Below are 41,508 nucleotides of genomic sequence, written 5' to 3' on the forward strand. Positions count from 1 at the left end.
CCCCCCCCCCCCCCCCCCCCCCCCCCGCCCCCCCCCCCCCCCCCCCCCCCCCCCCCCCCCCGCCCCCCCCCCCCCCCCCCCCCCCCCCCCCCCCCCCCTCACCCCCCCCCCCGCCCTCGACCCGCCAGTCGGCCCCGGCCCGTACCAGCTCGATCCGGCGCGGGTACACCACCGGGTACTCGTCGTACCCGGCGATCCGCACCGCCAGGTCGGCGGCGGCGGTGAGCCGCTCCGGACCGCCGGCCCCGGCGAGCACCAGGTTGCGGTACTCCGCCCCGGCCACCGGCAGCCCGGACCAGGGGGGCGCCGAGCGCACCCGCTCCGCGAGCACGGCGGCCACCTGCCCGCGGCGGTCCGCCGTCCGCGCCGCGGGCACCGCGGGGGCGGCCGGCGGCAGCGACAGCTGGGTCAGCCCGCCGGCCGCGAGCAGCAGCGCGCCGCGCCTGGACAGCGTGCGGCGGGGGCCGGCGCCGGGTATGTCGGTGGGGTCGGTCTCCGGGGTGCTCAGAGCCGGACCACCCCGGAGACCGGCATGGCGCCGACGCTCTCGTAGCGGACCCTGGCGCCCGGGCGGGGGGCGTGCACGATCACACCGCCGCCGGCGTACATGCCGACGTGGTGCATGTCCCGGTAAAAGATCACCAGGTCTCCCGGTCGCGCTTCGGACAGGCTGATCCGCTGCCCGGCGTACGCCTGGGCCTGCGAGGTGCGCGGCAGGGTCACTCCGGCCTGCCGCCAGCTGTAGTACATCAGACCCGAGCAGTCGAACGCGTGCGGGCCGGCGGCCCCGTAGACGTACGGGGAGCCGATCATCCGCACCGCGGCGGCCAGCGCGGCCGCACCGCGCTCGGAGGCGGGCGGGGCGGTGCCGAGGTCCAGCCGGTCGGTGCCCCGGGTGGCGCGCCGCTCGGCGTCCCTGGCGTCCTGGGCGGCCAGCCGGGCCCGCTCGGCGCCGCCCAGGCCGTTCAGCAGCTTCTGCGCCTTGGCCAGCCGCTGCTGGATCTGCTGCTTGCCGTCGGCGAGCGACCGGCGGGCCTGGTCCAGCTCGGCGAGCTTGTCGGCCGCCTCGGTGCGGCGCTGGTCGAGCCGGCGCTGCCGGGTGATCAGCTCGTGCAGGCTCTCCTGCTGGCGCGCGGCGGCCTGGCCCATGGCGCGGGCGCGGGCCAGGTAGCCCTCCGGGTCGGTCGAGAGGATCAGCTGGGCCGTCTGGGTCATGCCGCCGCCGCGGTACTCCGCCCCGGCCACCGTCGCCAGGTCGCCGCGCAGCTGGTTGAGCTGGTCCTGGGCGCCGGCGATCTCGCCCTGGAGGATGGTGGTCTCGCCCTGGAGGCGCCGTTGGGCCTCCTGCGCCGCGTTGAACTTCTCGGACGCCTGCTCGGCCTCGTCGTACAGCTGCTCCACCTGCGCCTTGACGTCCTGTCGGTCGGCCGGGTCCGGGCTGCCGGGGGCGGCCTGGGCGCTTCCTCCGGCGGCCACGCCCAGCGCGGTGGCGGCGGCCGCGGTCAGCACCAGCGCCCGGGCGAGCAGTTGGGAACGACGGTGCACGGGCATGGCGGCAGCGGCTCCAATCCTGCGGCGCGGCTCCCGCCGCCGCGCCATGGTGGGCGGCCGTCGAGCGGGAGTCCGGTGGCAGACGTTAGCGAGTCCGGGCAACCGAGTCCAAACCCCTCCCAACCCGAATATTCGCCCACTAATCGGACACCAGCTCGACCGCCCGGAAAAGCCGCAGGCCCGGCCTTCCCTGGGGAAGGCCGGGCCCGGAAGCGTCCGAGCGGGGATCAGACCCGCACGATGCCCGTCAGCGGCATGTTGGTGACCGCCTCGTAGCGCACGTTCGTGCCCGTCCTGGGCGCGTGCAGCACCTGGCCGTTGCCGGCGTAGATGCCGACGTGGTGGGCGTCGGTGTAGAAGATCAGCAGGTCGCCGGGCTGGGCCTGGGAGATGTCCGTGCCGATCCGGGTGCCGGCCGAGGCCTGCGCCTGCGAGGTGCGCGGCAGCGACACGCCGGCCTGGTTGTACGCCCAGACCATCAGACCGGAGCAGTCGAAGGAGCCCGGGCCGGTGGCGCCCCAGACGTACGGGCTGCCGATCTTGGAGGCGGCGTACGAGAGGGCGGCGGCACCGCGCGAGCTGCCGGCCGCGGCCTTCACCGGCGCGGCGGCGGCCGAACCGGTCGAGATGTCGCTGCGGCTGTTGTCGCGCGAGGCGCGGTCGGCCTGCTGCTGCTGTTGCGCCTTGGCCGCTTCGGCCTTGGCGGCGTCGGCCTTGACCTTGGCCTCGGCCGCGGCCTTCTCCTCGGCCTGGCGAAGCGCCTGGCGCTCCTGCTCGGTCAGGGTGTTCAGCAGGTCCTGGGCGGCCTTCAGCTTGCCCTGGACGTCCTGCTTGGCGGTCTTCAGCTGCTGGGTGGTGGACTCCAGCTCGGCGAGCTTGCCCTGGGCCTCGTTGCGGTCCTGGTCGAGCTTGCGCTGCTGCTCCTGGAGCTCCTTCAGCTGACCCTTCTGGGTCGCACCGGCCTGGTTCAGCGCACCGGCCTGGGTGAGGAAGCCCTCCGGGCTGGAGGAGAACATCAGCTGGACGGTCGGCGAGATGCCGCCGTTGCGGTACTGCTCGCCGGCGATCTCGGCCAGGCCGCCCTGGAGCTCGGTCACCTGGGACTGCTGACGGGCCACCTGGTCCTGGAGGCCGGAGACCTGCTTCTCCAGCTCCTGCTGCTTGGCCTGGGCGGCGTTGTAGTTCTCGGTCGCGACCTCGGCCTGCTCGTTGAGCTGGTCGACCTGCTCCTTGACCTGTTCCTTGGTCGGCTGCGGGTCGGCGTGGGCGCCGGACTGCGCGGAGAGGGCGACGGCTGCGGCGGCGACTCCGGTCAGGATCGAGACGCGGGTGCGGCCGGCGGGCTTGGGACGACGATGGGACGCCACGAAGGCGGACTCCTTCTTCCTACGGCCGCCTACCGGGTGAGCTGACGGGTTCGGGCCGGAAGCATGCCCTACGACGCCTCACAGCCGTTCCACCGGCCGACCTGGCGCCGATTCACCCCGGAGGAACGTGGTTCCCCGGCTCCGCTCCGCAGCGCCCCCAGGAACTGGGCTCCCCTGTCGGGCAGTCGCTTCGACCTGCCCCGCTGCCTTGCGAACTCGACGGAAACCACCGCCGCCACCCTGGCTGGGCGATCGAGAGTGCGGTGGTTCGGGGCACGACCCTAGTAACTGAACCGTGATCGGTTCAAATCCTTGTCAGAAAAAAGACAGAAGATTGCCAAAGTTCTTTTGTGAAAATGACCGATGGTGACCACTGGCACACGTAAGGCTGATCACTTCTCACCATGCGGTCACGAAACGCCGAAAACCCGAACGCCACCCCCACACGGGGGTGGCGCTGATCACAGGTCCGGAAAAGGGGCCCCTCCGGCGTGTCGGGCCGTCAGACCCGGCGGATGGTGTTGATCGACATCGCGTCGGCCTTCATCACCTTCACCACGTCGCCGGTGTGCGGCGCGTGGACCACCATGCCGTTGCCGATGTACATCCCGACGTGGTGCATGTCGTTGCCGTAGACCACCAGGTCGCCCGGCTGGGCCTGGTCCAACGAGGGCACCTTGGTCCCGTAGTGGCCCTGCTCCTGCGAGGTGCGCGGCAGCGAGACGCCGGCCTGGCCGTACGCCCAGACCATCAGGCCCGAGCAGTCGAAGGTGGTCGATCCGGTGGCGCCCCACACGTACGGCGAGCCCTGCTTGCCCATCGCCTTGGACACCGCCACCGCCGCGAGGCCGCTGGCCGGCGGCAGGCTGCCGAGGTCGACCCGGTCGCTGCCGCGCGAGGCGCGGTCGTCCTGCGTCTGCTGGGCCCGCAGCGCGGCGCGGTCGGCGGCGCTGAGCGAGTTCAGCAGGTCCTGGGCGGCCTTCAGCTTGGTGTTGACGTCCGTCTTGGCCTGGTTCAGGTCCTTGGTGGTGCTCTCCAGGGAGGCGAGCACGGTGGCCGCCTCGGTCTTCTGCTGGTCCAGCCGGCGCTGCTGGTCCAGCAGCCCCTTGAGCGCCTCGGCCTGGCTGGTGCCGGCCTGCTGGATGGTGGAGGCCTTGTCCAGGTAGCCGGACGGGTCGGAGGAGAGCATCAGCTGGACGGACGGGTCGATGCCGCCGGTGCGGTACTGCTCGCCCGCCACCTCGGCGAGGCCGCCCTGCAGCTGCGTCATCTGCTCCTGGCCGCGGGCCACCTGGTCCTGGAGCTGGCCGGACTGCTTGCGCAGCTGGTCGGCCCGCTCCTTGGCACCGTTGTACTTCTCCGCCGCCTGCTCCTGCTCCTCCTGGAGCTGGTCGATCTGCGCCTTGACGTCCGACTTGTTCGGCTGCGGCGCGGCGTGCGCGGCCACCTGGGCGGAGAGGGCGACCGCGGTCGCAGCGGCGGCGGTGAGCACGGAGATCCGTACGCGGCTCTGCTGCTTGGGACGGCGGTGGGATGCCAAGGGTCCGGCTCCTTCTTCCATCGGACTCACCTGATGGGATGAGATTCCGGAAAATAGGTTTGACGCCAGACCCTAGTGAACATCTACCTGTTCTGCCACTCCCCCGAAGGCGTGAACTCCGGTTCCCACACTGACGTCACAAGACCCGCACACCCGCTCGGAACCACCCCTGACCAGGCATCATCCCATCCGGTCCGGGCTCAGGGCCGGGCCAGCCTGTTCAGCAGCAACACCGAGGCCACGGGGCGCGCGCCGGCCTTCCGCACGCCCTCCGCGACCTCCCGGTCGGTGGAGACCACCACCACCGGACGGCCCTGCGGCTCGGCCCGTACCAGACGGCGGATCAGCTCGTCCGCGGTCTCCCCGGTCCGGCTGAACCGCACCCGGACCCCGCGCGGTGGCGCCATGATCACCGGGACGTCCAGGTCCTGCCCGTCGAACACACAGGTGACCTCCGCCTGCGTGCGCTGGGCCAGCATCGCCAGCCCGCCCAGCAGCCGGATCCGCTGCTGCTCCAGCGGCAGCGCCGGATAGCCGGTCTTGGTCACGTTGTAACCGTCCACCAGCAGGTGCACCTGGGGGATCGCCAGCAGCTGGTCCAGCAGCGCCGGATCGTCCTCGGCGAGGCCGCGCCGCGCCACGTCGTGCGGCGAGGCCGCCCCCGGCACCACCGCCTCCACCAGGTCCGCCGGACGGATCTGGGAGACCGGCAGCGCCAGCTCCCGCTGGAGCCCCTGGGCCGACTGCAGCACGGTGTCCAGCAGCAGCCGCAGCCGCATGTCCTCGACGCTGCGCCCCTCACGGGCCGACCGGCGGCCCTGCTCGGCCGCGTTCTCCAGCTCGGAGACCCGGTGCCTGAGCCGGCGCGCCTCGGTCTCCACCGCGCCGCGCTCGGTCGCGGCCTGCGCCTTCGCGGCCTCCAGCTCGCCGGCCAGCCTGCGGGTCTCGGCCTGCGCCCTGCGGGTGTCGCTCTCCAGCGACCGCACCTTCTTGCGCAGCGACTCGGCCTCCTTGCGGACGCCCTCCGACTCGGTCCGCTGCCGGTCCAGGTCCGCCCGCGCGGAGGCCCGCACCTCGGCCAGCTCCGCCTGCAGCTTCTCCACCAGCCGGGTCGCCTCCGCGGCCGCGTCCTCGGCGCCGGCCCGCTCGACCTCCTCGCCGGCCTCGGCCACCAGCCGGCTCCAGCCGGCCGACCGCACCAGGTAGGCGGCGGCCGCGACGTCCATCGGGTCGGCGGCGCTCGGAACGGTGCCCGACTCCAGCGCCTTCACCAGGTCCGGCTGCCCCAGTCTCAGCCGCTCCGCTATCCGCACCCGGAAGGCCGGCTCCGACTCCAGCGCCGCCGCCAGCGCGGTGGCCGCGTACTTGGCCCGCCGCGCCGGGGTGAACTTGACGTACTGGCGCAGGCTCTGCGGCAGCTCGGCCGGCGGCAGCCCGCCGAGCGCGTCCGAGGCCAGCCCGACCACGCGCCGGCGCACGCCCTCCGGCAGCGGCCGGTCGAGCTTCTCGGCCGCGCGCTCCGCCACGGGCTCGGAGGGACCGTCCTCCACCCGGGCCGGCTCGGCCGGGGCCTCGGCCGCAGCGGGCTGAAGCCCCCGCTCTTCGCCGGGCTCCTTCGCTGCGTCCACCACGTCCTCGGCTCCGATCCTGGTCCAGCGGGGTACGGCCGCGGCCGCCCCTGTCGTCACGCTCCGTGCGTCTTGTTCTGTATTGTCCCGTGCGGCGGACGGGCATGCCGCGCACCCGCCCGCCGCACCGACGGGGTCAGCCCTGCTCGGCGGCGGCCTCCGTGCCCTCGGCGCCGGGCCTGGCCACCAGCTCGACCTGGTCGACCGCGTTGCACCAGCGGCAGCGCACCGACTCGATGGTCTCGCTCAGTACCTCGGTCTCCTCGACCTTGGACTCGCCGGCCAGGTCGAAGTGCAGGAACTCGGTCACCCGGGCGGTGCGGGTGACGTCGAAGCGGGTGAGGTTGCCGCACAGGGTGCAGCGCCAGCGCGTCTCGGCGGTCAGAGCGGGGACGGTCATCGGGGGTCCTCTCGGGTGATCCCTGCGTGGGCCAGGCGCTCCCCCCGGAGCCCCGGCATCGGCGGCGGGAGGCGGGAATGCCCGCCCCAAGCCTATTGCCTGGGGCTGCCGTCGCGACCACCGGTTGCCTGAACACCCGGGCTAGTCCACCTGCCGTAAACCACGGTGTCACCTGCGGCGCCCGGAGGGATGCTTGGCCGCATGGCGCTCGCGGCCCCCGACCACACCGCTGCCTGGGGCGACCGCCCGGCGGTGCCCGTCCCCGTGGTCAGCTACGCCCTGATCGCGCTCAACACCCTGGTCTTCCTGTTCGCCCCGGCGGCCGGCCTCAACCCGCTGTACGGCACTGGCCAGGCCAGGGTCTGCGCGGAGCAGCGGTACGAGCAGCGCTGGGGCGCCGTCCCCGCCGAGCTGCTGGCCGGACGGCCGCTGACCGCCGAGCAGCTGGCCGAGGCCCCCGACCCGGTCCCCGGCTGCCCGGCCGCCCCGACCCCGGGCAAGCACCCGTCCCTGTCCGTCCTCACCGGGCTCTTCCTCCACGCGGGCTGGCTGCACCTGCTGGGCAACCTGCTCTTCCTCCACGTCTTCGGCCCCACCGTCGAACGGCGGCTGGGCCGGGTCAGGTACGCCCTCTTCTACCTCGCCGCCGGCAGCGTGAGCACGTACGGCTTCGCGCTCGCCGAGGCGCACTCGCCGGGTTCCACCCGGGTGCTCATCGGGGCGTCCGGGGCGATCTCCGCCGTCCTCGGGGCCTATCTGCGCTTCCACCCGCGGGCCCGGGTCACCACCCTCGTCCCGCTGCTGTTCTTCCTGCCGCTGCGCTTCCCCGCCTGGCTGGTGCTCGGCCTCTGGTTCACCCTGCAGTGGTGGTCGGCGCACTCGGCCGGCCCCGGGGTCGCGTACCTGGTGCACGTGATCGGCTTCTCGGCGGGGTTCCTCTACGCCTGCACCGCGGTCCGCCACCCCCCGCGACGGCCCGGCTGACGCCCGATACGCTGGCGGCACCTCACAAAGGAGCCCGAACCGTGATCACCGCCATCGTCCTGATCAAGACCAGTGTCGACCGCATCCCGGAGATCGCCGAGTCCATCGCCGCCATCGAGGGCGTCAGCGAGGTCTACTCGGTGACCGGTGGCTACAACCTGGTGGCGATGGTGCGGGTCCGCCACCACGACGACCTGGCCGAGGTCATCCCCGGCCGGCTGAACAAGGTCCCGGGCGTGGCCGACACCGAGACCCAGATCGCCTTCCGCACCTACTCCCAGCACGACCTGGAAGCCGCCTTCGCCCTCGGCCTGGACGAGTAACGGGGCTCAGGGTCCCTCCTTCGGGGCTCAGCCCTCCCGGCGCCCCCTGTCGATCTGCACGGTCGCGACGCAACGCCCGCCCTCGTTGCGGTAGTTCCAGCTCGCGCCGTCCGTGACCAGCTCCCGGACGGCCGTCAGGAAGCGGTCGACGTGCTCGTCCGGCGTCCCGGCGCCGAAGCTCACCCGGATCGCGTTCAGGCTGCGCTCGCCCGGCAGCGAGGGCTCCGGCGCACCGCACTCGGACGGGGCCACGTCCTCGTCCCCGAGCAGGGTGCGCACCAGCGGGTGGGCGCAGAACAGGCCGTCGCGCACCCCGATGCCGTACTCGGCGGACAGCGCGGCCGAGAAGTGCGAGCTGTTCCAGCCCTGGACGACGAAGGACAGCACGCCCACCCGGGCCGAGCCCTCGCCGAACAGGTTGAGCACCTTGACCTGCGGGATCTCCGCCAGCCCCGCCGTGAGCCGGGCGACCAGCTGCTCCTCGCGGGCCTCCAGCGCGTCGAAACCGGCCTCGGTCAGCGCCCGGCAGGCCGAGGCGATCGCGTAGGCGCCGATGACGTTCGGCGAGCCGGCCTCGTGCCGGGCCGGGCCGGTGTGCCACTGCACGGCCACCGAGCCGTCGGTCTCCCTGGCCACCGTCCTGGTCGCCCCGCCGCCGGCCAGGTACGGCTCGGCCGCGTCCAGCCAGTCCGCCCGGCCGGCCAGCACGCCGGCGCCGAACGGCGCGTAGATCTTGTGGCCGGAGAAGGCGATCCAGTCGACGTCCAGCTCGCGCACCGAGACCCGGTGGTGCGGCGCCAGCTGGGCGGCGTCCAGCACCACCCGGGCGCCGTGCCGGTGGGCGGTCGCGGTCAGCTCGGCGACCGGCCACAGCTCGCCGGTCACGTTGGAGGCGCCGGTGACGCAGAGCAGCTTGGGGCCCTCGGGCGCCTCGGCGAGCGCGGCGTCCAGCGCGGCCACCGCCTCGGCCCGCGAACGCGGCGCGCGCAGGTAGGTGACGCCCAGTCCGGCGTGCGCCCAGGGCAGCAGCGAGGCGTGGTGCTCGGTCTCGAAGGCGAACACCCGGGTGCCGGCCGGAACGGCGGCGGCCAGCAGGTTGAGCGAGTCGGTGGTGGCCCGGGTGAAGACCACCTGGTCGCCCTCGCGCAGGTCGAGGAACTCGCCGACGGTGCGCCGGCTCTGCTCGAACAGGTCGGTGGACAGCTGCGAGAGGTACCCGGCCCCGCGGTGCACGCTGCCGTAGTACGGCGCGTAGGCGGCGACGTCGTCCCACACCCGCTGGAGGGCCGGCGAGCTGGCCGCGTAGTCGAGTGCCGCGTAGCCGACCTTCTCACCACTGGCGAGCGGGACCTGGACGTCGGAGCCGAGGACGGCGAGCGGGGCGCAGATTTCGGTGGCCAGGGACATGAGGACGCACTCCTTGGGGGGTATGGGACCCCGGGAGTGCTAGTCGTCGGGTGTCCGCGCTTGCCGCACGGACGGTTTGCCGTGACGACCCGGTCCTCACCCAGGGCACCCCGCCACGGACGGAGGGTTGCCGGACAGCAAGCTGGGGCTTCGCGCTGTCACTCATGACCTGGCGAAGACTCTAGGCCGCGTCCAGCGGTCGGTCAAACGGACATCCAGCATCCGGACAGCACCGGAGCCCGGGCCGGCGCACCGGCACGGGCTCCCCAACTGCCGTCTCAGATCCGGCTGGTGGCCTCCGACCAACGCCGCAGCAGGTCCTGCGCGGCACCGGAGTCGATCGCCTTCGCCGCCCGCGCCATGCCCGCCGCCAGCTGCTCGGGGAGCGGCGCGTCGCCCAGGTCGATCGCGACCAGCGCCGCCGCCGTGTTCAGCAGGACGGCGTCCCGCACCGGCCCGTGCTCCCCCGCCAGCACCCGCCGCGCGACCTCGGCGTTGTACGAGGCGTCCGCCCCGCGCAGCGCCTCGATGCCGACCAGCTCGATGCCGACGTCCCGCGGGTCGAAGGAGGTCTCGGTGACCACCCCGTCGCGCACCACCCACACCTGCGAGGTGGTGGTGATGGTCAGCTCGTCCAGCCCGTCGTCGCCGCGGAAGACCAGTGCCGTCGCGCCCCGCCCGGCCAGCACCCCGGCGATCAGCCCGGCCAGCCGGGTGTCGAAGCAGCCGATGGCGTGGGCCTTGACCTTGGCCGGATTGGTCAGCGGACCGAGGATGTTGAAGGCGGTCGGCACCCCGAGGTCGCGCCGGGCGGTGGCGGCGTGCCGCATCGAGGGGTGGAACTTCGCCGCGAAGCAGAAGGTGAGCCCGACCTCCTCGGCCACCTCGGCCACCCGCCGGGCGGACAGGTCCAGCGCCACCCCGAGCTTCTCCAGCACGTCCGAAGAGCCACTGGTGGACGAGGCCGACCGGTTGCCGTGCTTGACCACCTTGGCGCCGGCGGCCGCCGCGACGATCGCCGACATGGTGGAGATGTTGACGGTCTTCGCCCGGTCGCCACCGGTGCCGACGATGTCCACCGCGGGACCGGGGATCTCCAGCGGCTCGGCGTGCTCGTACATCGCGTCGACCAGGCCGGCGATCTCGTCGACCGACTCGCCCTTGGCCCGCAGCGCGATCATGAACCCGGCCACCTGGACGGGGGACGCCTCGCCGCTCATGATCCGGTCCATCGCCCACGCGGTGGACGAACGGTCGAGGTCCTCCCCCTGCAACAGCACCGCCAGGAGGTCCGGCCAGGTGCGGACCACCTGCACGGGGTCGCTACCGCCGTTCGCAGGGTTCACGTTCACCATGGCTGACTCCACTGTTGTCGGTTCCCCGCGCAGGGGGACGTCCGTACGGATGGAGCCAGCCTATCGAGCGGAGCCGCCGCGACGGCCGCTCTTCTCGCCTACCGGACGCCGGTCAACGGACGGCCGGAGTCCGCTTCGCCAGCCGGGCCCGCAGCAGGGTGGCGGCCGCCCCGGCCAGCGCCACCGGGTCCACCGGGTGGGAGATGGCGGCGTCGGCCCGGCTCCAGGCGGCGAGCCAGGAGTCCTGCGGCCGGCCGATCAGCACCAGCACCGGCGGGCAGCCGTAGATCTCGTCCTTCAGCTGCCGCCCGAGGCCCAGCCCGCCGGCCGGCACCGCCTCGCCGTCCAGCACGCAGAGGTCGACGCCCCCCTTCTCCAGTGCCTTGAGCACCGCGGGGGTGGTCGCGCACTCCAGGTAGGACAGTTCCGGAAGATCCTCGGCGGGCCGGCGGCCGAGCGCCGTCAGCACCTGCTCACGGGTGTTGCGGTCGTCGCTGTAGACGAGGACGGTGAGCGTCTCATCGGTCGTGTACGCCATGGACCCTGCTCCCTCAAGTGTGATCCGGACCACGTTCGCCTGATCCGGATGCTACTCCCGATCACCCTTCGCCGAGTCCCCCTCGCGCACGTTCCTCGCCAACCCGGCGCACCCTCGGCTCACCCGCCCGGAGGACGGCCCGTCACCCGACCCCGGTCAGTCCACCCGTACGGCCGACCCGGAACCCCTCCCCCCTACCTCGTGCGGCTACTCCGACCGTGCAACGGCGCGCCGGGCAAGGGGGTCGCGGGCTCCTCCGAGGAACCATCAGAAAAGGGACACGCCGCTGCTCAGTCCCCATCCGGGCCCCCCACCGGCCTCCAAGCGGGCATACCGCACGCACCGGACACTCCGAGGGACACCCCCCGGCGTGAAGACGGAATAAGGGACCGACATAATGTCCGTCGTGGCGACAGCAACAGCAGTAGAAACCGGGCACGCGCACGGATCGGTCAACCGGCCGAACATGGTCAGCGTCGGAACGATCGTCTGGCTCAGTTCCGAGTTGATGTTCTTCGCGGCCCTCTTCGCGATGTACTTCACGCTCCGCTCCGTCAAGGGGCCGGAGTTCTGGACCGAGAAGGCCCACGCCCTCAACGTGCCCTTCTCCTCGGTCAACACCACGATCCTGGTGCTCTCCTCGCTCACCTGTCAGCTCGGCGTGTTCGCGGCCGAGCGTGGTGACGTGAAGAAGCTCCGTGCGTGGTTCATCCTCACGTTCGCCATGGGCGCGGTCTTCATCGGCGGTCAGGTCTTCGAGTACACCGAGCTGGTCAAGAAGGACGGCCTCTCGCTGTCCTCCGACCCGTACGGCACGGTGTTCTACCTGACCACCGGCTTCCACGGACTGCACGTGACGGGTGGTCTGATCGCCTTCCTGCTGGTCCTGGGACGGACGTACGCAGCCAAGCGCTTCACGCACGAGCAGGCCACCGCCGCGATCGTCGTGTCGTACTACTGGCACTTCGTCGACGTCGTGTGGATCGGCCTGTTCGCGACCATCTACCTGATCAAGTAACCAGCTGATCAGGTCGCTGGCCACCGGCTGCGGCCCCCGCCCTCACCGGCGACGGGCCGCTTCTGCCGGTGCCGACGCTCCCACCGACCGACCGCGCGCGCAGCCCTAGACAGGCAGCCTCGTGCCGGCCAGACCGGCCGCCGGGTGCACCCACCAGTCGACCAGATCCTGACACCGGGGTTATTCCGTGAAAAAGCTCTCCGCACGACGGCGCCACCCATTGGCGGCGCTGGTCGTCCTACTTCTCGCCCTGGCGGCAACCGGGGGGCTGTACGCCGCGTTCGCGCCCGCCGACAAGGCGCAGGCCGACGTCGCCGCGCAGTCGCTCGCGATCGATGAGGGCAAGAAGCTCTTCGCCGTGGGCTGCTCCTCCTGCCACGGCCTGGACGGCCAGGGCAGCAGTGACGGTCCGAACCTGGTCGGCGTCGGCTCCGCCGCTGTCGACTTCCAGGTCGGCACCGGCCGCATGCCGGCCCAGCAGCCCGGCGCCCAGGTCCCGCGCAAGAAGAACATCTACTCGCAGGCCGAGATCGACCAGCTCGCCGCCTACGTCGCCTCCCTCGGTCCCGGCCCGGTGACCCCCAGGGAGGAGCAGTACACCTCGACCAACCCCGAGGACCTCGCCAAGGGTGGCGAGCTGTTCCGCACCAACTGTGCCCAGTGCCACAACTTCGCCGGCCAGGGTGGTGCCCTGACCAAGGGCAAGTACGCCCCGTCGCTCGAGGGCGTGGACGCCAAGCACATCTACGAGGCCATGCAGACCGGCCCGCAGAACATGCCGTCGTTCCCGGACACCACCATGCCCGAGGAGCAGAAGAAGCAGATCGTGGCCTTCGTCCGCCACACCACCAACGATGAGCCCAACCCCGGTGGTCTCACCCTGGGCAGCCTCGGTCCGGTGACCGAGGGCCTGTTCGGCTGGATCTTCGGGCTCGGCACGCTCATCGCGGTCGCGATCTGGGTCGCCGCCCACACCACCAAGGCCAAGAAGTCATGAGCCACGACATGTCAGAAGAGAAGCTCCCGGAGCCGCACGGCTCCGCCGGCGAGGTGGCCGACCACGGCCACCCGTTCGCCGACCCGGGCCTGCCGGCCCACGAGCCGCGTCGCACCGACATCGACGAGCGGGCCGCCAAGCGGGCCGAGCGTCAGGTCTCGCTGATGTTCGTGATCTCGATGCTCGCCACCGTCGCGTTCATCGCCTCGTTCGTGGCCATCGACGCGGACCGGATCGTCTACATCTTCCCGCTCGGTCATGTCAGCGCGCTGAACTTCGCGCTCGGCCTGACCCTGGGCGTCGCGCTGTTCATGATCGGCGCGGGTGCGGTCCACTGGGCCCGCACCCTGATGTCGGACGTCGAGCTGCCGGCCGAGCGTCACCCGATCGAGGCCTCCGAGGAGGTCCGCGCCGACGTCATCGAGCAGTTCAAGACCGGTGCCGCCGAGTCCGGTTTCGGTCGCCGCAAGATGATCCGCAACACCCTGATCGGCTCCATGGCGCTGGTCCCGCTCTCCGGCGTGGTCCTGCTCCGTGACCTCGGCCCGCTTCCCGAGAAGAAGCTCATGGAGACCGGCTGGAAGGAGGCGACCGAGAGCAAGCCGCTGCCGCTCATCAACATGAACACCATGCAGCCGATGAAGCCCGAGGACATCATCGTCGGCTCGCTCACGTTCGCCATGCCGGAGGGCCTGTCCACGCACAGCGAGGACTTCCAGCAGCGGATCGCCAAGGACGCCCTGATGCTGGTCCGCATCGCGCCCGATGACATCAAGGACGAGAAGTCCAAGGACCTGGGCTTCGAGGGCATCCTCGCCTACTCCAAGATCTGCACCCACGTCGGCTGCCCGATCAGCCTGTACGAGCAGCAGACCCACCACGCGCTCTGCCCCTGCCACCAGTCGACCTTCGACCTGGCGGACGGCGCTCGCGTCATCTTCGGCCCGGCCGGCCACCCCCTGCCGCAGCTGAAGATCATCACTGACGAGAAGGGCAACCTGGTCGCCACCGGCGACTTCGCTGAGCCCGTCGGCCCGAGCTACTGGGAGCGTGCTCGATGAGTAGCGCGAGCAGCACCACGACCGGTGCCGCCAAGCCCTCCAGCACGCGTGACAAGCCCGCCAACAAGTGGGAAGCCGCCGCTGACTGGACGGACGGCCGGCTGGGGATCTACTCCCTCGCCAAGGCCAACCTGCGGAAGATCTTCCCGGACCACTGGTCCTTCATGCTGGGCGAGATCTGCCTCTACACGTTCGTCATCATCATCCTGACCGGTGTCTACCTGACGCTGTTCTTCAAGCCCTCGATGGCCGAGGTCATCTACGACGGCTCGTACGTGCCGCTCAAGGGCCTGCCGATGTCGGAGGCCTATGCCTCCACGGTGAACATCAGCTTCGAGGTCCGCGGCGGTCTGCTGATCCGCCAGATCCACCACTGGGCCGCCCTGGTCTTCGTGGCCGCGATGCTCGTGCACATGATGCGCGTGTTCTTCACCGGCGCGTTCCGCAAGCCCCGCGAGATCAACTGGGTCTTCGGCTTCCTGCTGCTGGTCCTGGGCATGTTCGACGGCTTCTTCGGCTACTCGCTGCCGGACGACCTGCTGTCGGGTACCGGTATCCGCTTCATGGAAGGCGCGATCCTCGCCGTCCCGCTGATCGGCACCTACGTCCAGATGTTCCTGTTCGGGGGCGAGTTCCCCGGCCACGACATCGTGCCGCGGTTCTTCACCATCCACGTGCTGCTGATCCCGGGCATCATGCTCGGCCTGCTGGTGGCGCACCTGATCCTGGTCTTCTACCACAAGCACACCCAGTGGGCGGGCCCGGGCAAGACCGAGAAGAACGTCGTCGGCATGCCGCTGATGCCGGTCTACATGGCCAAGGCCGGTGGCTTCTTCTTCCTGGTCTTCGGCATCATCGCCATCATCTCGGCGATCGCCACGATCAACCCGATCTGGTCGGTCGGCCCGTACCGCCCTGACCAGGTCTCCACGGACGCCCAGCCCGACTGGTACATGGGCTTCTCCGAGGGGCTGATCCGGATCATGCCCGGCTGGGAGATCAGCGTCTGGGGCGGCCACACCCTCAACCTGGGTGTCATGGTCCCGCTGGCGATCTTCCCGCTGGTCCTGGTCTCGATCGCGGTCTACCCGTTCATCGAGGGCTGGATCACCGGCGACAAGCGCGAGCACCACATCCTGGACCGCCCGCGCAACGCCCCGGTCCGCACCGCCCTGGGCGCCGCCTGGATCAGCCTCTACCTGCTCCTGCTGGTGGCCGGTGGCAACGACCTGTTCGCCACCCACCTGCACCTGTCGATCAACTCGGTCACCTACTTCGTCCGCGTCGGCTTCTTCGTCGTCCCGGTCGTCGTCTTCATCATCACCAAGCGCTGGTGCCTCGGCCTCCAGCGCCGTGACAAGGAGAAGGTGCTGCACGGCCGCGAGACGGGCGTCATCAAGCGCCTGCCGCACGGTGAGTTCGTCGAGGTGCACGCCCAGCTGCCGCAGCAGGACCTGCACAAGCTCACGGCGCACGAGCAGAACCAGCCGGTCGAGCTGCCGGCCCAGACGGACGAGAACGGCGTGGCCCGCAAGGCCGGCGTCGTCACCCGCACCCGGGCCAAGCTCTCCCGCGGCTTCTACGGCGAGGGCAGCCAGATCCCCAAGCCCACCGCCGAGGAGCACCACGAGATCACCAGCGGCCACGGCCACCACTGATCCCGCAGGCACCACCGCGTCACCCCGAGGGCCGCTGACCAGAGTTCGTCTGGTCGGCGGCCCTCGGCCCTTCCCGAACCCGCCGGCCCCGTACCCGCCCGCGCCCCCAGGAGTCCCCGTGCAGCTCTCCGTCGACCCCGCCAGCGCCACTCCCCCGTACGAGCAGATCCGCGCCCGGATCGCCGGCCTGGCCCGCTCCGGGGAGCTGCCGACCGGGCTGCGGCTGCCCACCGTCCGGGCCCTGGCCGAGGAGCTGGGAGTGGCCGCCGGCACCGTCGCCCGGGCCTACCGCGAGCTGGAGGCGGACGGCGTGGTGGAGACCCACGGCAGGCGCGGCACGCTGATCGCCGCCACCGGCGACGCCGCCCACCGGCTGGCCGCCGAGGCCGCCGCCGAGTACGCCGCCAGGGCGAGCCGGCTGGGCCTCTCCCCCGCGGACGCGCTGGCCGCCGTGGACACCGCCCTGCGGCTGGCCTACCCGAAGGGCTAGGGCGTGTCTTGCGGGCCCGGTAAGGGCCTTCAGAGCTCGGGGCGGATCATTCCCGCGGCCTGGGCCTGGGAGGCCGCTGCGGTGGTGCTGACGGCCTGTCCCGAGGCACTGTGCCGGACCCAGTCCGCCCAGTCGATGTTCCAGTCACCGAAGCCGTTGCCGAAGGGCTCCATCTCGCCGCCGCGGCTGTTCACCACCGTCACCGGGTCCCCCACCCTGGTGTGCTCGTAGAACCACTCGGCGTTGCCGGTGCTCATGCCGGTACAGCCGTGACTGACGTTCTCCAGGCCCTGCGAGCCGACCGACCAGGGCGCCGCGTGGACGTACTCGCCGCTCCAGGTCACCCGGGTGGCCCACAGCACGTCGAGGTCGTACGCCTCCGTGCTGCCCGCCGCTATGCCGATGGTCTCGCCGTTCATCCGGACCGACCGCTCCTGGCCGAGCACCACCTTGACGCCGTTGCGGGTGTCGAAGCCGGGCTTGCCGGTGGTGACCGGGATGCTCCGCAGGACCTCTCCGTCGCGCTTGAGGGTGAGCTCGTGGGCGGCCGCGTCGATCACCGACTCCACCCGTTCGCCGATCCGCAGCTTCAGCGCGCTGCGGTCACCGCCGTAGAGCCCGTCCTCGATCCGGCTGCCGGTGCCGTCGAAGGCCAGCGAGACGGTCGTCCCGGCCGGCCAGTAGTCCTCCGGACGGAAGTGCAGGTTCCTGTCGTCCACCCAGTACCAGGCGCCGGTGACGGTGGGCTGGGAGGCGACGGTCAGGACGCGCTCGACCTCCTGGCGGGCCTGGGGGTCCTTCACCGCCTCGGAGAGCTGCACGGTGAGCGGCTGGCCCACTCCGTAGACGCCGCTGCCGGAGGAGTCCGGGCCGAGCTTGGCGGTGAGCAGGCGCTGGGCGGCGAGGGTGCCGAAGGTCGCGGTGGTGTCGCCGCGGCCGCCCTTGCCGTCGTCGGCGGAGATCCGCACCGAGTACGCGGTGGCGGCCTTCAGCCGGCCGGTGGTCTGCCAGCTGCGCTGGTCCTCGGCGAGCTTCCCGGCGACCACCCGGCCGTCCGGGCCGACCACGGTGACGTCGGTGAGCCGGCTGCCCTGGAGGGCGGTCACGGTGACCGGCTGGGAGGGGTCGGCCTTGCCGTCCGCCGAGAGGTGGACCAGCGGGGCCGCGTCGACCCGGTGCGGCCCCTTGGGCGCGTCCTCCCCGGCCGTGCAGGCGGCCAGCGGGGCCAGCACCGCGAGGGCCAGCGAGATGCCGCCGAGAGCTGCGATTCCGCGCCTGTCGGCCATGACCGCCTCCGAGGGTTCGCACGATTGATCAGATCGTAGGAACACCCCTGCCGAAGCGACATCCGAGGGACTCCCGGTTCACCCACCGGAGTGAAGCCGTCATTCCGGGGACGCAGCAGGCCGGGAACGCCACAGGGCCGGCCCTCCCCTGCGGGAGGACCGGCCCTGGTGCCGGAAGCGGGAACCCTACTGGTTCTGGTTCTCGCCCCGGTAGAACTCGAAGACCCATCCGAAGATGCCGATCAGGATGATCGGGGCGGCCCAGAACATCAGCCACCAGCCGAAGATCACGCCCAGGAAGGCGAGCGCGCCACCGAGCGCCAGCGAGAGCGGCTGCCAGCTGTGCGGGGCGAAGAAGCCCAGCTCGCCGGAGTCGTCCGCGACCTCGGCCTCGGGGTTGTCACCCGCGCCGCTGTCCACCCGGCGGGCGGTGAAGGCGAGGTAGTACCCGATGAAGGCGCAGAGCCCGAAGGCCAGGAACAGCGCCGTGGTGCCGGCGGCCTCGATGCCGAGGTCCGAGTGGTTGGTCCACAGGCCGTAGGTCAGAGCCATGGCCAGTACGAAGACCGACAGGCCCAGGAAGATCTTTCCCTGTTCCTTCATCAGGCGTCGCCCTCCTTGTTGCCCTTGCCCAGCTTCGGGGCGTCGTACTTCGCCGGGGTCACGCCGGCGAGGTGCTTGGCCGGCTCGCCGTGGTTCTCCAGGTAGTCCAGCGCGGCGATCTCCGGGTGGTGGAGGTCGAAGGCCGGGGATTCGGAGCGGATCCGCGGAAGGGTGAGGAAGTTGTGCCGCGGCGGCGGGCAGGAGGTCGCCCACTCCAGCGAGCGGCCGAAGCCCCACGGGTCGTCCACGGTGACCTTCTCGCCGTACTTGGCGGTCTTCCAGACGTTGTAGAGGAACGGCAGGAGCGACAGGCCGAGCACGAAGGAGCCGATGGTCGAGACGGTGTTCAGGGTGGTGAACCCGTCCGACGCCAGGTAGTCGGCGTAGCGGCGGGGCATGCCCTCCGCGCCGAGCCAGTGCTGCACCAGGAAGGTGGTGTGGAAGCCGATGAACAGCGTCCAGAAGGTGATCTTGCCGAGGCGCTCGTCCAGCATCTTGCCGGTCATCTTCGGCCACCAGAAGTGGAAGCCGGCGAACATCGCGAACACGACGGTGCCGAAGACCACGTAGTGGAAGTGGGCGACGACGAAGTACGAGTCCGAGACGTGGAAGTCGATCGGCGGGGAGGCCAGCAGGACACCCGTCAGACCACCGAAGAGGAAGGTGACCAGGAAGCCGACCGTCCAGAGCATCGGGGTCTCGAAGCTCAGCGAGCCCTTCCACATGGTGCCGACCCAGTTGAAGAACTTCACACCGGTCGGGACCGCGATCAGGAAGGTCATGAACGAGAAGAACGGCAGCAGGACTTGTCCCGTGACGTACATGTGGTGCGCCCACACCGTGACGGACAGACCGGCGATCGCGATGGTGGCCGCGATCAGGCCGGAGTAGCCGAACATCGGCTTGCGGCTGAAGACCGGGATGATCTCCGACACGATGCCGAAGAACGGCAGCGCGATGATGTACACCTCGGGATGCCCGAAGAACCAGAACAGGTGCTGCCAGAGCATCGCCCCGCCGTTGGCAGGGTCGAAGACGTGGGCACCGAACTTGCGGTCCGCCTCCAGGGCGAACAGCGCGGCGGCCAGCACTGGGAAGGCCAGCAGGACCAGCACCGAGGTCAGCAGGACGTTCCAGACGAAGATCGACATCCGGAACATCGTCATGCCGGGCGCGCGCATGCAGATGATCGTGGTGATGAAGTTGACCGCACCGAGGATCGTGCCGAAGCCGGAGAAGGCCAGACCCATGATCCACATGTCGCCGCCGATGCCGGGCGAGTGAACCGCGTCCGACAGCGGGGAGTAGGCGAACCAGCCGAAGTTGGCGGCGCCGTTCGGGGTCAGGAAGCCCGCCACCGCGATGGTCGAACCGAAGAGGTACAGCCAGTACGCGAACATGTTCAGACGCGGGAACGCCACGTCGGGGGCGCCGATCTGGAGCGGCATGATCCAGTTCGCGAAGCCGGCGAAGAGCGGCGTCGCGAACATCAGCAGCATGATCGTGCCGTGCATCGTGAACGCCTGGTTGAACTGCTCGTTCGACAGGATCTGGGTCCCGGGACGAGCCAGCTCGGCACGCATGACCAGGGCGAGGATGCCACCGATCAGGAAGAAGGCGAACGACGTCGCCAGGTACAGCGTGCCGATCGTCTTGTGGTCAGTGGTGGTCATCCACTTGATGATGGTCGAACCCGGCTTCCGGGTCCGCTGCGCCCCGACCGTGACGGCCTCGGCGCCCCCGCCGGCCGCGGCGGGCTCGTTGAGGATTGTCACTTCTCTTCACTTCCCATGGTGATCAGGCCGGAGGGCACCGCACCGTTCTGGCCCTTGGCGCGAAGATCGGCCAGGTGCTTGTCGTAGTCGGCGCGGTCGACGACCTTGACGTTGAACAGCATGCGCGAGTGGTCGACGCCGCAGAGCTCGGCGCACTTGCCCATGTACTCGCCCTTGACGGTCGGCGTGACCTCGAACTTGTTCACCACGCCCGGCACGACGTCCATCTTCATCATGAAGTTGACGGGCCAGAAGTCGTGGATGACGTCACGCGAGGTGAGGCGGAACTGCGTCGACTCGTTGACCGGCATCCAGAGCGTCGGAACGTCCTTGGGGGTACCGACGTCGTACGCGGCGTCCTTGTTTGCCGGGTCGGGGGTCTCGGTGTTCTCGTAGTTGAACGCCCAGCTCCACTGGAAACCGACCACGTTGACGTAGTGCTGCGGCTTCTCGGAGGTGGCGATCAGCTTGCTCTCGTCGCGGGCGACGAAGTAGAAGAGCACCGAGACGATGATGATGGGGACCGCGGTGTAGAGCGCCTCGATGGGCACGTTGTACCGGGTCTGCGGAGGGACCTCCACGCCGGTGCGCTTGCGCCGGTGGAAGATCACGCTCCAGATGATCAGACCCCACATCAGTACGCCGACCACCAGCGCCGCGATCCAGGACCCCTGCCACATCTGGAGGACCATCGGCCCTTCCTTGGTGACGGGGCTCGGGAGGCCAAGCCTGGGGAGGTCGTTGGCCGAGCAGCCGGTAGCGGTCGCGATGACGAGGCCCAGTGCCAGCGCCTGAGGCAGCTTCCGCCGCATCGTGCGCCGCGGCGAGCGGTCGGAGCCGTTGGGACTCACGTAGCGCCTTCCCGAAGTCTCGCCCGCCTTCGCGTCGCCCCGGAGAGGAGTGTGAGCCTCCCCGGCGACCCGTCCACGGGCACGGTTTGAATGCTTATGCGGGCCAAACCCTACTCCAGCCTTATGCGCTCCTGACGGGCAGCCCCCGGTAACGCGCCGCCCGCTAGCCCGATCAGGCCCGGTGGGGGCTGCGTCGCAGGTCATCGTAGACATTCGAGGTCCGTACGCCCGATCGGGGGATGACCTCGGATGACATCCGTGACGATCCGTCGGACGCGGACGAAGCGGACATTCGGGGTGATCGACTGACGGTGGGTGAGCCGTGTGACCCGGCCGGGTCGCGCACCGGGTGTGTCGTTAAATGTGACCGTGTACTTCGACGCGGCCTCGACGGCCCCCCTGCACCCCGTCGCGCGGCAGGCGCTGACCGCCGCCCTGGACGAGGGCTGGGCCGATCCGGCCCGGCTGTACCGCTCCGGCCGACAGGCCCGGATGCTGCTGGACGCCGCCCGCGAGACGGTGGCCGCGGTGCTGGGCGCGCGGGCGGACGAGATCTCCTTCACCGCCAGCGGGACGCAGTCCGTCCAGCTCGGTCTGCTCGGCGCCCTGGCCGGCAACCGGCGGCGCGGCGGCCACTTCGTGCACTCCGCGGTGGAGCACTCCAGCGTGCTGCACGTCGGCGAGCGCCACGAGGCGGGCGGGGGCGAGGTGTCGGTGGCCCCGGTGGACCGGGGCGGCCGGGCCGACCCGGAGGCCTTCGCCGCGCTGCTGCGCCCGGACACCGCGCTGGCCGCGCTGCAGAGCGCCAACCACGAGGTGGGGACGGTGCAGCCGGTCGACGAGGTCGCCGCGCGGTGCGCCGAGGCGGGCGTCCCGCTGCTGGTGGACGCGGCCCAGAGCGCCGGACGGACGGACGTCCCCGCGGGCTGGTCGCTGCTGACGGCGAGCGCCCACAAGTGGGGCGGCCCGGCCGGGGTCGGGGTGCTGGCGGTGCGCAAGGGCGTCAGGTACGCCTCGCCGCTGCCGGCCGACGAGCGTGAGGGCGGCCGGGTGCCCGGCTACGTCAACGTCCCGGCGATCGTGGCCGCGGCCGCCTCGCTGCGCGCCGTACGGGCCGAGGCCGAGCGGGAGAACGCCCGGCTGCACGCGCTGGTGGAGCGGATCCGCACCCGGGTGCCGCAGCTGGTGCCCGAGGTCGAGGTGGTCGGCGACCCGGTGCGGCGGCTGCCCCACATCGTCACCTTCTCCTGCCTGTACGTGGACGGGGAGGTGCTGCTGACCGAGCTGGACCGGGCGGGCTTCGCGGTCTCCTCCGGCTCCTCCTGCACCTCGTCCACGCTGACGCCCAGCCATGTGCTGGCGGCGATGGGGGTGCTCACCGAGGGGAACGTCCGGGTCTCGCTGCCGTACGGGACGGCCGAGGCGGACGTGGAGCGCTTCCTCGCGGTGCTGCCCGGCCTGGTGGCCGGCGTCCGGGCACCGCTCGGGCTGGACCTGCCGGCGCCGGAGGCCCCCGCCGGGGAACTGCTGCTGGTCGTCGACGCCCTCGGCAAGCGCTGCCCGCTGCCGGTGATCGAGCTGGCGAAGCGGATCGGCGAGGTGCCGCCGGGCGGCACGGTCGCCGTGCTGTCCGACGACGAGGCGGCCCGGCTGGACATCCCGGCCTGGTGCGGGATGCGCGGGCAGGAGTACGTGGGCGAGGCCCCGGCCACCGAGTACGGCGGTGACCGGGGCTCGGCCTACCTCGTGCTGCGCCGCTCCTGAGCGGGGCGCGCTACTTGACCAGGTACGCGCGGATCTCGGCGGTCGCCTCGGCGCCGTAGGCCTCCTCGAAACGGCCCAGGAAGGCGGCCGGGCGCAGCTCGTACTCCTGGGTGCCGACGGTCTCGATCACCAGGGTGGCGAGCATGCAGCCGAGCTGGGCGGAGCGCTCCAGGTCGAGGTCCCAGGACAGGCCGGCCAGGAAGCCCGCCCGGAAGGCGTCGCCGACGCCGGTCGGGTCGACCTTGGCCTCCTCCTTGGCGCAGCCGACCAGGATCGGGGCCTCGCCCTTGCGCTCGATCCGGACGCCCTTGCTGCCCAGGGTGGTGATCCGGGTGCCGACGCGGGTGAGCAGCTCCTCGGCGTCCCAGCCGGTCTTGCTCTCGATCAGCGCGGCCTCGTACTCGTTGGTGAAGAGGTACGCGGCGCCGTCCACGATCTCGCGGATGTCGTCGCCCTCCAGGCGGGCCAGCTGCTGGGAGGGGTCGGCGGCGAAGGCGTAGCCGCGGGTGCGGCACTCCTGGGTGTGGCGGACCATGCCCTGCGGGTCGTCGGCGCCGACCAGGACGAGGTCCAGGCCGCCGACGCGGTCGGCGATCGGCTTCAGCTCGATGTTGCGGGCCTCGGCCATGGCGCCGGTGTAGAACGAGGCGATCTGGTTGTGGTCCTCGTCCGTGGTGCACATGAAGCGCGCGGTGTGCCGGGTCTCGGAGATGTGGACGGAGTCGCAGTCCACGTTGTTGCGCTCCAGCCAGCTGCGGTACTCGGCGAAGTCCGCGCCGGCGGCGCCGACCAGGATCGGGCGCAGGCCGAGCACGCCCATCCCGAAGGCGATGTTCGGCGCGACGCCGCCGCGACGGATGTCCAGGGTGTCGACCAGGAAGGACAGCGACACGGTGTGCAGCTGTTCGGCGACCAGCTGGTCGGCGAACCGGCCGGGGAATGTCATCAGGTGGTCGGTGGCGATCGAACCGGCGACGGCGATACGCACGGGAGGTCTCCTCAGGATGGCTGCGGGGCCAGCGGGCAAGCGGGGGTGAACCCGCCCACGGTACCCGGCCCCGGCGAGCGCGCCGCAAGAGTGCCTCGGGTTGACGCCCGCACGGCCATGGTGGCACTCGTTGCGCTCGAACGTGTACTACCTGCCGGTAGCACTGGTGGGCGGCCCGAGCCCTGCCTAGGGTCGGCCGGGAGGCGCCTCCGTCGACTCCGGAGCCGCCTCCCGGAGGCCCGCCGTGCAGGCGGGCCCCGTCGTCGACCGCGGCAGCGTGGCCGCGGCCCCGGATCGGAGCGCTACCCGATGACCGACCACTCCCCCGTGCCCGCCCTGCGGACCGAGGACGGCGAGACCCTCGACGCCCTGGTGGACTCCTCCCGGCGGCTGCGCCGGTTCTGGCCACAGCTCACCGTCGGCCCGGAGCCCGCCGCCCCGTCGCCGGCCGGCTTCCGGGTGCCCTCCGGGGCGCAGCGGGTGGTCGCGGGGATGGCCGAGTACGGCTTCTGAACCCGGGCCGGCCGGTACGGAACCGGATCCGTCCGGAGCACGTCACATCCGCGCGGAGCGGCCGCGGAGGCGGCACCGCTGAACCCTCGGGAGGATGTGCAGATGGATCCGGAGACGATGCCCCGGCGCGGTCGGCGGACGGTGGCCCTGGTGGGCCTGGCCCTGGCGGCGGTGGTGACGGTGGCCGGCTGCGACGGGGGCGGCAGGACCGCCTCGGACTCGGCGGCGGCCGGCACGACCGCCTCGGCCCCGGCCCCGGCCCCGGCGAGTGCCTCCGCGCGGACCCCGGCGGATTCCGGGAGTCCGGCCTCGACGGCTCCGGCCGGGAGCGCCTCCGGTACCGCGCAGCCGGCCTCGCCACCGCCGACCGGCTTCACGCCCGCCCCGGCCTCCCCGCCGCCCGGTCGGCCGGAACCGGCCACTCCCCCGGGCAACGGGATCGCGGTGGGCGAGCCGAACCCGAACGGTTCGGGCTCGCCCGTCCGCCCGCCGGTCGGGTACCGGGTGGACGGCACCACCAAGCTGACCGTCTACTTCTTCGGCGGGGTCTGCACCACGTACGCGCTGAAGGCCGACGAGTCGCAGCCGGGCCGGGTGGACGTGCTGGTCGTGCCGGGCCCGCCCACGGTCCAGCCGGGGCAGGTGTGCAACGCGCTGGCCAAGCGGCAGTCGGTGTCGGCCGACCTGCGCTCGCCGCTGGCCGGGCGGACGGTGGTCGACAAGTCGAGTGGCCAGGAAGTGCCGCTGGAGGGCGACCCGCGCATCGGGCCGGATCCGGTCACCCCGGACGTCGCCGGGCAGTAGCAGCCGGAGCGGCAGCGGCCCGGGCAGCAGGAGCCCGGACGTGGAAACGGAAAGGCGGCCCCGGGGTGATCCCCGGGGCCGCCTTCCGCAGCGGGCCTGACTGAGGCCTAGCTGAACGAGTCGCCGCAGGCGCAGGAGCCGGTGGCGTTCGGGTTGTCGATGGTGAAGCCCTGCTTCTCGATGGTGTCGACGAAGTCGACGGTGGCGCCGCCCAGGTACGGGGCGCTCATCCGGTCGGTGACGACCTTGACACCGTCGAAGTCCTTGATCACGTCGCCGTCGAGCGAGCGCTCGTCGAAGAACAGCTGGTAACGCAGGCCGGAGCAGCCACCGGGCTGGACGGCGACGCGCAGCGCGAGGTCCTCGCGGCCTTCCTGCTCCAGCAGGGCCTTGACCTTGCCCGCGGCGGCATCGGTAAGGAGGATGCCACTGTCGACAGTGGTCTCGTCCTGGACGGTCATCTGCTTTCTCCCGGTCTTGGCGACGGTCTGCCGCAAGTGCCAACCAACAGCCGTCCGGTTTCATTTCCCGGTCGGCGGTGGATTTCTGTGGCCTGGTCGCGGCTGGATATCCGTGGGCCGGGTGTGCCACCCGCGTCCCCTACGCTCCCCATGCTCGCACACCCCGCGGGGCCGGTCACCGCCCGAGGCACGGATCCGGGTGAACCGGCCCCGGCGCGGCCCGCGGGACGCCAGGATGGTCCGCATGATCCTTCGCCCGGTCAGGGACACCGCCGCGGACGCGGAGGCCGTCCGGGAGCTCACCGCCGCCGCGCTCGCCGACGACGCCCCGGCCGGGTCCGCACCGGACCCGACGCCGCTGCGGCTGGCCGGGACCAGGCACCTGGCGCGCACCGATCCCGGGGGCTGCTGGCTGGCGGAGAGCGGTGGCGAGCCGGTCGGGGTGGTGCTGTCGATCCGCAGGGAGGGCCTGTGGGCGCCCTCGCTGCTCGCGGTCCGGCCGTCGGCGCGGGGCAAGGGCGTCGGCCGGCTGCTGCTGGAACGGGCGGCGGCGCACTCCAAGGGCTGTCTGCGCGGGATGGTGTGCGCCGCGGACTCCCCGGCGGCGGCCCGCCGCTACCGGCTGGCCGGGTTCACCCTGCATCCGGCGATGGGGCTGGCCGGACGGGTGGACCGGGACGGGCTGCTCGACCCCGGGGACATCCCGGTGCACCGCGGCAACGCCACCCACCGGCACCTGCTGGACTCGGTGGACCGGCGGCTGCGCGGGTCCGCGCACGGTCCTGACCACGAGCTGATGCTGGGCCACTTCGAGGAGCTGCTGATCGCCGACGCGCTGGCCGGCAGCGGCTACTGCTACCGGGACGGCGGCGTGGTGCGGCTGCTCGCGGCGACCAGCAAGCGGATCGCCGCCCGGCTGCTGCGCGAGGCGCTGGCCCGGGTGCCGGACGGGGTCGAGGCGCGGGTGGAGTACCTCACCGCGGAGCAGGAATGGGCGCTGGACGTCGGGCTGGAGGTCGGGCTGACCCCGCGGTCCCGCGGTTTCGTCGGGGTGCGGGGGATGCGGCCGCCGGCACCGTACCTGCCGAGCGGGGCGTTCCTGTAGCGCGGGCGTTCCCGTGGCACGGGCGTTCTCGTGGCACGGACGGGCGGGAGCGCGTCCGGCCCCACCGGGGAGCCGGTGGGGCCGGACGGCGGATGCCTCGGTCAGACCATGGTGGCCAGGATCTCCTCGACCATCTCCATGGTGGTGCCGGGGTGGAGGAAGGCGAAGCGGGCGACCGTCTCGCCGTCCCACCCGGTGGGGGTGACGAAGCCGATCTGGTCCGCGAGCAGCTGCTGCGACCAGCGGTAGTAGTCGTCGTTGGTCCAGCCCCTGCGCTTGAAGCAGACCGCCGAGAGCTGCGGGTCGAACAGCAGCTCCAGGTGCTCGGTCTCGCGGATCAGCCGCGCGGTCTCCCTGGCCAGGGTGAGGCCGGCCTCGATGGCGTCGGTGTAGGCCTGGACGCCGTGCACGGCCAGCGAGAACCAGAGCGGCAGGCCGCGGGCGCGCCGGGTCAGGTGGTAGGCGTAGTCGGTGGGGTTCCACTCGTCGCCCTCGGTGTGCAGCACGTCCAGGTAGGAGGCGTCCTGGGTGTGCACGGCGCGGGCGAGCTGCGGGTTGCGGTAGATCAGCGCGGCGCAGTCGAAGGGGGCGAACAGCCACTTGTGCGGGTCGACCACGAAGGAGTCGGCGTGCTCGATGCCGTCGTAGCGCTCGCGGACCGAGGGGGCGAACAGGCCCGCGCCGCCGTAGGCGCCGTCCACGTGGAACCACAGGTCGCGCTCGCGGGCGACCTCGGCCAGGCCCTTGAGGTCGTCGACGATGCCCTCGTTGGTGGTGCCCGCGGTGCCGACCACGGCGATCACCGTCTCGGGGTGGGGGTCGGCAGCCAGCGCGGCGCGCAGCGCCTCGCCGGTGAACCGCCGGTCGACGGTCGGGACCTTGAAGGCCTCGACGCCGATGATGTTGAAGGTGTTCTTGACCGAGGAGTGCACCTGGTCGGCGACCGCGATCCGCAGCCGCGCCTCCGGACCGACGCCGAGCCGGCGGCGGGCGGTGTCGCGGGCGACCACGAGGGCGGAGAGGTTGCCCGCCGAGCCGCCGGAGACGAAGGTGCCGCCGGCCGACTGGGGCATGCCCGCGCGGTCGGCGATCAGGCGCAGCACCTGGTTCTCGGCGGCGATCGCGCCGGCCGCCTCCAGCCAGGAGATGCCCTGGAGGGAGGCGCAGGAGACGACCATGTCGAACAGCAGCGCGGCCTTGGTCGGGGCGCACGGGATGAAGGACAGGTAGCGCGGGCTGTCGGCGGAGATGACCGCCCTGGACAGCTCGTGGTCGTACAGCTTCAGCACGTCGGCCGGGGCGTTGCCGTCCTGGTTGAGCAGGCCGGCCAGCTGGCCTCGCAGGTGCTCGCCGTCGCCGGGGTGGTCGAGCGGGACGGGGTCGTACTGCAGCCGCTCCCGCATGTAGTCGAAGACCAGGTCGACCAGGTCGTTGTCGGGCCGGTGCATGCGGTCGGGTGCTGCGGACACGGCTGTCCCTCTCGGCGTGGGGTGTCGGGGGGCGTCCGGTCGGCGGGACGCTTCACCGCGACGGCCGGACATGATCAGCGTAGGCAGCACCGGCACCCCGGCGCGCGTCGGAACGCGGCTGGTCAGGCAGGTTTCGGGCGTCTTCGGGACGGTCCGCGCAGGATTCCTGCGTGCCGCCCGCAGGGGCTATCCGATGAGCTGGGAGAGGACCACGGAGGAGCGGCTGCGCTGCACGCCGGGCTCGCGCCGGATGCGCTCGATGACGGCCTCCAGGTGGCGCATGTCGGCGGCCCGCAGGTGCACCAGGGCGTCCGGATCGCCGGTGACCGTCCAGGCGGCGACCACCTCGGGGAACTGCCGCAGGCTGGCGAGGATCTCTTCGGGGGCGGTGCGCTCGCGGCAGTAGACCTCGACGAAGGCCTCGGTCTGCCAGCCCAGCACGGAGGGGTCGAGCACCACGGTGAAGCCCCGCACCACGCCGCGTGCCCGCAGCCGGTCGATCCGCCGGCGCACGGCGGTGGCGGAGAGGTTCACCTGGAGGCCGATCTCGGCGTACGAGGCACGGCCGTCGCTGCCGAGCCGGGCGAGCAGGAGGCGGTCGGTCTCGTCCAGGTCGGCCCCGACCACCTCGTGCGCTCGGCTGCTGGTCATCGGTGCGGGGCTCCACGGGTCGTACGGGCGTTTCGGCGGGGCGCTCCGGTGGCGGGCTCCACTGCCCGGGCGCCTTTGCCGAAACGGTTCGTCACCATTCTGGCGGATGACCCGGACGAGTTCACCGCCGACGGACGACGGGCGGGCGGCCGTCACCGGACGAGCAGCACGATCTTCCCCCTGGTGCGGCCCTCGGCGCTGAGCGCCTGGGCGGAGGCCGCCTGGGCCAGCGGGAAGGTGGAGGCGACGGTGACGGTCAGCCGGCCGTCGTCGGCGAGCGCGGCCAGCTCGGCGAGGTCTCCGGCGTCCGGGCGGACCCAGACGTACCGGCCGCCGAGCGCCTTGACCCCGAAGTCGGCGATCGAGGCGATCCGGCCCGGGTCGGCCACCAGGCCGGCCGAGACCTGGACGGCTCCGTGGCCGACCAGGTCGAGGGCCGCGTCCACCCCGTCGGGGGCGAGTGCGCGGACCCGCTCGGCCAGGCCCTCGCCGTACACGACCGGCTCGGCGCCGAGGCCGCGCAGGAAGTCGTGGTTGCGCTCGGCCGCGGTGCCGATCACCCGGGCGCCGCGCGCCCTGGCCAGCTGCACCGCCAGGTGGCCCACCCCGCCGGCGGCGGCGTGCACCAGAACGGTCTCCCCCTCGGCGACGCCCAGCGCCCGCAGGCCCTGCAGGGCGGTGAGCCCGGCCAGCGGCAGGCCGCCGGACTGCGCCCAGTCCAGCGCGGCCGGCCTGCGGGCCAGGGTGCGGATCGGGGCGGAGACCAGCTCGGCGTACGTCCCGTGCTCGACGGCGTCCTTGCGGACGTAGCCGTACACCTCGTCGCCCGGGGCGAACTCGGTGACCGCGCCGCCGACCGCGCGGACCACCCCGGCCACGTCCCAGCCCATGACCAGCGGGAAGTGCACGTCGAGGAGGCCGTCCAGGGCGCCGTCCCTGATCCTCCAGTCCACCGGGTTCACCCCGGCCGCCCTGACCTCCACGAGGACGGAGTCGGGCCCGACCCTGGGGTCGGGCAGGTCGGTGTACTCGACCACCTCGGGGCCGCCGTAGCGGTTGATCGCGATTGCCTTCATGGGCTCAGCCATACCCCCGGGCTCCGGCATATCGATTCGGCCACACCCGGACTGCCCCGAATCGGTGATCCGGCTCCGCGGGGTCCATTCCGGCAAGCGGTTCTCGTCACATCGACAGGATGGCCATCGTCACTCTGACGCTAAGCGGTTAGAATAGATAGCGTCAGTTAGACGAAAAGGCCCCACCGCTAGCTCGGCCGCACAGAAGGGCACCCGCCCGTGACCACCACCATCACCGAGACCTACGGCGTCGACCCCACCCCGACGCCGCTCGCTCTGCTGCTGCTCGGCCGTGAGGCCGACCCGAACAGCGAGCGCGGCGTCGAATGCCCCGGTGACCTCCCTCCGGCCTCCGACCCGAACCTCGTCGAGCGAGCCCGGGCGGCCAAGGCCGCCCTCGGCGACCGCGTCTTCATCCTCGGCCACCACTACCAGCGCGACGAGGTGATCGAGTTCGCCGACGTCACCGGCGACTCCTTCAAGCTCGCCCGCGACGCCGCGGCCCGCCCCGAGGCCGAGTACATCGTCTTCTGCGGCGTGCACTTCATGGCCGAGTCCGCGGACATCCTCACCAGCGAGCGCCAGCAGGTCGTCCTGCCGGACCTCGCGGCCGGCTGCTCGATGGCCGACATGGCCACCGCCGAGCAGGTCGCCGAGTGCTGGGACGCGCTGACCGACGCCGGCATAGCCGACGTGACCGTCCCGGTCTCGTACATGAACTCCTCCGCCGACATCAAAGCCTTCACCGGGCGGCACGGCGGCCTCATCTGCACCTCCTCCAACGCCAAGCGCGCCCTGGAGTGGGCCTTCGAGCAGGGCCGGAAGGTGCTGTTCCTGCCCGACCAGCACCTCGGCCGCAACACCGCGGTGCGCGACATGGGCTTCTCCCTCGACGACTGCGTGGTCTACAACCCGCACCGGCCGAACGGCGGGCTGACCGCCGAGCAGCTGCGGGACGCGAAGATGATCCTCTGGCGCGGGCACTGCTCGGTGCACGGCAGGTTCAGCCTGGACTCGGTCAACGACGTCCGCGAGCGGATCCCCGGCGTGAACGTCCTGGTGCACCCCGAGTGCAAGCACGAGGTCGTCGCGGCGGCCGACATGGTGGGCTCGACCGAGTACATCATCAAGGCGCTGGACGCCGCCGAGCCCGGCTCCAAGTGGGCCATCGGCACCGAGCTGAACCTCGTCCGCCGCCTGGCCAAGGCGCACCCGGACAAGGAGATCGTCTTCCTGGACCGCGCGGTCTGCTTCTGCTCGACCATGAACCGGATCGACCTGCCGCACCTGGTCTGGGCGCTGGAGTCGCTGGTCGAGGGCCGGGTGCCGAACGTGATCACCGTCGACCCGGAGACCGAGAAGTACGCCAAGGCCGCGCTGGACCGGATGCTGGCCCTGCCGTAGCCCCCGGGCGGACAACGACGAAAGGGCGGGCCCCCTCCGGTGGGAGGGGGCCCGCCCTTTCGTCTGGCAGCAGTCGCAGCGCTACTCGGGGAAGCCCGGGATCACGCCTTCGCCGTCGGCCATCAGCAGCTCGCGGACCTCGTCGATCGTCGCGTCCGCGCTCGGCAGGATCAGCTCCGACGGCTCCAGAGAGTCCAGCGGCAGCGGAGCGCCCGAGCCCTTCACCGCGGCAAGCAGCTTGCCGTAGGTCAGCCGGAAGCGCTCCTCGTCGCCTGACTCCACCGCGGTGACGAGGTCAGAGTCGAGCGTGTTCAGCTCGTTCAGGTGGTCCTCGCCCACCTCGTACTGCCCTTCACCCATGACCCTGATGATCATGCCGTGCGTCTCCCTGGTTCGTGGGGTCGAGCTCAGATCACTTGTTGTAGTTGATGCGCGGGGTGTCCTGCTGCGGCTGCGGCTGGGCGTCCTGCGGCCTGCCCTGCTCGATCGCGGCGGGGCCGGCCGAGGAGGGACCGGACAGCTCGGCCTTCATCCGGGCCAGCTCCAGCTCGACGTCGGACCCGCCGGCCACCCGCTCCAGCTCGGCCTCGATGTCGTCCTTGCGGCCCAGGCCGCTCGCGTCGTCCAGCGCACCGGAGGCGAGCAGCTCGTCGATCGCACCGGCCCTGGCCTGCATCTGGGCCGTCTTGTCCTCGGCCCGCTGGATCGCCAGGCCGACGTCGCCCATCTCCTCCGAGATCCCCGAGAAGGACTCGGCGATGCGGGTCTGCGCCTGGGCGGCCGTGTACGTCGCCTTGATGGTCTCCTTCTTGGTGCGGAAGGCGTCCACCTTGGCCTGAAGTCGCTGGGAGGCGAGGGTGAGCTTCTCCTCCTCGGCCTGGAGCTGCTGGTACTGCGTCTCCAGGTCGGTGATCTGCGACTGCATGTTGGCCTTGCGGGTCAACGCCTCACGGGCGAGGTCCTCGCGGCCCAGGGACAGGGCCTTGCGGCCCTGGTCCTCGTACTTCGCCGACTGCTGCTGGAGCTGGGTCAGCTGGAGTTCGAGCCGCTTGCGCGAGGTCGCGACATCCGCGACACCCCGTCGTACCTTCTGGAGCAGCTCAAGCTGCTTCTGGTAGGAGTAGTCAAGCGTCTCACGCGGATCCTCCGCCCGATCCAAGGCCTTGTTCGCCTTGGAGCGGAAGATCAGCCCCATACGCTTCATGATTCCGTCGCTCATGGGCCTCGGGTGCCCCCTTCTCCGGCCTGCGGTCTCTATCTCGTTACCAGACACGACGAGTGTATGTGCAGCGAGCCCGTCGCCGCAGTGCACCTGCCTGCAACAAGACTGCTACAGGCACCAGGGGCGTTTCCTCCTCCCCCGGGTGGATCCGCCCCTCATACCCCCCATCGTCCATCCGACTGATCCCCTACGGGAAGGCCCCGGGAAACCCGTGCCGGACCGCGACCTCGCGGTATCGATATGCGTTCGGTTCCGAGGGCACCCGTGGAAGCCGCGTCGCACCCCGTACGCTGGGGGTGTGTTCCGACGCCGTTCAGATGATGCCGCCGCCTCCGCCACCGTGCTGGAGAAGCAGGACGAGACGACCGCCCGCGACCCGCAGGCCAAGAAGGGCCGACCCACCCCCAAGCGCAGTGAGGCCGAGGCCAACCGGCGTACCCGGGTGACGGTGCCCAAGGACCGCAAGGAGGCCAGCCGCCAGGCCCGCGACCGCATGCGGGTCGAGCGCGAGAAGCAGCGCCAGGCCCTGATGGACGGCGACGAGCGCCACCTGCCGGCCCGTGACAAGGGCCCGGTGCGCAGGTTCACCCGCGACTTCGTGGACTCCCGCTGGTCGCTCGCCGAGTTCTTCCTGCCGGCCGCCGTGGTCATCCTGGTGCTGAGCATCGTCAAGGTGCCGACGCTCCAGCTGCTCTCCACGCTGCTGTTCCTGCTGTTCTTCGTCTTCGTGATCCTGGACTTCGTCCGCCTCGGCCTCGGCCTGCGCAAGCAGCTGGCCGAGCGCTTCGCCGGGCAGAACACCCGCGGCGCCGTCGCGTACGGCATCATGCGCACCCTCCAGATGCGCCGGCTGCGCCTGCCCAAGCCGCAGGTGCGGCGCGGGGAGAAGCCCTGACCGCCGAACCGGTCGACTCCGGCTGGGCCCCGCCGTCCTGGGAGGGGCCCGGCCTCTACGCACTTCCCGGCCAGGGGGGCGCACTTCCCGGACACGGGAGCGGGCTTCCTGGGCAGGGTGAGGGCGGCCACGACCGGCTGGCCCAGGAGCGCCGGCTGCCCTCCCGCAGCGGTTCCTTCGCCGGCGGCACCGGTGCCTGGCTGGAGCGGCTCGGCGGGCTGCGCAACTTCGTCCGCCAGGAGCTCGTCGCCCGCCAGCTGGCCGAACAGCTGGCCGGGCGCAGCGCGCAGCGCGTCCTCGACATCGGCTGCGGCCAGGGCACCCAGGCCCTGCGGCTGGCCCGGGCCGGCCACTACGTCACCGGACTCGACTCGGACCCGGTCGCGCTCGGCGTCGCCCAGGGGGCGCTCGCCGAGGAGCCGCCGGAGGTCCGCGGCCGGATGCAGCTGCTCAGCGGCGACGGCCACCAGTGCGGGCGCTGGTTCGGCCCACGCAGCTTCGACGTGGTGCTCTGCCACGGCGTGCTGATGTACCTGCCCGACCCGGACCCGATGATCGCGTCGCTGGCCCGGCTGCTGGCGCCCGGCGGACTGCTCTCGCTGCTGGTCCGCAACCGCGACGCGCTCGCCCTGCGGCCCGCCGCCGCCGGGGACTGGCGGGCCGCGCTGCACGCCTTCGAGAGCGACCGGTACTACAACCGGCTCGGACTGGCCGCGCGCGCCGACCGGCTCGCCGACCTGACCGTCACCCTGTCCGAGGTGTCGGTGCCGATCCGGCACTGGTACGGCGTGCGGGTTTTCACCGACAACGCCCCGGACGACGCGACGCCGCCGGTGGACGGGCGGCAGCTGGCCCAGCTCCTGGAAGCCGAGGACCGGGCCGGCCGCACCGACCCCTACCGGCAGGTCGCCGCGCTCCTGCACGTGATCGGGGCGAAGTAGCCCCACCGGATCGGGGCGAAGTGGCCGCACCGGCCGCTCCACCCCGTCGGGCCTACTCCTCGCTCAGGCTCATCGCGTAGACGACCCGGTCGTCCTCCAGCAGCACCGCGGTGTCCACACCGTCCTCCGCGAGCTGCTTCCAGGTCTCCCCGATCCAGGTCTCGGCGTCCCCCTGGCCGGCGAACTCCTCCTGGTTGCCGCCGGGCGCGACCGCGCTGCCGTCCGACTTCTCGTACCGCCACGTCCAGACCATGCCGGCTCCTCCCACTGACCACGCTGCCTGTGTTGCTGCGCACCATAGCCTGCCCGGCTCGATCTTCCGTATGCCTCGTCCGGCAGGATGGACGGCATGGCGACCCCATCCCAGCCCAGCCGCCCCGCGCCGCCCCGGACCCTGCTGCTCGGCGGCGCCCGCTCCGGCAAGTCCACCCGCGCCGAACAGCTGCTCGCCGGCCACCAGGACGTCCTGTACGTGGCCACCGGCGGCACCAGGGACGGCGACACCGAGTGGGCCCAGCGGGTCGCGCTGCACCGGGAGCGCCGGCCCGCGAGCTGGCGCACCGCCGAGACCTGCGACCTGGAGACCGTCCTGGCCGACCGGACCGACCGGGCGCCGGTGCTGGTCGACTGCCTCGCGCTGTGGCTGACCGCCGTGATGGACGACTGCGGCGCCTGGGACGACGAGGTCTGGGCGGACGGCGGAGAGGCCGCCGTGCAGCGCCACTGCGAGGCGCTGGCGCGGGCCTGGGCGGCCACCGGCCGGGCCGCCGTGGCGGTGAGCAACGAGGTCGGCATGGGCGTCGTCCCCGCCACCGCCGCCGGCCGCCGCTTCCGCGACGCCCTGGGCCGGCTCAACATGGCCGTGGCGGACGCCTCCGAGCGGGTCCTGCTGGTGGTGGCCGGGCAGGTGCTCACCATCAAGCCGGACCCCTTCGCACCGGACGTCAAGCCAGCCTCGGCATGAACATCCGCGGCGTGTAGCCTTCCGGACGATGGACACGACCGTGGATCTCGATACGTTCTCCTCGCTCGTCGAGCGCCCCGACGAGAGCGCCCGGCGGGCCGCCGAGGAACGCTGGCAGGCGGCCGACCGGCCGCGCGGCGGGCTCGGCAAGCTCGAGGAGCTGGGCAGCTGGCTGGCCTCCGTACAGGGGCGTTCCCCGGTGCTGCCGGTCTCCGCGCCCAAGGTGCTGCTGTTCGCCGCCGACCACGGCGTGGCGGCGCTCGGGGTCTCCCGGATGCCCGCCGAGGGCGGCACCGCGGCCCGGGTGCGGGCGGTGCTCGACGGCAGCGCGCCGGTGTCCCGGCTGGCCACGCGCTACGGCGCGCAGGTCAGGGTGGTCGACGTCGCGGTCGACGCCGACCCGGCCGACTTCCCGGACGAGGTGGTCGCCCACCGGGTCCGGCGCGGCTCCGGGCGGATCGACGTCGAGGACGCGCTCACCGCGCAGGAGACCGTCCGGGCCTTCCGGGCCGGCATGGCCGTCGCCGACGAGGAGGCCGACGCCGGCACCGACCTGGTGCTGCTCGGTGACCTCGGGGTCGGCGCCACCACGGTGGCCGGCGTCCTGGTCGGCGCGCTGTGCGGGACGGACGCGGCGGCGGTGACCGGGCGCGGCTCCGGGATCGACGACCGGGTGTGGATGGTCAAGTGCGCCACCATCAGGGACTCGCTGCGGCGGGCCCGGCCGGTGCTCGGCGACCAGCTGGCGCTGCTCGGCGCCACCGGCGGGGCCGACTTCGCGGCCATCACCGGCTTCCTGCTCCAGGCGGCCGTACGGCGGCTGCCGGTGGTCCTGGACGGCGTGGTCTCCGCAGCCTGCGCACTGGTCGCCCAGCGGATCGCCTTCCGGGCGCCGGAGTGGTGGCGGGCCGGGCAGTCCAGCGGCGAGCCGGCCCAGGCGAAGGCGTACGACCGGCTGACCCTGACACCGTTGCAGGAGCAGGGCATCACCATGGGCGAAGGCCTCGGGGCGCTGCTGGCGCTGCCGCTGCTCCAGGCCGCGGGGGACGTGCTCGCGGACGAGGCGCCGAAGCCGTTCGTGCCGGCGGCACCGAGGGAGCCGAAGGAGCCGCCGAAGCTGCCCTCGGCGGCGGACCTGCTGCGGAAGCTGTAGGCGGAGGCGGGGCGTCGGCGACCGGCCGCCCGCGACCGGGTGACGGCTCCTCGCCTTCCGCCGCGCGGTTCCCCGTGCCCCTGTCGGGCGCGGGGATTCCGTTTGTGCGGTTCGGTGCGGCGCAGTTCAGGGCAGCCCGGGTCGGCGCGGGTCGGTGCGGGTCAGTGCGATGAGGAGATGACGATGGCCGGCGGCGGCGATCGGGCCGGCTGGGCCGACGGCCTGCGGTTCGGGTTCGGGACGCTGTCCGTCCTGCGGGTGCGGGTGGAACGGTGGGACCGGGCCGCCGGGGCCCGGGCGATGATGACGGCTCCGCTGGTGGGGCTGGTGCTGGGGACGGCCGCGGCCGCGGCCGGAGCGCTGGTGGCCTGGCGGGCGGGCGGGCTGCTCGGCGCGGTGACGGCGGTGGCGGTGCTCGCCGGGCTGACCCGGGGGCTGCACCTGGACGGTCTGGCGGACGTCGCCGACGGGCTGGGCAGCGGGAAGCCGGCCGAGGACGCCCTGCGCATCATGAAGCAGTCCGACATCGGGCCGTTCGGCGTACTGACCCTGGTCCTCGTCCTGCTCCTCCAGATCGCCGCCCTGGCCGGTCAGTTCGGTCACTCTCCGTTGCGAGGTGCGCTCGCGGTGCTCGCCTCCGCGACGGCCGCGCGGTGCGCGCTCACCTGGGGTTGCCTGCGCTCGGTGCCACCCGCACGGCCCGGCGGGCTCGGGGCGATGGTGGCCGGCACCGTGCCGCCCGCGGGAGCCGCCGCGGGGACGGCCGCCACGATGCTCGCCCTGGCCGCGCTCGGACTGTCTGACGGATGGTCAACTCTCCGTCTTCCGCTGGCCGTTGCGATCGGCGTGGGCTGCGCCCGGCTGCTGCTCGGCCGCTGCGTGCGCCGGTTCGGCGGGATCACCGGCGACGTGCTCGGAGCGATGGCCGAGACCGCGGCGGCCGCCTCGCTGTTCGCCCTGGCGTTGCTCGGCTGACACCGGGCGGCGCGTGATCCCAGCATGCGGACTACCATGCGTGAAGCACCGCAGCCCTGCACCGTGGCAGGTCCTGCCCGCCCGGCGCGCACCGAGGAGCCGGGGCCTCTGATGTGCGCGGCCGCCTCCGGCGGACGCGCGCTCCAGGGGGCCCGGACCTCCGGACCCGCCGGCGGACGGCCTGCGACGGCGGGCTGCGCCGGTACGGCAGTCTCGCCGTGCCCGGCCGTGGACCGCGAAAGAACAGGACGCATTACGTGACTGCATTGTCTGTGAGCACCTCCTCCGCCGCCTCGCTGCGTGCGGACGCCCTGGTGGTCGGTGTCGCGAAGGGCCCGAAGGGCATCGTGCTGGCCCCCGGCGCCGAGGCCGTGAACGAGGCGTTCGAGGGCAAGCTGGCCGAGGTCCTCGGCACCCTGGGCGCGACCGGCGCCGAGGGCGAGGCCGTCAAGGTCGCCTCCCCCGCCGGGCTGAAGGCCGCGCTCGTGCTCGCGGTCGGCCTGGGCGAGGCCGCCGAGGACGGTTACCAGCCGGAGGCGCTGCGCCGCGCCGCCGGTGTCGCCGCCCGCACCCTGGCCGGCGCCAAGAAGGCCGCGCTGGCCCTCCCGGTCGAGTCCGCGGCGGACGTCGAGGCGGTCGCGCTGGGCGGCCTGCTCGGCTCGTACGCCTTCGGCGCGTACAAGGCCAACGGCAACGGCAAGGAGCCGGTCGGCGAGCTGGTCGTGCTGGCCGCCCGCAAGGGCAGCAAGGACGCCAAGGCCGCCGTGGAGCGTGCCGCCGCGATCGGCGAGGAGATGAACCGCGCCCGCGACCTGGTCAACACCGCGCCGAACGACCTGAACCCGAAGAGCTTCGCCGCGATCGCCCAGGCGGCCGGCAAGGAGCACGGCCTCAAGGTCGAGGTGCTGGACGAGAAGGCGCTGGCCAAGGGCGGCTTCGGCGGCCTGCTGGGCGTCGGCGGCGGCTCGGCGAACCCGCCCCGCCTGGTGAAGGTGGCCTACACCCACCCGAAGGCCAAGGCCACCCTGGCGTTCATCGGCAAGGGCATCACCTACGACTCGGGCGGCATCTCGCTGAAGCCGGCCGGCCACAACGAGACCATGAAGTGCGACATGGCCGGCGCCGCCGCCGTGTTCGCCACCGTGGTGGCCGCCAAGCGCCTGGGCCTGGCCGTCAACGTGACCGGCTGGCTCGCCCTGGCCGAGAACATGCCGTCCGGCAGCGCCACCCGCCCGGGTGACGTCCTGAAGATGTACGGCGGCAAGACCGTCGAGGTCCTGAACACCGACGCCGAGGGCCGCCTGGTGCTGGCCGACGCGATCGTGCGGGCCGGCGAGGAGAACCCGGACGTCATCATCGACGTGGCGACCCTGACCGGCGCCATGGTGATGGCCCTGGGCAACCGCACCTTCGGCGTGATGGCCAACGACGACGAGCTGCGCTCGGAGCTGCACACCCTGGCCGGCGAGGCGGGCGAGCAGTCCTGGCCGATGCCGCTGCCGGCCGACCTGCGCAAGGGCTTCACCGAGTCGACCATCGCCGACCTGTCCAACATGGGCGAGCGGATGGGCGGCGGCCTGACGGCCGGTCTGTTCCTGCAGGAGTTCGTGGCCGAGGGCACCGCCTGGGCGCACCTGGACATCGCCGGTCCGGCGTTCCACGAGGGCGCGCCGTACGGCTACACCCCGAAGGGCGGCACCGCGAGCGCGGTGCGCACCCTGCTCCGCTTCGCCGAGCAGAAGGCGAACGGCAAGGCCTGATCCAGGCACTTCCCCGCCGACGGGGCCCGGCGCGCGTGCGCCGGGCCCCGTCGGCGTTCCGGCCCGGTTACCCGCGGGTAGGCCGGGGCGCCATGGCGAACCCCTGTTCGCTGCGGGCGAAACTTTGTTCCACAGTGCGGAAGTCGCCGCGGCGGACGGTGCGGAAGCCCCCCGTCCGGCGGCTGTCAACACCGCGCTGAGCTGCGATGATGCCCTTCCGTCCGAGGTGTTCCCGCCCCGGTGACCGCTCCACGGGACACCCCTGGGGCGGGCCCGGACATCAGCCGCCGTGAACAAGTGCGAAGATGTATTTCCGGCACGACTGGGCGCCCCACAAAGGCTTCCGACCCACCGGACCGCGACCGGCCCGGCGACCCACCCCATGCATGGAGGACGTGACGTGGCGAACGACGCCAGCACCGTTTTCGACGTTGTCATTCTCGGAGGCGGAAGCGGCGGTTACGCCGCGGCGCTCCGCGCCGCTCAGCTGGGCCTGAGCGTCGCCCTGGTCGAGAAGGGTGAGCTCGGCGGCACCTGCCTGCACCGCGGCTGCATCCCGACCAAGGCTCTGCTGCACGCCGCGGAGATCGCGGACGAGACGAAGGAAGCCGCCGAGTTCGGCGTGCTGGCCACCTTCCAGGGCATCGACATCAACGGCGTCCACAAGTACAAGGACGACGTCATCGCCGGCCTGTACAAGGGCCTCCAGGGCCTGGTGGCATCCCGCAAGGTGACCTTCATCCAGGGCGCGGGCAAGCTCTCCTCGCAGACCTCGGTGGACGTCAACGGCCAGCGCATCGAAGGCCGCCACATCGTCCTGGCCACCGGTTCGGTGCCGCGCTCGATCCCGGGCCTGGAGATCGACGGCAACCGCGTGATCTCCTCGGACCACGCCCTCAAGCTCGACCGCATCCCGAAGTCGGTCGTCATCCTCGGTGGCGGCGTCATCGGCGTCGAGTTCGCCTCCGTCTGGAAGTCCTTCGGCGTCGAGGTCACCATCGTCGAGGGGCTGCCGCACCTCGTCCCGCTGGAGGACGAGAACTCCTCCAAGCTGCTGGAGCGCGCGTTCCGCAAGCGCGGCATCAAGTTCGAGCTGAAGGCTCGCTTCTCGGGCGTCGAGTACACCGAGACCGGTGTCCGCGTCTCCACCGAGAACGGCAAGCAGATCGACGCCGACCTGCTGCTCGTCGCCATCGGCCGCGGCCCCGTCTCGGCCGGCCTCGGCTACGAGGAGAACGGCGTCGCGATGGACCGCGGCTACGTCCTGGTCGACGAGTACATGCGCACCAACGTGCCCACCATCTCCGCCGTCGGCGACCTCGCCCCGACCCTCCAGCTGGCCCACGTCGGCTTCGCCGAGGGCATCCTGGTCGCCGAGCGCCTGGCCGGCCTCAAGCCGGTGCCGATCGACTACGACGGCGTTCCGCGCGTGACCTACTCCAACCCCGAGGTGGCCTCCGTCGGCATCTCCGAGGCCAAGGCCGTCGAGCTGTACGGCAAGGAGAAGGTCGTCACCCTGAAGTACAACCTGGCCGGCAACGGCAAGAGCAAGATCCTGAAGACCGCCGGCGAGATCAAGCTCGTCCAGGTCAAGGACGGCGCCGTGGTCGGCGTCCACATGGTCGGTGCCCGCATGGGCGAGCAGGTCGGCGAAGCCCAGCTGATCTACAACTGGGAGGCGCTGCCGGCCGAGGTCGCGCAGCTCATCCACGCGCACCCGACCCAGTCCGAGGCCCTGGGCGAGGCGCACCTGGCGCTGGCCGGCAAGCCGCTGCACGCGCACGACTGATCACGCCCCACCCCCTTTCCCGGTACTTCCCGTACGCAAGTACTTCCCGTACGCAAGACTTGATAGGAGTCGCTGAAACCATGGCGGTCTCAGTAACACTGCCCGCGCTGGGCGAGAGCGTTTCCGAGGGCACCGTCACCCGCTGGCTGAAGGCCGAGGGTGAGCGTGTCGAGGTCGACGAGCCGCTGCTGGAGGTGTCGACCGACAAGGTCGACACCGAGATCCCGGCCCCGGCCTCCGGCATCCTGGCCTCGATCAAGGTCGCCGAGGACGAGACCGTCGAGGTGGGCGCCGAGCTGGCGATCATCGACGACGGCTCGGGTGCCCCGGCCGCTGCCCCGGCCCCGGTCGCCGAGGCCGCGCCGGTTGCCGCTCCGGCTGCTCCGGTTGCCGCCCCGGCCCCGGCCCCGGTCGCCGCTCCGGCTGCTCCGGCTGCCGCCCCGGCCGCCGACGCCACCCCGGTGCTGCTGCCCGCACTGGGCGAGTCGGTCACCGAGGGCACCGTCACCCGCTGGCTGAAGGCCGAGGGCGACACCGTCGAGGTCGACGAGCCGCTGCTGGAGGTCTCCACCGACAAGGTCGACACCGAGATCCCGTCGCCGGTCGCCGGCACCCTGGTGAAGATCCTGGTCGGCGAGGACGAGACCGCCGAGGTCGGCGCCCAGCTCGCGCTGATCGGCGCCGCCGGTGCCGTCGCCGCCGCCCCGGCTGCTCCGGTTGCCGCTCCGGTCGCCGCCCCGGC

Annotated in this window: 40 protein-coding genes and 2 riboswitches; of the genes, 20 read left to right on the top strand and 20 right to left on the bottom strand. The window is 72.1% G+C overall.

Annotated features, from left to right (window positions below; genetic code table 11):
• Positions 1 to 504: 504 nt before the first annotated feature.
• From BU198_RS15085 to BU198_RS15105, 5 genes are all read right to left on the bottom strand, one after another.
• The gene (locus BU198_RS15085) at positions 505 to 1,551 is read right to left on the bottom strand and encodes a C40 family peptidase (RefSeq protein ID WP_188297362.1); all 1,047 of its coding nucleotides are present in this window, start codon (positions 1,549 to 1,551) and stop codon (positions 505 to 507) included.
• A gap of 227 nt (positions 1,552 to 1,778) precedes the next feature.
• Positions 1,779 to 2,918 carry an NlpC/P60 family protein gene (locus BU198_RS15090; RefSeq protein WP_188297363.1) on the bottom strand — a complete coding sequence of 380 codons (1,140 nt, stop codon included), beginning with the start codon at positions 2,916 to 2,918 and terminating at the stop codon, positions 1,779 to 1,781.
• A gap of 10 nt (positions 2,919 to 2,928) precedes the next feature.
• A riboswitch (cyclic di-AMP (ydaO/yuaA leader) is annotated at positions 2,929 to 3,082 on the bottom strand.
• Positions 3,083 to 3,420: 338 nt separating this feature from the next.
• Positions 3,421 to 4,458, bottom strand: a complete 1,038-nt coding sequence (locus BU198_RS15095; protein ID WP_188297364.1) for a C40 family peptidase — start codon at positions 4,456 to 4,458, stop codon at positions 3,421 to 3,423.
• A 200-nt stretch (positions 4,459 to 4,658) separates the two neighbouring features.
• Positions 4,659 to 6,008, bottom strand: a complete 1,350-nt coding sequence (locus tag BU198_RS15100; protein WP_188297394.1) for an NYN domain-containing protein — start codon at positions 6,006 to 6,008, stop codon at positions 4,659 to 4,661.
• Positions 6,009 to 6,222: 214 nt separating this feature from the next.
• Positions 6,223 to 6,486, bottom strand: a complete 264-nt coding sequence (locus tag BU198_RS15105; RefSeq protein ID WP_188297365.1) for a hypothetical protein — start codon at positions 6,484 to 6,486, stop codon at positions 6,223 to 6,225.
• A 201-nt stretch (positions 6,487 to 6,687) separates the two neighbouring features.
• On the opposite strand from BU198_RS15105, the gene BU198_RS15110 reads away from it, so the two are divergent.
• Complete coding sequence (locus tag BU198_RS15110; RefSeq protein WP_188297366.1) at positions 6,688 to 7,470, top strand: rhomboid family intramembrane serine protease; 783 nt, start codon at positions 6,688 to 6,690, stop codon at positions 7,468 to 7,470.
• Positions 7,471 to 7,511: 41 nt separating this feature from the next.
• On the top strand, positions 7,512 to 7,793 hold the full coding sequence (locus BU198_RS15115) for an Lrp/AsnC family transcriptional regulator (RefSeq protein WP_188297367.1): 282 nt from the start codon (positions 7,512 to 7,514) through the stop codon (positions 7,791 to 7,793).
• 27 nt (positions 7,794 to 7,820) lie between these two features.
• On the opposite strand, the gene BU198_RS15120 is transcribed toward BU198_RS15115, so the two are convergent.
• From BU198_RS15120 to BU198_RS15130, 3 genes are all read right to left on the bottom strand, one after another.
• Positions 7,821 to 9,200, bottom strand: a complete 1,380-nt coding sequence (locus BU198_RS15120) for an aminotransferase class V-fold PLP-dependent enzyme (RefSeq protein WP_188297368.1) — start codon at positions 9,198 to 9,200, stop codon at positions 7,821 to 7,823.
• A 51-nt stretch (positions 9,201 to 9,251) separates the two neighbouring features.
• A riboswitch (SAM riboswitch) is annotated at positions 9,252 to 9,370 on the bottom strand.
• 108 nt (positions 9,371 to 9,478) lie between these two features.
• Positions 9,479 to 10,555 (bottom strand): anthranilate phosphoribosyltransferase, encoded by a 1,077-nt coding sequence (gene trpD / locus BU198_RS15125; protein ID WP_188297369.1) that lies wholly within the window; start codon positions 10,553 to 10,555, stop codon positions 9,479 to 9,481.
• A gap of 112 nt (positions 10,556 to 10,667) precedes the next feature.
• Positions 10,668 to 11,093: a hypothetical protein gene (locus BU198_RS15130; RefSeq protein ID WP_188297370.1), complete on the bottom strand. Its 426-nt coding sequence runs from the start codon at positions 11,091 to 11,093 to the stop codon at positions 10,668 to 10,670.
• 397 nt (positions 11,094 to 11,490) lie between these two features.
• Here BU198_RS15130 and BU198_RS15135 point away from each other — a divergent pair, with 397 nt between their 5' ends.
• The 5 genes from BU198_RS15135 (at position 11,491) to BU198_RS15155 (ending at position 16,317) form a co-directional block, all read left to right on the top strand.
• The gene (locus tag BU198_RS15135; protein WP_049651835.1) at positions 11,491 to 12,111 is read left to right on the top strand and encodes a heme-copper oxidase subunit III; all 621 of its coding nucleotides are present in this window, start codon (positions 11,491 to 11,493) and stop codon (positions 12,109 to 12,111) included.
• A gap of 187 nt (positions 12,112 to 12,298) precedes the next feature.
• Positions 12,299 to 13,108, top strand: a complete 810-nt coding sequence (locus tag BU198_RS15140) for a c-type cytochrome (RefSeq protein ID WP_188297371.1) — start codon at positions 12,299 to 12,301, stop codon at positions 13,106 to 13,108.
• Positions 13,109 to 13,116: 8 nt separating this feature from the next.
• The gene (locus BU198_RS15145; protein ID WP_223244409.1) at positions 13,117 to 14,169 is read left to right on the top strand and encodes a ubiquinol-cytochrome c reductase iron-sulfur subunit; all 1,053 of its coding nucleotides are present in this window, start codon (positions 13,117 to 13,119) and stop codon (positions 14,167 to 14,169) included.
• The gene (locus BU198_RS15150; RefSeq protein ID WP_188297373.1) at positions 14,166 to 15,827 is read left to right on the top strand and encodes a cytochrome b; all 1,662 of its coding nucleotides are present in this window, start codon (positions 14,166 to 14,168) and stop codon (positions 15,825 to 15,827) included. Before BU198_RS15145 ends, BU198_RS15150 begins: the two co-directional genes overlap by 4 nt.
• A gap of 118 nt (positions 15,828 to 15,945) precedes the next feature.
• The gene (locus BU198_RS15155; protein ID WP_188297374.1) at positions 15,946 to 16,317 is read left to right on the top strand and encodes a GntR family transcriptional regulator; all 372 of its coding nucleotides are present in this window, start codon (positions 15,946 to 15,948) and stop codon (positions 16,315 to 16,317) included.
• A gap of 29 nt (positions 16,318 to 16,346) precedes the next feature.
• Here the strand turns inward: BU198_RS15155 and BU198_RS15160 are convergent, their stop codons facing one another.
• The 4 genes from BU198_RS15160 to coxB all read right to left on the bottom strand — a co-directional run bounded on the left by BU198_RS15160 (position 16,347) and on the right by coxB (position 20,832).
• Positions 16,347 to 17,603: an Ig-like domain-containing protein gene (locus tag BU198_RS15160; RefSeq protein WP_188297375.1), complete on the bottom strand. Its 1,257-nt coding sequence runs from the start codon at positions 17,601 to 17,603 to the stop codon at positions 16,347 to 16,349.
• 186 nt (positions 17,604 to 17,789) lie between these two features.
• Entirely contained in the window at positions 17,790 to 18,206 is a 417-nt protein-coding gene (locus BU198_RS15165; protein WP_188297376.1) for a cytochrome c oxidase subunit 4, read from the bottom strand.
• A complete protein-coding gene (gene ctaD / locus BU198_RS15170) occupies positions 18,206 to 19,981 on the bottom strand; it encodes a cytochrome c oxidase subunit I (protein ID WP_188297377.1) in 1,776 nt (591 codons plus the stop codon). The genes BU198_RS15165 and ctaD overlap by 1 nt, the downstream gene beginning before the upstream one ends.
• Positions 19,978 to 20,832 (bottom strand): cytochrome c oxidase subunit II, encoded by an 855-nt coding sequence (gene coxB / locus BU198_RS15175; RefSeq protein WP_188297378.1) that lies wholly within the window; start codon positions 20,830 to 20,832, stop codon positions 19,978 to 19,980. The genes ctaD and coxB overlap by 4 nt, the downstream gene beginning before the upstream one ends.
• Before the next feature lie 369 nt (positions 20,833 to 21,201).
• Between coxB and BU198_RS15180 the strand changes: the two genes are divergently transcribed.
• Positions 21,202 to 22,596 carry a cysteine desulfurase/sulfurtransferase TusA family protein gene (locus tag BU198_RS15180; RefSeq protein WP_188297379.1) on the top strand — a complete coding sequence of 465 codons (1,395 nt, stop codon included), beginning with the start codon at positions 21,202 to 21,204 and terminating at the stop codon, positions 22,594 to 22,596.
• A gap of 10 nt (positions 22,597 to 22,606) precedes the next feature.
• Here the strand turns inward: BU198_RS15180 and BU198_RS15185 are convergent, their stop codons facing one another.
• Entirely contained in the window at positions 22,607 to 23,584 is a 978-nt protein-coding gene (locus BU198_RS15185; protein ID WP_188297380.1) for a carbohydrate kinase family protein, read from the bottom strand.
• Between the two features lie 309 nt (positions 23,585 to 23,893).
• On the opposite strand from BU198_RS15185, the gene BU198_RS15190 reads away from it, so the two are divergent.
• Entirely contained in the window at positions 23,894 to 24,097 is a 204-nt protein-coding gene (locus BU198_RS15190; RefSeq protein WP_188297381.1) for a hypothetical protein, read from the top strand.
• Between the two features lie 102 nt (positions 24,098 to 24,199).
• Positions 24,200 to 24,901 carry a hypothetical protein gene (locus BU198_RS15195; RefSeq protein WP_188297382.1) on the top strand — a complete coding sequence of 234 codons (702 nt, stop codon included), beginning with the start codon at positions 24,200 to 24,202 and terminating at the stop codon, positions 24,899 to 24,901.
• Between the two features lie 107 nt (positions 24,902 to 25,008).
• On the opposite strand, the gene erpA is transcribed toward BU198_RS15195, so the two are convergent.
• Positions 25,009 to 25,362, bottom strand: a complete 354-nt coding sequence (erpA, locus tag BU198_RS15200; protein WP_188297383.1) for an iron-sulfur cluster insertion protein ErpA — start codon at positions 25,360 to 25,362, stop codon at positions 25,009 to 25,011.
• Positions 25,363 to 25,606: 244 nt separating this feature from the next.
• On the opposite strand from erpA, the gene BU198_RS15205 reads away from it, so the two are divergent.
• On the top strand, positions 25,607 to 26,467 hold the full coding sequence (locus BU198_RS15205; RefSeq protein WP_188297384.1) for a GNAT family N-acetyltransferase: 861 nt from the start codon (positions 25,607 to 25,609) through the stop codon (positions 26,465 to 26,467).
• Positions 26,468 to 26,568: 101 nt separating this feature from the next.
• Here BU198_RS15205 and BU198_RS15210 read toward each other — a convergent pair whose 3' ends face one another.
• From BU198_RS15210 to BU198_RS15220, 3 genes are all read right to left on the bottom strand, one after another.
• Positions 26,569 to 27,936: a pyridoxal phosphate-dependent decarboxylase family protein gene (locus BU198_RS15210; protein WP_317620131.1), complete on the bottom strand. Its 1,368-nt coding sequence runs from the start codon at positions 27,934 to 27,936 to the stop codon at positions 26,569 to 26,571.
• Between the two features lie 186 nt (positions 27,937 to 28,122).
• Positions 28,123 to 28,587: an Lrp/AsnC family transcriptional regulator gene (locus BU198_RS15215; RefSeq protein WP_049651848.1), complete on the bottom strand. Its 465-nt coding sequence runs from the start codon at positions 28,585 to 28,587 to the stop codon at positions 28,123 to 28,125.
• Between the two features lie 152 nt (positions 28,588 to 28,739).
• Positions 28,740 to 29,663 (bottom strand): NADP-dependent oxidoreductase, encoded by a 924-nt coding sequence (locus BU198_RS15220; protein ID WP_188297385.1) that lies wholly within the window; start codon positions 29,661 to 29,663, stop codon positions 28,740 to 28,742.
• Positions 29,664 to 29,882: 219 nt separating this feature from the next.
• Between BU198_RS15220 and nadA the strand changes: the two genes are divergently transcribed.
• Positions 29,883 to 31,067, top strand: a complete 1,185-nt coding sequence (nadA, locus tag BU198_RS15225; protein WP_317620132.1) for a quinolinate synthase NadA — start codon at positions 29,883 to 29,885, stop codon at positions 31,065 to 31,067.
• An 81-nt stretch (positions 31,068 to 31,148) separates the two neighbouring features.
• Here nadA and pspAA read toward each other — a convergent pair whose 3' ends face one another.
• The gene (pspAA, locus tag BU198_RS15230; RefSeq protein WP_188297386.1) at positions 31,149 to 31,442 is read right to left on the bottom strand and encodes a PspA-associated protein PspAA; all 294 of its coding nucleotides are present in this window, start codon (positions 31,440 to 31,442) and stop codon (positions 31,149 to 31,151) included.
• 37 nt (positions 31,443 to 31,479) lie between these two features.
• On the bottom strand, positions 31,480 to 32,286 hold the full coding sequence (locus tag BU198_RS15235) for a PspA/IM30 family protein (RefSeq protein WP_188297387.1): 807 nt from the start codon (positions 32,284 to 32,286) through the stop codon (positions 31,480 to 31,482).
• Between the two features lie 301 nt (positions 32,287 to 32,587).
• Between BU198_RS15235 and BU198_RS42170 the strand changes: the two genes are divergently transcribed.
• Together BU198_RS42170 and BU198_RS15245 are read left to right on the top strand one after the other, a co-directional pair.
• On the top strand, positions 32,588 to 33,184 hold the full coding sequence (locus BU198_RS42170) for a DUF3043 domain-containing protein (protein ID WP_317620133.1): 597 nt from the start codon (positions 32,588 to 32,590) through the stop codon (positions 33,182 to 33,184).
• 200 nt (positions 33,185 to 33,384) lie between these two features.
• A complete protein-coding gene (locus BU198_RS15245; RefSeq protein WP_223244421.1) occupies positions 33,385 to 34,125 on the top strand; it encodes a class I SAM-dependent methyltransferase in 741 nt (246 codons plus the stop codon).
• A gap of 52 nt (positions 34,126 to 34,177) precedes the next feature.
• Here BU198_RS15245 and BU198_RS15250 read toward each other — a convergent pair whose 3' ends face one another.
• Complete coding sequence (locus tag BU198_RS15250; RefSeq protein WP_188297388.1) at positions 34,178 to 34,378, bottom strand: hypothetical protein; 201 nt, start codon at positions 34,376 to 34,378, stop codon at positions 34,178 to 34,180.
• Between the two features lie 96 nt (positions 34,379 to 34,474).
• Between BU198_RS15250 and cobU the strand changes: the two genes are divergently transcribed.
• From cobU to BU198_RS15280, 6 genes are all read left to right on the top strand, one after another.
• A complete protein-coding gene (cobU, locus tag BU198_RS15255; RefSeq protein ID WP_223244411.1) occupies positions 34,475 to 35,089 on the top strand; it encodes a bifunctional adenosylcobinamide kinase/adenosylcobinamide-phosphate guanylyltransferase in 615 nt (204 codons plus the stop codon).
• Between the two features lie 28 nt (positions 35,090 to 35,117).
• On the top strand, positions 35,118 to 36,242 hold the full coding sequence (locus tag BU198_RS15260) for a nicotinate-nucleotide--dimethylbenzimidazole phosphoribosyltransferase (RefSeq protein WP_188297390.1): 1,125 nt from the start codon (positions 35,118 to 35,120) through the stop codon (positions 36,240 to 36,242).
• A gap of 177 nt (positions 36,243 to 36,419) precedes the next feature.
• Positions 36,420 to 37,217, top strand: a complete 798-nt coding sequence (locus BU198_RS15265; protein WP_188297391.1) for an adenosylcobinamide-GDP ribazoletransferase — start codon at positions 36,420 to 36,422, stop codon at positions 37,215 to 37,217.
• A gap of 257 nt (positions 37,218 to 37,474) precedes the next feature.
• Complete coding sequence (locus BU198_RS15270; protein ID WP_188297392.1) at positions 37,475 to 38,977, top strand: leucyl aminopeptidase; 1,503 nt, start codon at positions 37,475 to 37,477, stop codon at positions 38,975 to 38,977.
• Positions 38,978 to 39,359: 382 nt separating this feature from the next.
• Entirely contained in the window at positions 39,360 to 40,766 is a 1,407-nt protein-coding gene (lpdA, locus tag BU198_RS15275) for a dihydrolipoyl dehydrogenase (protein ID WP_188297393.1), read from the top strand.
• An 80-nt stretch (positions 40,767 to 40,846) separates the two neighbouring features.
• On the top strand, positions 40,847 to 41,508 hold a 662-nt coding region (locus BU198_RS15280; RefSeq protein ID WP_317620134.1), incomplete at its 3' end, for a biotin/lipoyl-containing protein.

Origin of the sequence: Streptomyces sp. CBMA156, assembly GCF_014596515.1 — a bacterium.
In the GTDB taxonomy this organism is placed as follows: domain Bacteria; phylum Actinomycetota; class Actinomycetes; order Streptomycetales; family Streptomycetaceae; genus Kitasatospora.

What these genes read in the sequence shown, in the direction of transcription:
- BU198_RS15085 (WP_188297362.1), bottom strand. Translation starts at nt 1,551, where the DNA reads ATGCCCGTGCACCGTCGTTCCCAACTGCTCGCCCGGGCGCTGGTGCTG.
- BU198_RS15105 (WP_188297365.1), bottom strand. Translation starts at nt 6,486, where the DNA reads ATGACCGTCCCCGCTCTGACCGCCGAGACGCGCTGGCGCTGCACCCTG.
- BU198_RS15110 (WP_188297366.1), top strand. Translation starts at nt 6,688, where the DNA reads ATGGCGCTCGCGGCCCCCGACCACACCGCTGCCTGGGGCGACCGCCCG.
- BU198_RS15120 (WP_188297368.1), bottom strand. Translation starts at nt 9,200, where the DNA reads ATGTCCCTGGCCACCGAAATCTGCGCCCCGCTCGCCGTCCTCGGCTCC.
- trpD (WP_188297369.1), bottom strand. Translation starts at nt 10,555, where the DNA reads ATGGTGAACGTGAACCCTGCGAACGGCGGTAGCGACCCCGTGCAGGTG.
- BU198_RS15130 (WP_188297370.1), bottom strand. Translation starts at nt 11,093, where the DNA reads ATGGCGTACACGACCGATGAGACGCTCACCGTCCTCGTCTACAGCGAC.
- BU198_RS15135 (WP_049651835.1), top strand. Translation starts at nt 11,491, where the DNA reads ATGTCCGTCGTGGCGACAGCAACAGCAGTAGAAACCGGGCACGCGCAC.
- BU198_RS15145 (WP_223244409.1), top strand. Translation starts at nt 13,117, where the DNA reads ATGTCAGAAGAGAAGCTCCCGGAGCCGCACGGCTCCGCCGGCGAGGTG.
- BU198_RS15150 (WP_188297373.1), top strand. Translation starts at nt 14,166, where the DNA reads ATGAGTAGCGCGAGCAGCACCACGACCGGTGCCGCCAAGCCCTCCAGC.
- BU198_RS15160 (WP_188297375.1), bottom strand. Translation starts at nt 17,603, where the DNA reads ATGGCCGACAGGCGCGGAATCGCAGCTCTCGGCGGCATCTCGCTGGCC.
- BU198_RS15165 (WP_188297376.1), bottom strand. Translation starts at nt 18,206, where the DNA reads ATGAAGGAACAGGGAAAGATCTTCCTGGGCCTGTCGGTCTTCGTACTG.
- BU198_RS15190 (WP_188297381.1), top strand. Translation starts at nt 23,894, where the DNA reads ATGACCGACCACTCCCCCGTGCCCGCCCTGCGGACCGAGGACGGCGAG.
- BU198_RS15195 (WP_188297382.1), top strand. Translation starts at nt 24,200, where the DNA reads ATGGATCCGGAGACGATGCCCCGGCGCGGTCGGCGGACGGTGGCCCTG.
- erpA (WP_188297383.1), bottom strand. Translation starts at nt 25,362, where the DNA reads ATGACCGTCCAGGACGAGACCACTGTCGACAGTGGCATCCTCCTTACC.
- BU198_RS15205 (WP_188297384.1), top strand. Translation starts at nt 25,607, where the DNA reads ATGATCCTTCGCCCGGTCAGGGACACCGCCGCGGACGCGGAGGCCGTC.
- BU198_RS15215 (WP_049651848.1), bottom strand. Translation starts at nt 28,587, where the DNA reads ATGACCAGCAGCCGAGCGCACGAGGTGGTCGGGGCCGACCTGGACGAG.
- BU198_RS15220 (WP_188297385.1), bottom strand. Translation starts at nt 29,663, where the DNA reads ATGAAGGCAATCGCGATCAACCGCTACGGCGGCCCCGAGGTGGTCGAG.
- pspAA (WP_188297386.1), bottom strand. Translation starts at nt 31,442, where the DNA reads ATGATCATCAGGGTCATGGGTGAAGGGCAGTACGAGGTGGGCGAGGAC.
- BU198_RS15235 (WP_188297387.1), bottom strand. Translation starts at nt 32,286, where the DNA reads ATGAGCGACGGAATCATGAAGCGTATGGGGCTGATCTTCCGCTCCAAG.
- BU198_RS15250 (WP_188297388.1), bottom strand. Translation starts at nt 34,378, where the DNA reads ATGGTCTGGACGTGGCGGTACGAGAAGTCGGACGGCAGCGCGGTCGCG.
- cobU (WP_223244411.1), top strand. Translation starts at nt 34,475, where the DNA reads ATGGCGACCCCATCCCAGCCCAGCCGCCCCGCGCCGCCCCGGACCCTG.
- BU198_RS15260 (WP_188297390.1), top strand. Translation starts at nt 35,118, where the DNA reads ATGGACACGACCGTGGATCTCGATACGTTCTCCTCGCTCGTCGAGCGC.
- BU198_RS15265 (WP_188297391.1), top strand. Translation starts at nt 36,420, where the DNA reads ATGACGATGGCCGGCGGCGGCGATCGGGCCGGCTGGGCCGACGGCCTG.
- lpdA (WP_188297393.1), top strand. Translation starts at nt 39,360, where the DNA reads ATGCATGGAGGACGTGACGTGGCGAACGACGCCAGCACCGTTTTCGAC.